Here is a 57,671-nt window from a genome sequence, read left to right as displayed (position 1 = left end):
ATTTCCGCTTTAACCTGCGTCAGAAATGCTGTTTTTTTGTGCACCGTATCAATCATGGAAACCCGCATGTCGGGCTTCGATGAGAGCGCCCAAATCGCCAGCACCATCCCTGGCAATCCGCCACCCGCGCCGACATCCAGCACGTTTTGGCACGCCGAAAATGCAGGGACCACAGCCAGCGAATCCAGCAGATGATGCGTCATCATCTGTGCAGGGTCGCGGATTGAGGTCAGGTTATAGGTCTTGTTCCACTTCGCCATCATTGCCAGATAGCCCAGCATTTGTGCCTGCTGCACATCATTGAGTACGACGCCCAAGCTACTCGCCCCTGTGCGCAAAGTCGCGGCAAGCGCACCGGTTGGACTGATATCAACTTCACTCATGCTGCCGTTCCTTTGGTATCAAAGCAATGACTTACAAGTCATTTTAATAGGGGTAATTTTAATATCCAGGGCGAAGGATCAAGGTGCAACAGGACGCAAAACGAAGCCGAACGACGGCAAATTAAGCATGCACCAAGCGGGATCACGCAGCCTGATCATCGCTTGCCGCCAGGGTGTTCAATTTTTTCATCCCATTTTTTTTAAGATGCACCAGCAACAGTGACAGCGCGGCCGGGGTTACCCCCGAAATCCGCGAGGCTTGTCCAAAGGTTTCCGGCCGTTGCTGATGCAACTTCTGGCGTACTTCCATCGACAACGATTGCACCTGCATATAGTCGAAATCGACGGGTAATTTGAGGTTCTCACTGTTTTCGTGACGTTCGACTTCGCGCGCCTGACGGTCAATATAGCCTGCATATTTCAATTGAATTTCAACCTGCTCTTTGACGGTGTCATCTTTAACCCCGGGGCCGCTCAGATCCTGTCCATCTATTCCCTTGAGCGTCATCAAAGTGTCGTAGCTAACGTTGGGACGGCTTAATAAATCAGAGAGCGAATACTCCCGTTGAATTACCGTTCCGACAACTCTTTCCACCTCGGCGCCAGAGACAATGCGAGGATTTACCCACGTGGAACGCAAGCGTTCGAGTTCCAGCGCAACGGCCTCACGTTTTCTTTCGAACAATTCCCACTGCGCATCACCAACGCAACCAAGCTTGCGACCGATTTCCGTCAGACGTAAATCGGCGTTATCTTCACGCAAGCTGAGACGATACTCGGCTCGGCTGGTAAACATGCGATACGGTTCCAGCACGCCTTGCGTAATGAGATCGTCGACCAGTACACCGAGATAAGCTTCATCGCGACGTGGTGACCAGGCATCACGCTCTTGGGTCTGCAATGCCGCATTCAGCCCAGCCAGCATGCCTTGTGCAGCGGCCTCCTCGTAACCGGTGGTACCGTTAATCTGTCCAGCAAAATACAGGCCGCTGATTAACTTGGTTTCCAGCGATGCTTTGAGTCCACGCGGATCAAAATAGTCGTATTCAATGGCGTAACCCGGACGCAAAATGTGCGCGTTTTCCAGGCCCTTCATTGAGCGCACCAAGGCTAGTTGGACGTCAAACGGCAGGCTTGTCGAAATGCCGTTCGGATAATATTCGTTCGTCGTAAGACCTTCTGGCTCCAAAAATATTTGATGCGAATCCTTGCCCGCAAAGCGGTGAATTTTATCTTCGATTGAGGGGCAATAGCGCGGACCGACGCCTTCAATCACACCCGTGTACATCGGACTCCGATCCAGTCCGGCCCGAATAATGTCATGCGTTTGCAAGTTTGTATGCGTGATCCAGCATGGCATCTGGGCTGGATGCATGGCTACATTACCCATCACTGAAAACACCGGAATAGGATCGAGATCGCCCGGCTGCGCTTGCATGACTGAAAAGTCTATCGTGCGACCGTCAATCCGCGGCGGCGTGCCGGTTTTAAGACGCCCTTGCGGCAACTTCAATTCTTTCAACCGCGCCGACAGTGAAATCGCAGGGGGATCGCCCGCACGGCCCGCTGCATAGTTATTGAGGCCCACATGAATCTTGCCATCAAGAAAAGTTCCTGCGGTCAATACCACGGCGCGACTAAGAAACTTAATCCCAACTTGGGTAACGGCACCAATGACGCGATCACCTTCCACGATCAAATCATCGACCGCCTGCTGAAATAACCATAAATTCGGTTGGTTCTCAAGCCGCGAGCGTATCGCCTGCTTATACAATATGCGGTCAGCCTGCGCGCGGGTTGCCCGCACTGCGGGGCCTTTAGATGAGTTCAAGATGCGGAACTGAATACCAGCCTCATCCGTCGCAATGGCCATCGCGCCGCCCATTGCATCAACCTCTTTTACGAGGTGTCCTTTACCGATTCCGCCTATCGACGGATTGCACGACATCTGACCAAGAGTTTCGATGTTATGGGTAAGCAGCAGGGTTTTTTGCCCCATGCGCGCGGAAGCAAGAGCGGCCTCGGTGCCGGCATGACCGCCACCGACAACGATTACATCAAAATTTGTAGGAAATAACATAGTGCGCCTCGATAAGAGGGTGAACAGAGGTGCGATTATAAATCCATTTGACCCTGACCGCCCACTTGTTGACCTGAATGTGGTATTAGGATGCGTTTATATTCTGTTCAGGCTGTGACCAAAATTCCCTGCACAATTCGACCGCCTTCAATTAATAAACTTATAATCTGGTTATTTTAAGTAACCGTTCCACGTGAAACAATTCGTTCGGATCGCTTACATATACCGAAGCTAAACCCCGTTGTTTCACGTGAAACACCCCTTTATTTCAAGAAAGCGTCATAGACTGTTTTCAGGATCAGAACAGATACCACGACCAAAAACAATTTTCGAACGAACCCACTCCCATGTTTGATCGCCAAACGCGTACCGACCAGAGAGCCTGCTACATTGCATATCGCCATCAGTATCGCCAATTGCCAAAGAATATGCCCGCTGTATCCAAACCAAAGTAACGCAGCAAAATTGGTCGCGACATTGACGACCTTGGACACCGCAGATGCAGCAAGAAAATCAAACCCAAAAAACCGCACGAAAAGAAAAATCAGGAAACTACCGGTACCAGGGCCAAAAAGGCCGTCATAAAATCCGATCCCCGATCCGATCAGGATCGCAATAATTAATTCTGTCGATCCTTTATGACGCGGTGCATGAATAATGCCAAAATCTTTCCTGGCAAAGGTATACGCCGCCACGGCCAATAAAATGAACGGAAGGCTTTTGCGAATCGCATCGGTAGGTATATGGGTAACCGTGTACGCACCAAAAAACGCAAAAACAAACGCTGCACCTGCTGCGGGTAAAGCGGCCCGCCAAGCTAGCTTAACTCTGCGACCATAATTTACCGCTGCAGCGGTGGTACCAAATATACCCGCCAATTTGTTCGTCCCCAGCACTGTAGCCGGAACCGTTGTGGGTAACATGGAAAATAACGCAGGAATCTGAATTAACCCACCCCCGCCAACCACTGCATCAATCAGACCAGCGAGAAATCCAGCTGCGGCAAGAAGTCCATAACTAAAAAATACATCAGTCATCGTGCGGATCGCTTTGGTGTATTGAAAAGAAGTGAATAGGCAAACAAGTATTCATGGGGAGTGGAATTGAAATATGAATGTTTCACGTGGAACCAACGGGTGGATGAGGCGGAAATCACTCATCATTTTACTACCGGAAATCGACGAATAGGATTCTGCCAATAGCAGATGCAAATCCCAATTAAGCTAATCGTAAACTCAGGCCACCGATGCATACATCACTCCCACCTGCTACCGCCACCATAAATAACGAAACTACTTAAATTTTCCTTGCAGATAAGAATTATTCTCATCTATAATCATTCTATCGTGCAACACCTTCATTTACCCATTCTCATCTAACTAAGCATCGCTTTATTCTTTCGTAAATAGCCAGCCTCCTAACGACGCCAGCCAATAAATTTTTTATTGATTGGAGTACGTTATGTTTATTTCCCCAGCGCCTCGGTTACAGGCGCTTTCAGCGATCAAGCCCTTACTGGCCTTACTGGCGACCCTTTCCTCGTTGCCAGCCACCGCACAAACAATTCCCTCGTCAGAGACCGGCGCAATCGCCAAATCGTTGTTGGCCGTCAATACCGAGCAACCTCTTGAAGAAATATCCGTGACCGCAACCCGGTCCGAAACGCCGGTGTCGCGCACACCGAGTAGTATTTCTGTGATTAACGCTGCCACCATCGAAGAACAACAAGTGAAGGACGTAAAAAACCTGCTTCGGTATGAACCTGGGGTAACGGTAAGACGCGGACCCTATCGCCCCGCATCCGCCGCGACTGCCGGCGGGCGCGGTGGTAATGAAGGAATCAATATCCGAGGTCTGGAAGGCAATCGTATCCTGCTGATGGAGGACGGCATCAGGCTACCAAGTGCGTTTTCATTCGGTCCGTTAGAGGCGGGGCGCGGCGATTATGGCGAGATGAATCTGTATAAACGCGTGGAAATTCTACGCGGCCCGGCGTCCTCCATGTACGGTAGCGACGGACTGACTGGCGCGGTAAATTTCATCACAAAAGATCCTGGCGATTTTCTGGATATCTTTAAAAAGCCGACCTACTTTTCGATCAAACCTTCTTATGATTCTGCGGATAACAGCCTCACAACCACGGCGGTCGCGGCCTTTGGTGGCGAACGTTTTGATGCGATGCTGATTGCCAGTAAACGCGCAGGCCATGAAACACAAAATCAAGGAGGCCGTTATATCACGGGGCCAAATCGCGATGCACCCAATCCACAAAATACAAACAAGAGCTCCCTGCTAGGAAAAGTGATCTTCAAAGCAAGCCCTCGCGACAAGTTAACCCTCACGGTTGTACACCACGAGGGGCGAACCGCTTCAGATGTGTTGTCAGCAATCACGAAAACCACAGTAGGGTTGGAGGCCCATGACAGCCTTGTGCGCAATCGATATAGCCTTGATTACGATTTTAAGGACAGCCAAAAAAATGGCAGCCGGTTGCTTCAACAAGCCCATGCCCTGCTCTATTTCCAAGATGCCAGCAATCGCCAATACTCCTACGAGCAACGTCGTCCTGCCGCTGACCGAACCCGCGATTCCGTCTATAGCGAGCGTACTATCGGTGGTTCCGCTCAGGCAGAAAGTGCATTCAGCACCGGCGGCCTGCAACACAAATTAGTTTATGGTCTGGACGCCAGCATGGCGCGCATCAGCGGCCTGCGCAATGGCACCGTCCCAGGCTTCGGCGAGTCGCCGTTTCCTGACAAGGCTTTTCCGGATACCGATTACGCGTTATTCGGCGCTTTCGTCCAGGATGATATCAAGCTCACGCCCCACGGTGCATTCACCCTGGTCCCCGGCGTACGCTTTGATTTCTATCGCCTATCCCCAAAGATGCACGACCTAGCCTACACCGGCACCGCCACATCTTCCAGCGGTCACGCCGTGTCTCCGCGATTGGCCCTGATGCTAGAGATCAATCCTGCGCTTATTCCCTATATTCACTATGCACGCGGCTTCCGTACACCTACGCCGGATCAAATAAATAATAGCTTCGGCAACCCCATGTTCGGCTATTCTACGATCGGCAATCCCAATCTGCGCCCCGAAACCAGTAACACGATGGAGTTAGGATTGCGCGGCCACATCGGCGCGGGCAACAATATTCTGCGTTATAGCGCCGCCGGGTTCACCGGACGCTACCGGAATTTTATCTCACAGGAAATCGTCAGCGGCAGCGGCCGTCCGTACGTCGACCCTTACGTCTTCCAATATATTAACCGTGGCGAGGCACGCATTAGCGGCGTTGAGGGGCGTTTTGATTGGCAATTTGTTAATGGACTGGGCGTCAAAGCAGGTCTCGCCTACACCAAAGGCACCACCAGATCTGATGGTCAAAGTAAGCCGCTTGACACCGTGAATCCCTTCATGGCGGTAGTCGGGCTACGCTACCAACCGCATGCACGATGGTTCACCGAAGGCGATATCAGCTATCAGGCCGCAAAAAATCATCATGACATTTCGAGGTCGACCTATTACGCACCACCTTCTGCCACCGTCGCAGATCTGCGGGCCGGGTTCAACGTCAATAAACACGCCACGCTCTATGCGGGAATAAGTAATTTGTTCAACAACAAATACTGGAATTGGTCCGACGTTCGCGGTCTGGCCGACAGCTCGACCGTGAAAGACGCTTACACCGCCCCCGGTCGCAGCTTCAACGTCGGACTTAAATTGCAATTCTAAATGGGAGAAACACATGCGCGCCTTCACACCAATAAAACATGCGGTACCGATCAGCGAACTGCAGGCCAAACCATTAAATTCGCCTCTCGATGCCACAGTCAGCAAGCGCATGCCGGAAGCGCTGCGGACTACTTTTTTGCAAGTCAAAAAAGAACAAAAATTACGTAATCGCGATGCGGCAATCGCCATCGGTGTTTCGGAAGGCGAGGCGATGGCCGCATGCATCGGCATTGAAGCGATCCGGCTGAGACCGGACTTCATCGCACTGCTAGAAGAAATCCCGCAACTAGGTGCAGTAATGGCGTTGACCAGAAATGACAGCGCGGAACACGAGAAGGAAGGCACCTACGAGAACATGTCTCACACCGGACTAACCGGCCTCGCATTAGGCCGCGAAATCAACTTACGCATGTTTTATGCGCAGTGGTACTTTGGCTGTGCAGTGATCGAAGAAACGGCGCACGGCACACAAAAAAGCCTGCAGTTTTTTGATCATCATGGCACTGCCGTGCATAAGATATTTTTGCGTGAAGACAGCAACCATGCAGCATTCGATGCACTGGTAGCACGATGGCGCGACCACGATCAAGCGCCTGATCTGCACGTGACACCTGCGCCACCAGCTATCGTAGAAATTCCGGACGGTGATGTTGATGTAAAAGGTTTTCAGGCCGCGTGGCATGGCATGAACGACGCGCATCAATTCTTTGGAATCATGCGCAGTCACGGCGTCAATCGCACGCAAGCGCTGCGACTGGGTGCAGCGGAATATGCGCGACAGGTCGACAATAGCGCATTAAAAATACTGCTGAATATTGCGGTAAACGACGCAATACCGATGATGATTTTTGTTGGAAATGTTGGGCTGATTCAAATCCATTCCGGGCCCGTTACGCATATCAAATTGAACGGTGCGTGGATCAACGTTCTCGGCCCAGCCTTCAACCTGCATTTGCTTGAAACTAACATCGTGAATAGTTGGGTAGTGCGCAAACCGACCAGCGAGGGCGGCGTGACGTCGTTAGAACTATTCGACCAACACGGTCAGACTATCGCCATGTTGTTCGGCGAGCGCAGGCCAGGACAAGCCGAGTTGCCAGCATGGCGCGACGCTGTGACGCAACTGCCGGACCCTCTGTCACTATGAGCACCCTGCCCTCAGACAAACGCCGCCACGCCGTACTGGGAACGTTGGCCAGTCTTGCCGTCAATAGCACCGCTTTGCTCCCGGCCTTGATGGCAGTCTCGCCCGTACATGCCCAGCCGAAAAGATCGACCGCACCAACGCTACCGCGTCGCGTTGCTGTCGCTGGCGGTGCCGTCACCGAAATCGTGTATGCGCTCAATACACAGGCTCTGCTGGTCGGCGTTGACACCACCAGCACCTATCCGCCCGCAACCCGATCGCTACCCAAAATCGGCTATCAACGCGCCTTGTCCGCCGAAGGCGTGTTGTCGCTGCATCCCGATTTACTGCTAGTGACAGCAGAAGCCGGGCCACCCACTGCCTTGATGCAGATAATGCAAGCGGGCGTCAAGGTCATCACTCTAGGCACCCACCATGACGTCAAGGTGGTGCGTGACAGGATCAGAGGTACCGCCGCAGCCCTGGGCCTGCCATCCAGAGGCGAGCGCTTATTGCAGCGTTTTGACGCAGAATGGGAGATGGCACTAGCGTCCGTCCGTCGTCATCGGCAAGCCAGCAATAAACCGCCACGCGTGATGTTCATCCTCAGCCATAGTGGCACGCAGGCCATGGTGGCAGGACGCGATACGGCAGCCGATGCCATGATTCGCTATGCTGGCGCGATCAATGCCCTTGGTGGCGCAGATGATCAAGGCGGATACAGGGGCTACAAGCCACTTACGGCTGAAAGCACTATCCTGGCCTCGCCTGATGTCTTGCTAACCACCAGCGAGGGATTAGACGCCATTGGAGGGATTGCGAAGCTCATCGCAACGCCAGGTATCGCGCTAACGCCCGCAGCAAAGAAACGTCGCGTGGTGGGAGACATGGATGCGCTCCTGTTACTCGGTTTTGGACCGCGCTTGCCTGCGGCGCTAACCGCGCTGTCCGCAAAGCTGTTTAGCTGAGTTGCAGTGTTAAAAGAAGCGCCATTATTTTTTAATGAAATTGTGAGGTGCGCCGGTCGCTCCGGATTGCAGAATTCACCTTATATGTCCTCTTTATGCAACTTTCTTTTTTCAGCCTTCTTTTTAGCCTTCTTTTGTATGACCTTTTATGACATCCTCTGTTCCCTGCTCTGAGGTCACAGCCATACAGCTATTGGCCACACGCGCATCGCGGCAACAACTGGTTCTATACGGACTAATTGGCCTGCTGTGCGTCACCAGCATCATGTGTGCAACCGTTGGAGCGTATCGAATTGACCCGCTGCAGATTCCGGGATTACTCTGGCCCGGATCTACGCTTAACGCGACCGAGCTGCAAGCACGCGCAGTGCTACTGGACATTCGACTACCGCGCGTCGTGTTAGGTATGCTGGTTGGCTGCGGATTCGGTGCGGCGGGTAGTGCGATGCAAGCGTTGTTCCGTAATCCTCTGGCCGATCCCGGCCTGATTGGCGTATCCAGTGGCGCTGCACTTGGCGCGGCGCTAACGATTGTTTTGGGCACCACATTCTGGCCCGCAGCATTGCAATTTAGCGGCATGTACGCTCCCATGCTGGCCGCTTTCGCCGGCGCATTAATTGTCGCCACGATGGTCTACAAAATCGCGGTTAGTCGCGGCCGATTAGCGTTGCCGCTTTTACTGTTAGCCGGCATTGCAATCAATGCTGTCACCGGTGCAGGCATCGGTTTATTAACCTACATCGCAACCGATAACCAGTTACGCACGCTGACCTTCTGGAACCTCGGTAGTCTGGCCGGTGCTCAATGGACTTTACTGAGTGTTGCAGCGCCGGCAGTTATCCTCAGCATCGGCGTACTCGTGCGCCATTCTGCCGCACTCAATGTCATGTTATTAGGAGAAACAGAAGCCCAGCATTTAGGTGTTCCAGTACTTGCCATCAAGCGCACCGTGCTGATCGCCTGCGCGCTGTGTATCGGCGCACTGGTGGCCTGCACCGGCACCATCGGCTTTATCGGACTGGTCGCACCGCACTGCGTCCGCCTGGTGTGCGGGCCGGATCAACGAGTGGTTTTTCCAGGTGCCATTTTGTTCGGTGCGATCCTGACGTTACTCGCCGATCTGGTCGCCCGCACGCTTGTCGCTCCTGCCGAAATGCCACTGGGAATATTAACCGCCCTGTTAGGTGGACCATTCTTTCTGGCGCTATTGTGGCGCAGACGCGGCCAGCTTGGTTTATGACCGCTACTTCCGACCATTGATAGCAACAACGTGTAAATACTGTGCAACCACTGGATCAATTAAAGAAACGCCACCATGCTCACTGCTACTAATCTTTCCGTACGTCGCGGCGAACAAATAATATTGCGCGATCTGACCATCCAGATTGCACCCGGCAAAATCGTCGCACTATTAGGCCGCAACGGCGCAGGCAAAAGTACCTTACTTAAAGCACTGTCGGGAGAAATCAGTACGGCACGCCATCATGCTGCTGTGCGAATGGATGGCACCATCATGCTTAACGCTATGCCGGTCAATGCCATGTCCCCGAAAGAACTGGCCTTGGCACGCGCGGTCCTGCCGCAAAGCGTGCAGTTTGCGTTCCCATTTACCGGACGCGAAATAGTCATGTTCGGGCGCTATCCGCATGGGGGCGGCGACAGCATCACAAATCGCAAAATAGCCATGGAAGCGCTTGCGCTAGCAGACGCCACAGCTTTAACCGATCGCGATGTCACCACCTTATCGGGCGGAGAATTGGCTCGGGTACAGTTTGGACGGGTGCTCGCGCAATTACAACTGGAGCGTTTGTCCTCATCACAAATAGCGGCAAAATCTCTCACCGCACCGCAATCGCATGTTCCACCCTCTCCTGCACGTTATTTATTACTTGATGAACCGACCGCCGCATTAGATCTTGCCCATCAACACCTGATGCTTACAACCCTGCGGCGACTAGCCAGCGAATGGAACATCGGCGTACTCGCGATCATGCACGATCCCAATCTCGCAGCCCGCTATGCTGACCAACTTGCATGGCTAGCTAACGGCACGTTACTTGCGCAAGACGCCCCTTACATAACGATGACGCCATCTAACTTTAAAGCCTGTCTGGGAATCGAGGTTGAGGTAATAAAACACGCTGGAAAACCACCCTATGCGATGGCATGCGATGCGTGAGAACAGGATAGAGTAGATTAACCGGACGCGAAATATCGGAGATTGCAAAGAATTTATTAAAACGAAAAAGCCCGCACAATTATTCAGTGCGGGCTTCAAACTGGAGGATATTCTTTACTTCATTTGGGTGGAGCGTGCGATATAAAAATCTCTATGTGAAGTTCGTTTAACCATATTCACATCAATCATAAGGGCTGCTGCTATTGAAGTTGAAGTTGAAGTTGCGATTGACCTACCCGTCATAACCGGCATCACCTATGACGGGGTAGATCAAATTCAACAGCAACAGCCTTTATAATTGATGTGAGGTCGTTTTAAATGAACTGCACATGCAAGCTTTATTTGCTATGACAGTTACGCCAAATGAAATAAAAATACCCTTTCAAATGACGACATTCAAATATCAACAAGCCCTAACTACCCTGCACCCGCCGCTTAAACAACGCCCCAATCTCCCCAACAATCCCGCGCCGAAACGCCAGCACGCACACAATAAATATAAAGCCAGTGACGATCGTTACTGACTCGCCTAACCCGTTAAACCAATCGATATGTGTGACTGTCGCTAACCAGCTGCCTATGTCGCCCAATTTATTCTCAAGCACGATGATGATGACAGCACCGACGATGGGGCCTGTAAGCGTTCCCAGGCCGCCAACCAGCGTCATCAATATCACAAGGCCCGACATGGTCCAATGCACGTCTGTGAGCGTCTCAAAGCCCAGCACCAGGGTTTTGGTAGCGCCAGCCAGGCCGGTCAGTCCTGCAGATAATACAAACGCGAGTAGCTTATAACGATTCACGTCGTATCCAAGCGAAATCGCCCTTGGCTCGTTTTCTTTGATGGCCTTCAATACCTGACCAAACGGCGAGTTAATAGTACGAATAATCAACGCAAAACCAAGCACTGCAATGGCCAGCACCACGTAGTACAAAGTCAGGTCATTATCCAAACTGATCATCCCTAATAATTTTCCACGCGGTACACCTTGCAGGCCGTCTTCTCCGCCCGTAAATGGCGCTTGCAGACAGACAAAATAAGCCATCTGCGCGAGCGCCAGCGTGATCATCGTAAAATAAATTCCCTGCCGCCGAATCGCCAGACTTCCCATCACCAGGCCAATCAACGCTCCGGCCAATGTGCCCAGTATCAGTCCGAGCTCGGTGGGCAAGCCTAGTTTAGCCAACGCATAACCGGCCACGTAACCGGCACCCCCAAAAAACGCCGCGTGACCGAACGACAGCAAACCAGTAAAACCGATCAGTAAATTGAAAGCACATGCAAACAACGCAAAGCATAATACCTTCATCAAAAACACAGGATAGATACCGAATGGCGCAGCGAGTGCGGCGATCAGTATCACACCATAAACAATTTTTTTATTCATGTTGAGCGTCCCGGCTTTTGATTAGTCTCTAGTTTGTAATAGTGCACTTGATGGCTCACTTTTCTATTTTTCTTTACCGAACAAACCGGCGGGACGAATCATCAATACGATGGCCATGACGATGAAGACAACGGTAGCCGAAGCTTCAGGATAAAAAACCCGCGTCAATCCCTCGATCACGCCCAATGCCAGTCCCGTAACGATAGAACCCATAATTGATCCCATGCCGCCTATGACCACCACCGCGAACACGACAATAATTAAATTGGAGCCCATTAGTGGTGAGACCTGTATTACCGGCGCTGCCAGCACGCCCGCAAACGCTGCCAACGCACCGCCAAAGCCGTAGGTGAGGGTCACCATTAGCGGCACATTAATACCGAAGGCTTCCACCAGTTTTGGGTTTTCGGTACCGGCCCGTAAATAGGCGCCAAGCTTGGTTTTCTCGATCACAAACCAGGTTGCAAAGCACACGAGCAGCGATGCCAGCACGACCCATGCACGGTAATTGGGCAACATCATAAAGCCGACATTTGTCGCACCGCCTAACAACTCGGGCACAGAATAAGGCTGACCGGAAACACCGTAGAACGAGCGAAAAATACCTTCGACCATCAGCGTGATACCGAACGTCAATAACAGTCCGTACAGGTGATCAAGTTTATATAGCCAGCGCAGCATGGTTTTTTCAACAATGACGGCAAATATACCGACGATAAGCGGTGCCAGACCGAGCATCACCCAATAGTTCAGATTGAAATACGACAGTCCGATCCAGGCCAGAAACGCGCCCATCATGTACAACGCACCATGCGCAAAATTAATTACGTTGAGCAGACCAAAGATGACCGCCAGGCCTAGCGACAGCATGGCGTAAAACGAGCCATTCACAAGCCCTAGTAACAACTGGCTCATCAAGGCTTGCAGGGGAATGCCGAATAATTCCATAGCAATGTATTCTTAAATATCACGATCAACATAGTCCGAATTTTTACGCCGCGCGTTACATAGTTCATCGCTTATTGTTAGTGCGATCAACGATGCAGGTAATGCCACGCCCGACTGAAATAACCGGATCAGATGTATCAGGTGATGAATCATTAAAAAGCACCACGGCGCATAGCAAAATCTAGCAAGAGTGCGCCGTGAGTGAGGCTCGGTTGTGATTTATTTTCTGTGGGTTAGCGTAAAAATCTACTGCTCACCAATAACGCTATTTCCACGTTGGACATTTGGAATCGGCCTTCGACATAAATGCTTTTTCTGCAGGAATAGTCTGTATTTTATTCAGGTAATCCCACGGATACTTACTCTCAGCCGGTGTTTTTACCTGATATAACGTCATGTCATGCACGACGCGACCATCAGGGCGCAAGTAAGCGCCCTTCGTGTACATATCGTTGAATTTAGTCTTACGCAATTGCGCCATCACCTTTTCGCCATCGTCGGTGCCAATTGTCTTGACCGCATTCAGATATTGCGTAGCTGCAGAATAATCTGCGGCTTGCAAACTTGATGGCTCTTTTTTCATTTTTGAAAAATACCGTTTAGCCCAGGCGCGCGACTCATCGCTTTGATCCCAATACCAACTATCTGTCAAATACATGCCTTGCGTTTGCTTCAGCGTCAACGAGTGGATGTCGTTAATAAACACTAACAATCCAGCCAGCTTTGCGGTCTTGGTAATACCAAATTCGTTGGCTGCTTTTACCGCGTTAATAGTATCGCCACCTGCGTTTGCCAAGCCGATGATTTGCGCTTTTGAGGCTTGAGCCTGCAACAGGAAAGAAGAAAAATCAGATGCATTCAATGGGTGTTTAACGGCTCCCAGAACGGTGCCGCCTGAAGCTTTTACGACCGCGGTCGTATCTTTTTCCAGCGAGTTTCCGAACGCATAATCAGCAGTCAGAAAGTACCAGCTTTTACCGCCCTGCTTAACCACCGCTGAACCGGTTCCATTTGCCAGCGCGTAGGTGTCATACGCGTAATGCACCGTATATGGCGTGCATTCTTCGTTAGTCAAACGCGTACTGCCCGCACCGATTTCAAAGAAAGGTTTTTTCTTTTCTGCGGCGATTTTTGCCATTGCCAAAGCGGTGCCGGAATTGGTGCCTCCGATTAATACATCCAGCCCTTGCTGGTCAAACCATTCACGCGCTTTACTCGATGCGATGTCTGCCTTATTTTGATGGTCCGCCACTATCAATTCAATTTTTTTTCCCTTAATATTGCCACCCATATCGGCAATCGCCATTCTGATTGCTTCTGCGCCGCCAGGGCCGTCGATATCAGAATAAACGCTGGACATATCGGTGATAAAACCAATCTTGATCGTATCGCCGGAAATCTGCGCGGCAACTGAACCTGCTAAACCGAATGCTATTGTGCCGGACACGGCGAGTACCATTGCTTTGAACTTAATATTCAATCTGTTCTCCATTTTTACTTTTGATCCGTGATCCAAGTGTGCTGCCACGCTTTTTATATTTCTTATGTTTATCAGAATGACTTTTTCTTATATTTTTGTATGTGTTTGAGAAAGCAATTTGCAGCTTATTACGGGATTTATTTTATGAATTAACGTTGAGGTTATTAACGACTGCTGGCCGTTTTAAACACCCAATAACGTATGCAGTACGGGCATTTTTTCTTGCAATTGTGAGGCCTTGAAGGACTCCACAATCTGGCCGTGTTCCATGACATAAAATCGGTCCGCCAACGGTGCGGCAAAACGAAAGTTTTGCTCGACCATGATGATGGTATATCCCTTTTCCTTGAGTACCAAAATCATACGCGCCAAAGCCTGCACGATCACTGGTGCCAGTCCTTCCGAAATTTCGTCAAGTAGTAACAGCCTCGCGCCCGTACGCAAGATACGCGCTACTGCCAGCATTTGTTGTTCACCGCCCGACAAACGTGTCCCCTGACTATTTTTTCGCTCCGCAAGATTGGGAAACATATCGTAGATTTCTTCGATAGACATGCCTTTTTCTTTTTTCGACACCGAGGGCGGTAACAGCAAATTTTCTTCCGTTGAAAGCGATGAAAATATGCCGCGTTCTTCAGGACAATAACCTAAACCGAGGTGCGCAATTTTATGCGTGGGCATTGAAATGGTTTCGATACCACCGATTTTTATAGATCCCTTGCGCGTGCCGGTCAATCCCATGATTGCGCGCATGGTGGTAGTACGACCTGCGCCGTTGCGCCCTAATAAAGTCACCACTTCACCCGCGCTCACGGACAAATTAACGTTGTGTAAAATATGCGATTCGCCGTACCAGGCTTGCAGATTGCTAATTTCAAGTGCCGGGGTTAAAGCACCGGCGTTACGGACTATATTTTCGTTACTTGATTGAGAGATTACCGACGACATCAATGCGCTCCTTCAAGTGTGGCAGCTTCTGTCCCCATATAGGCTTCCATCACCAATGGGTTATTTGACACGTCCCTGTAATTTCCTTCGGCCAAAACCGCACCGCGTTGCAACACGCTGATCTTGTCGCAGATGCCAGAAACTACGCTCATATTATGCTCAACCATCAGGATGGTTCTACCGGCGGAAACTTTTTTGATCAACGCAGTGACACGATCAACGTCCTCATGTCCCATGCCCTGCGTTGGTTCGTCCAACAACATCAACTCTGGATTCATGCTCAACGTTGTCGCAATTTCCAGCGCCCGCTTGCGGCCATAAGGAAGATCGACCGTCAACGTATCCGCAAACTCGGTCAGATCAACCTCTGCCAACAAAGCCATTGCACGATCTCGTAACTGCGACAAGGTACTGCCGCTTTTCCAGAAATGGAAAGAAGTACCAAGCGAACGCTGCAAACCGATGCGTACATTTTCCATCACCGTCAGATGGGGAAATACCGCAGAAATCTGAAACGAACGAATGATCCCCTGGCGCGCAATCTGGGCGGGCGCAGAGGCAGTAATATCGCGCTCATTGAACAAAATCTGGCCGGATGTGGGGACCAGAAATTTAGTTAGCAAATTGAAACAGGTCGTTTTACCCGCGCCGTTTGGCCCAATTAACGCATGAATATGGCCACGTTGCACTTGCAAATTCACGTTGTTTACCGCAGTAAAACCTTTGAATTCTTTCGTCAGGCTTTTTGTTTCTAAGATGAAGTCGCTCATCCTGCCTCCTTATATTTTGCTTTGCCCCGGTTTTTATCGGTATAAATTTTATTATTTGAATGATATCAATAAAATCATTATTTTTACGAATACTACAGACCTCGACAGCGCTCAGCAATAAGTATAAATACTATACACAAACCCTTGCGTTTTTAAGCAATTAAATCCGCGACAATGTTGCAATAAAATATCTTATGCTGTTACGTTAATTTGTTTTGGCCGACGCACTGTCTAAAATGAATTGCGCCGCCATCTCCGCAATCATAATTGTGGGCGAATTAGTATTGCCCGAAGTAATTGTCGGCATGATTGAGGCGTCAACAACGCGCAGCCCTTTTACACCAATTACTCTTAACTTGCTATCTACTACTGCCAACGCATCGCTTAATTTCCCCATCTTGCAGGTTCCAACCGGATGAAATATGGTGGTGCCGACGTTTCCCGCGGCACAAATCAGCTCTTCTTCGGTCTGAAATGAGGGGCCCGGCATGAACTCCTGCGGCGCATATTTTTTCAAGGCTGTCGCCGCGGCAATTTTACGTGTCAGCACCACCGACGCTGCCGCGACCTTACGATCTGCTTCAGTTGCCAAGTAGTTTAAGGTGATCTTCGGGGCGATCATAGGATCGCCCGAAGCTAGCCGAATATACCCGCGCGAAGTTGGCCGCAAATTGCATACACTTGCTGTGAAAGCGGGAAAATTATGCAACGGATCGCCAAATTTTTCTAACGATAATGGTTGTACGTGGTACTCCAGATTGGCGGTCGGTTGCATTGGATCGGACTTTGCGAACGCACCTAATTGAGAAGGTGCCATTGACATCGGACCGCTACGCGAGAGCAAATACTCCAAACCGATTTTCATTTTCCCGACCCAATTATTTGCCATCATATTCAGCGTTTTGACGCCGGTTACCTTAAACCCCATGCGGATTTGCAAATGATCCTGCAAATTTTCGCCAACTCCGGGTAGATCAAGCAATACAGGAATCTGGTTTTGTTGCAACAATGACGCTGGACCGATGCCAGAAAACTGCAAAATATGCGGGGACCCGACCGCACCGGCAGATAACAAGACTTCTTTGGTCGATTCCGCGGACCATTCCTTGCCGCCACCCAAAAATTCCACTCCTGCACATTGCAAGCCTTCTTCGCCAGATTTGAGAATCAGGCGTTTGACATGACAGCCCGTCATGATCTCAAGGTTTGCTCTGGTTGCGGCCTGGCGTAAAAATGCTTTGGATGCGTTCCAGCGGATACCGCGCTTTTGGTTTACATCAAAATAGCTCACGCCTTCGTTATCGCCCTGATTAAAGTCATCAATTTTTGGGATACCGGTTTCCCCTGCAGCCTCACGGAAGGCGTCCAGGATTTCCCATGACAGACGTTGCTTTTCTACCCGCCATTCGCCACCGGAACCATGAAAAGCGTTCGCACCGTTATAGTGATCCTCACTTTTCTTGAAGGTTGGCAAAACATTTTCCCACTTCCAACAGTCATCTCCGGTCAACGTCGCCCATTGTTCATAATCGCGTGCCTGTCCGCGCATGTAAATCATGCCGTTGATCGATGACGATCCACCTAATACCTTGCCACGGGGATAGATCAGACTGCGATTATTTAATCCCGCATCCGCTTCGGTTCTATATAACCAGTCTGTTCGCGGATTGTTGATGCAATAAAGATATCCCACGGGAATATGGATCCATATGTAATCGTCCTTTGCACCGGCCTCGATCAATAACACCGATATGTTGGGATTACGCGTCAATCTATTAGCTAATACACAACCGGCACTGCCTGCGCCTACGATGATGTAATCATACTTACCTGCAACTTCCATTTGTCATCCTCCTTCATATCCCCATTTATCGGCTTTTTATGTGCTTGTACCACTAAGCATCTCATGCGCGGCAGATCACACACTGTAACGAATACTCTTGACAACGATCGCTAGAATTGGAGCAATGATCAAGGAAGGCAGTGGGTGTTCTACTCAGAAATGCCAATTATTTTACAAATTGTTCAGAGCGCCTATTTATTCACCTATTGCTTACTAGGAGCTTACCTTAGGAGGGAACTGCGTCATTAGGCCAAATTTTCTTGAGGAACGGTTTTGTTATTTGATTAGTCACGCTAAAAAATTGATTTTTTTCTTCTCCAATTTCCTGTACGTACAGTAATAAGCATTCACTTTCCTCGTTTTTATTGCTTAAAAAGTATGCTTCCAGGTAGCCCCTTCTTGCGTTGTTAACTTAAGGATTTATATATATAAATAGTAATAGTAGTTAACACCCCTATTTTCTGTGGATAACTGAAATAAAACTATATAAATCAATTACTTAGCCCTGGTACAAATCACTATTAAAACGGTGTATCAGTTAACTATAAATAGGGGATAAAAAAATAAAATTCGTTTTTAAGGGACTTATCCCCAAATTGCTCATCCTGATATCCATAGGCTTATCCACAGAGAGCAAATAAGCTTAAGTTCTTTAAGAAATTTTGTCGTTGTGGGTGAGGCACGGCTTGCAATCATAAAGCGGTATTTTTGAACGAGTCCGTTAGCATTTATTTGTACAACCCAAACAGACCTCAAAATTGGGTTAGTTGTTTACTTGTTTATATATACAAATAGTAATAGTAGTTAACGACTGTTATTTCTGTGGATAACTAGACTTTATCCTTTGTAAACAACTTCTTAGAAATAGGATAAACGTCGGTTAAGGGCTGTACTGCTAACGTATATCTATTGGATAAAAAATCTATCGGCAACCAATCGCGTACTTCCCCCCAATTTCCCCTCAACTTGTCAACACGGTTATCCACAAAGATCTTTTTTATGCATGATCTAGTGGGCTGATGACGGAAAAACCGATACTTTTTTATAACTAAGCAATAGTGAGGGAGCTATTCGGGCAAAAAATGACGAATATACGAACGAGTTGCCATCGTAAAGAGTGTGCTGTGGGCCGGTGTAGCCAATATTTTTAGCAAAATTTCACGCGCTAGCGGTGGTGATATCACCAGGAAAGACGGATGTATCCGATTCCAGTTGAACCATGCGCAAAAAAATAAACTTTGTGGTCTATTAACTCTAAAAATCAACGCTCCTAACGCATGTGACTACAAGAATTATTGTAATTAAACGTTCGAGTGGATCATCAACGCTGTAATTTGCTGAAATCTGCTTATATTTGGATCTCAAATTAAAAAAAGTTCTTGTTGTAGTTAACGATCTGAATATATAAATAGTAATAGTAGTAAACAACCCCGATTTCTGTGGATAAGTGCCAAAAAGTGCGTGTAAACAGAGGGTTATGACTTGGATAATGCCTGAGTAATTCTTGTATCCAGGAAGCCCATCTGGTGGATAAAAAAGTAGACTGTCCTATCGTGGCAAGTTATCCCCACTTTGACTTATTCTTATCCACAGGGATATCCACAATTTATCGACATTATGAAAGAAAAAATGGTCGTTTCCGTGTCGTTCAAGCGGCTCAAACGCGTAGAAAACAAAATAAGCGGGGTAGTAGCCGCCTAGATATGGGTCAATACGGTGAGCGGCTTTTAATAAATGCTCTCGATAATTAGCCGAAAAATGAAAGTTAAGAATGAACGTTCCAAAATATGGGGGTGCGTTTTACCTATGAGAATAGCGTCCAGTGGCTTGCTGGTAATATAAAAGTGCGCACGTAAGCGGAAGTCACACCGACGCTCCGTACGCAGCTAAAAGCCTTTGTGGTGGGGCCACAGTACCAATGCAACTATGTGCACCGATGGTGCCGATGACCATGGCTATATAAATTTAATACTGCTTTGATCTGCCGCTCGCAACACAAAGATACCGCTGCCAGCCGTCGCGACGGCTGCAGGAGCGCTCTACGCCGATTTTGGGCTTGGCGATTACGCGCCATCAGCCTGCATCCGGTCAATGGTTGGTAGACAGTCCAGAGGTCTCTGAGGAGACCGGTGCGGGTGCTGGGTGCGTGCTGGGCTTTAGGACAGGTTTTATTTTGGTCTCCGCTAGCAGACGGGCGCAATCGGTTGGTTGGGTCCCGCCGATGTTGACCAAAGGTAAAATACCAGCAACAGGGAATAAAATACCGAGCGCAATGGCGCTGCCTGCCTTTAGCGCCAGTACTCCCTTATCCACCCCAACATCCGGGTTTTTAAAAGTCCCAGCGACGTATAGAGGCGATCTGAAGGAAATTATGCGCAGGCCTTTGCTTTTCGGCTTTACCTTCAGGTCCATGGATTCCCTGGCCAGGTTAATTTGTCCACTGACCGTAATGATCGCATCGTCCGTATCCAGCAGAAATGTCCGTGTTTGCATCAGGCCGTTGGTAATACCAAAATTGCTCGCCAGGCAATTAAGATGTACCTGCTTGTCGCCAAATAGCTTGGTGAGCACCACGTTGCCGACGTTGAGCCCCGCTGCCTCAAGTATAAATTTACTCATAGTCCCTTGATTGATCAACGTTTTAAGCTCACCGTTAGCACTCGCCAACAACGCCGCTATGGAGTTGCCAGTGCCGGTTAAAGCAGCATCGCCATTAACTTCACCCAGACTGGCGCGCGCGGACTCCAAAGTAGGGAATAGCTTGTTAATTTTAAGATGGCGCGCTGAAAGCGATATGTTGGCTTTAATCGTTTTGCCGCTACCATCGAGTTTGATGGTTGATATCAGATTTCCACCCGCGATGCCAAAATTTAGGGGCGTCAGCGAAAGTTGACTGTTATTCAGATGAATATTTGTTTGCAAATTCTGGATCGGTAAAGATTTAGGCCGGATGATGTTTTTACCAGAAAATTGGACGTCAGCATCAATACTGCCCCATTTTGCAGTATTAAACTGTTGTGTAGGCAGGGCTTTGTTAGCTGGTTGCGTAAGCGCTACGCCCCGGTTGGTTTTGCTCGCGTTCGAGTCGGCGCCGACAAGTGGGCCCAGGTCGGCTAATCGCAATTGGTTGGACACCAGTGAGCCTTTTAACAATGGTCGGGGTTCTCTGGCGATATATTCGAGTGATCCAGCGAGGTCGCTTGAACCAACCCTACCCTTGAAATTTTCATAAATCCACTGGTTGCCGCCGGGTAGAATCTTACCGATCAGATGGCCCTCAGTAATAAATGGTGGCGTGGCAGGCAGCACGATGCCGGTCAGCGCGTACAGGTCCTCCATGCTGGTGGCGGCAAGTTTTAACCTCAGGTCCAGCGCAGCAAGATCGCGCGGCTTGGATATGGTACCCCGGATGTCTACCGCTGTCTTGCCGACATGGACGCTGGCCGCGAGTGGATAGGTTGTATTGACGTTTGCAAGAGATAGTATCGCCCCGGCCTGTCCATTGCCCGTCACCGGTGTTTTATTAAAACTCCCTTTGACGCTCCACCCAATGCCGTAACCCTCTTTAGTCGTCTCGGCTAACGTCGCTATGTTGGCGTTGATATCGATTTTTTTTATGGGGTCAAGTAGCCTTATGGCGCCTTGCGTCAGGACCAGTTGCTGGAGATCCAGTTTCCACTTACTCGGCGTCGACGCAGGAAATGTCCAGTTGTTCTTGCCATCCGCAGATCGCTCCAGCATGACGAGCGGGTAATCGAGCTGTAGTGTTGTAACGCTGATGCGTTTTTCTAATAATGGCAGAGGCCGCAAAGTAAACGTCACCTGCTTAACTTCGACCATATGCTGACCGGTTTTTGCCCAATCAGGATTATCGAGGACGATATCGCGTGCGCTCAACTGTGGCCATGGTATCCATTGGTGCCAGCCGGTTTCTTGACCTTTTGGATTGAACCAATGTAACGCCAAATCTCCGCGAATGGCGAACGGCCGACCGGCGGCCTCGGACACGCGCGCATTGATCCAGGGTCTTGCCCGATTCCAGTTAAAGGTCAGTAAAAAAGCCAGACACAGCGCTAGTATTACCAGCAGGCTGCCAATGCACCACGCAATAATTTTTAACGCGCGAGACGGGCCGGGGGCGGGGGCGGGTGGCGTAGAAGGGGCGGAAGAGACTGAAGTCATGGACGATATGGAGTTAAACGTATGGGGTTAGACATTCGCACATCCGAGGTGGAAAACCTTTAGATGCGTGTATTTGTTTTACTACGCTTACATTCAAACGCTTACATCAGTTATGCCACAAGATCGCATTTTATTGCAATTTTACAAGATTTTTTTTCGGAAGCAGTTACGTCAATAAGAAATTGCCCGCTGTTTGAAGTCACGTCAACAAGCCAAAGCATTTTGACCTACGATGTCCCTGATGCATTCTCGCTTTGTCTTTTTCGTCCAAGCCATATCGTCGTTAATGCCGTTAATGCCGTTAATGCTTATCGCAACGGTTATTTTGACGGCAAAGTTTTATTCTTATGTAGTATCTATTTAACCAGATTACGTAAGCGAGGAAAAGCGATGTTTGATGAGGAAGTGCTGAGTATTGAGGTGCTTAGATGCTGAGGTAAGTATAGCGCTGCGAAATGGCGACATATCTACGTAAATGCGCAAAACCGGTTCATCGCGCTAAACGATGAACCGGTTTTGAATTTAAAAGCTGAATATTTTTAATTACCCGAGCCTTAGTATAAAACGCATAGTTATAAAGCCGGAGTAGAAAGGCACCATTAAGCCTCTAATGTCATCAGGCTGGCATTGCCTCCTGCCGCAGTCGTGTTCACGCAAATGGCACGTTCAGCCACCAGCCGCCACAGAGGAATTGGAGCATATTCTGAGGTTTCCAGAACGGGTACCAGCGCCCCTTCTCTGGCCGCCAGCAACGGATGCAAGCGTGCCAGATCGGCGCTATCGACTAACGCCAGATGTAACGCAATCGCATTTGTATCTTTGGCATCGGCAACATTATTGACGCTGTCGATAGTACGAATTACATCACGCACGACCTTGGGCAGGCCACTTGGAATCAGGCTGGACGACGCTGATTCGATCACTGGCGTATTGCCCGTTGCTAACACCGCCGCTAGCTGATTCAACATGACGGCAACTGTCTGGGCGCTACACAAAACCGCCCCGCGTGGCGCGAACGAGAGTGTATTTCGTTCGCCGGTCGGGCCTGGCAATACCATTGAAGTACCCAGCCAGCTGTGATGAATATATTCTTGTCCCAAGGCCGCGATACGCTGGTGTCCGTGAGTTTTAGCCCAACCTAATAACGACTGCAGCGCCGAGGCGCCGTCGGTTACTAGCGGGCTGGCTTCATGAATTGTATGCGCACCGAGACTAACTTCTGGGGTACGTTGCAGACGTTTTAAATAAAGTGGTCCACCGGCTTTTGGCCCGGTTCCGGATTTACCCTCTCCGCCGAACGGCTGCACGCCGACAACCGCACCAACGATATTTCGGTTCACGTAAATATTACCGACGTGCGCGCGACGCGTAATGAAATCGATGGTCTCATCGATGCGTGAATGGATTCCTAGTGTCAATCCATACCCGCTAGCGTTTATCGCATTAATGAGATCGGGCAGCTGGTTGCGCGCATAACGCATCACATGAAGCACTGGCCCAAATACCTCGCGTTGCAATTCATCAAGCGAACCAATTTCTATAAGGGTCGGCGCAACGAATGTGCCACGGTTTTCTTCATCAGAAAGCGGCAACTGGAAAAAGTCTTTTGCCGTTGCCTTCATCTTTTCGATATGCGCGAGTAATTGTTGTCGTGCCTCCGCATCAATCACTGGTCCGATATCGGTGATCAAGCGATCCGGATTGCCAATCCGAAGTTCTTTCATAGCACCTTTTAACATGTGGATTGTGCGATCCGCAATATCGTTTTGCAGGCATAAAACGCGTAGTGCCGAGCAACGTTGCCCTGCGCTATCAAATGCTGAGCTGAGAACGTCTACCACCACCTGTTCGGGCAGTGCGCTGGAATCAACGATCAACGCATTTTGTCCACCAGTTTCTGCGATAAAAGGAAGCTCTATCGATTCTTTGATGGCGCGTGTGGCGAGCGTACGATTGATTAATTGCGCGACCTCAGTTGAGCCAGTGAAAATCACGCCTTTAACGCGCGCATCTGCGGTCAGACTGGCGCCAACAGTGTCACCGCGTCCTGGTAACAATTGCAAAGCACCACGCGGCACGCCCGCCTGATGCAGTAACTGCACTGCGCGCGTGGCGATCAATGGCGTTTGTTCCGCAGGTTTGGCTAGTACCACATTGCCAGCCGCTAATGACGCGCTAATCTCACCGACAAAAATCGCCAGCGGAAAATTCCATGGGCTAATGCAGACCACCGGACCAAGCGCCAAAGTATTGGTCGTATTGCGTATTTGCGCCGCGTAGTAGCGTAAAAAATCGACAGCCTCACGTACTTCTGCGATGCCATTCGGTAATGATTTGCCTGCTTCCCGAATGGCTAGCGCGATCAATTCATATTGGTGCTCTTCAAACAAATCGGCTGCGCGTAATAATAATTCCGCGCGATCCGGCGGCGTTCTTGTTTGCCAGTCCGTTACGTATGAAGTCGCAGCGCTGAGGGCGGATTCAACGTCTTCGGCGCTGGCTTCGATCACGGTCCCGACGATATCGCGATGGTCAGCCGGATTTAAAATATTTTGCGCAGTACCGATTGCGGCGCTAATAGGATGGTCTTGCGCAAGTAGTGGCATAGCGTGCCATTGCGTGCCGCGCAATTGCTGAAATGTTGCGTCGATGTCGCGCAGCACGTCTTCGTTGCTGAGGTCAACGCCCGCAGAATTTTTGCGTTCATTTCCATACAGTGCGCGTGGCAATGGAATGTTGGCGTGCGGTTCGCCGCCGAGTTTTAGGGCCTCGTTTAGTGGATCGGCGATTAACATCTCGATGGAGTAATTTTCGTCGACGATCTGATTTACAAATGATGAGTTAGCGCCATTTTCCAGTAACCGTCGGACCAGATACGCCAGCAGTGTCTGATGCGATCCGACCGGTGCGTAAATGCGGCACGGCTTACTTAAATTATCTTTTCCGACCACTTGATCGTAGAGGGTTTCGCCCATTCCGTGCAGGCACTGAAATTCATAATCAGTGATGCCCTTTTCTTCCGCCCAACAATAAATTGTCGCTAGCGTCCGGGCATTATGCGTGGCAAATTGCGGATACAGGACATCGGTCGCGGCCAGCAATTTTTGTGCACACGCCAGGTACGAAACGTCGGTATAAACCTTACGCGTATAGACCGGATAGCCGGGCATGCCATCTACCTGAGCACGCTTGACTTCCGCATCCCAATAGGCGCCTTTAACCAATCGAACCATAAATTTTTGACCGCTGCGGCGTGCCAGGTCAACCAGATAATCGATCACGAACGGACAGCGTTTTTGATAACCCTGTACCACATAACCAATTCCCTCAAATCCGGCAAGATCGGGATCAAATGCTAACGCTTCCATTAGATCCAGCGATAATTCAAGGCGATCGGCTTCTTCGGCATCGATATTCAAGCCGATGTCGTACTGTTTTGCCAGCAGCAATAGTTGCTTTAAGCGTGGCAGCAATTCAGTCATCGTGCGTTGCTTCTGAGACCGTGAATAGCGTGGATGTAGCGCTGACAATTTTACAGAAATGCCCGGGCCGTCTTTGATCCCGCGTCCGGCTGAGGCGCGACCGATGGCGTGGATTGCTGTTTCATAAGAGGCATAATAAGCCGCCGCATCTTCTTCAGTCAATGCGGCTTCGCCCAGCATGTCGTACGAGTAGCGATAGCCGCGTTTTTCATTATCGCGGCTGTTGTCGAGGGCTTCAGCGATATTTTGTCCGGTGACAAATTGATTGCCCAACATGCGCATGGCGACATCTACGCCTTTACGGATCAATGGCTCGCCGCCTTTAGTGATCAGTTTGGTCAGCGCCGAACCCAGCCCGCGTTCGCTATTGGTGCTGACCAGTTTACCGGTGATGACCAGTCCCCAGGTTGCGGCGTTGACGAACATCGATGGCGATTCGCCTACGTGGCGACGCCAGTCGCCTTTGCTAATTTTATCGGCGATTAATCGGTCAGCAGTCTGGTGGTCGGGAATTCGTAACAATGCCTCGGCGAGGCACATCAACGCGACCCCCTCCTCCGAGGATAAAGAAAACTCGTGCATTAACGCATCAACGCCGGAGGCACGTGTGCGCTTGTCGCGCACCGACTGCACCAGCTTGCGCGCTAGTTCTTCACTTGCCGCTCGTGCACCAGAACTATCTACGACGTTGCTCAATAGCCATTGCACAGCTATGGCTTCATCGCGTCGATAAGCTGCCGTGATTGCTGCACGTAATGTAGATTGAGCGGCAGATTGATCGGCAGATCCAGCGGGGGATTGCGCGGACGATTGATCGCCGAACACTTCGGCATGGAATGCTGCGAACGGCGTTACATTCGAAGAGGAAGTCAACGGGGATGGCGTCGGCATGGTGGCGGTCTCGAAATAGGTAAAAAAACAATAAAAGCAGGAGGGAACGGTTAGAATTATGTAATCTTTGCGAATCGATCGATTGTAGGCGGCATTACGGTGGATTTATTCTGGTAATAGCGATGACTATCAAAATTTTGTTATTAATGCGAAAATTTAACCGAATAAAATTCTTTCGGAAATGGGCAAAATGCTAGATAAAATAAGTAAAAAAATTCTTTCCGAGTTGCAGAACGACGGTCGGATCAGCAATGTAGACCTGTCGGGACGGGTCAACCTATCGCCAGCGGCTTGCCTTGAGCGGGTACGCAAGTTGCAGGATGCTGGCTATATCATGCATTACACCGCTCAGCTTAATCCGCAGTTGCTCGACGTGGCGCTGTTGGTGTTCATTGAGGTAGTGTTGGATCGGACTACGCCCGAAGTATTCGATGCGTTTAGTAAAAGCGTGCAAGTGATCCCCGAGGTGCTGGAATGCCACATGGTTGCGGGCGGTTTTGACTATCTGGTCAAGGCGCGGGTAAAGGACATGAACGCTTATCGCGAGTTTCTGGGAAAGTCGCTATTGCAATTGAAAGGTGTACGGGAAACGCACACTTACGCGGTAATGGAAGAGGTTAAACATACGACACGGTTACCGATACGTTGAGCGGCGGATTCTATTTTTGGAGTGGCGTATCCCCCGGGAAATATTCTTATAGGGTACGGATGGGAAGGCGCAACTAATCGCAAAATAGATTGAAATATACGCTTACGGTGCGGCGTGCTGAAAAGAAAAAGCCGCCTGAGCCGGCGGCGTTGTGTAGGGTAAGAAGATTTTTAAGTGCTGCCCCGAATCGCCAGCTCAAAACCCAGATCAATGCGGGATTTTTCTATGGCTCTGCCTTTAAGCGTTTTGAGCAGAAGTTCGGCTGCGATGTATCCAATATCGTAGCGCGGAGTGACGATGGTCGTAATCGCCGGATTCGCCTGCGCCGCCCATGGTAAATCGTTAAAGCCGATGATGGCCATTTGCGTCGGCACCGAAAGGCCGCGGCGCTGACATTCAAATAGCACGCCGAGCGCCAGATCGTCATTACAACAAAATACAGCGTCGCAATTTGGGGTCTGGTGCAGAATTTGATCCAACAAGTGCGCGCCTAGTTCGATCGTCGATGGTACCGCCAACAAAACTTCGAGATTAGGATTTAACCCGGCCTCGATCAGGCCCTTTCTAAAACCTTCTCTGCGCTTCATTGATCTTGGGTCAAGTTGCGCTGCAAGGAACGCCGGGCGTTTGTAGCCGCGCTCAATAAAGTGTCGGGCGACGCTGTAACCGGCCTTTTTTTGTGAGAACCCAACGGTCAGGTCATTGCTATTTTTACTGAGATCGTACATGCGCACGGCGGGCACGTTATTGGTCGCCAGTCGCACGCGCAAGGACTCTTGCTGTTCGATTCCTGTGAGTAAAAAACCGTCTGGTGCGTGCGCCATGTAGGTCGTTATCAGTTCGCTTTCTTTGTCTGGGCAATAACCGCTCTCGCCAATCAAAAATTGATAGCCAGCCTTCCCCAGACAATCGCGTATCCCCGTGAGGGTATCGATAAAGACCGCATTGGTTAAAGAGGGCACGACCACGCCAATCACCCGAGATTTAGACGACGCTAGCGTGCTTGCGGCCTGATTTGGGACATAACCCAGTTTTTTAATAACAGTCGCAATGCGGTCTCGCAGTTTTTGCTGCACAAGTTCGGGCGATTTTATCGCGCGTGAAACCGTCATGGGACTGACATTGGCCGCGGTTGCCACCTCCGTTATCGTTACCCGGCCGGTTGCGCGCCCACGCCGTGGAGCCATTACCCTGGCGATTCCTGCCTCGCCGCCTTGTTTGTTTACCTTTGCTGGGTTCACGTTGTAATTTGTTTCGGTAGCACGCGGCATCCGGGTCTCTGTTTTAGCCATTTTTTTGGTCTGGTTTTTGTGAAATTGCCGATTGTCGGTCAGTGAAATCGTTTCTCACTAAAAACCGATATTACGCGCTTTTGGGCTTTTTCCATGGCTTTTTTTAGTATAAATGTTAACAATTACACCATATTTTGTAGGGAATTCTACAGGAACAGGCAACGCGCGCAGGATAAAAGGCGATTGATGTTAGCGTTACCATCGGATACTATCTAATGCTGCGGTGCTAGCTGTGCATGTAGTGCTTAAAACCCTCATGGTCGCAAGATCACTCAGGTTCTGCGCGCTATTTATCATTAACTGGCGCCCGCTTGTCGCAGACGTAGATGGGTTCTTAGCCGCAAAAAATATAAATAAATCTTGCGAGGAAATATGTCATTTAAATCATCGTCGACCGGCGCTCCGGCCCCGGCGGCAGGACCGGTACTACAACCGATAACGCAAGACTATATGCTCGGTGTAGATATCGGCACTACCAGCACTAAAGCGGTCCTATTTACGTTAGCCGGTAAGGTTGTCAGCCAGTTTGCGGTGGAGTATCCGTTATTGTCCACGGTAGCAGACATGGCCGAGCAGGACCCGGAGCAAATTTACGCCGCCGTCTTGACCACTATCGCAAAGGCGATCAGCAGCGCAAAAGTGCATCCAGCGCAAGTAGCTTTGGTGTCCTTCAGCGCCGCCATGCACAGCGTGATCGCGATGGACAAAGATAATCAGCCGCTCACCAACAGTATCACCTGGGCCGACAATCGCGCTGGCGAATGGGCCAACAAAATCCGTGATGAGATGAACGGTCATGCGATATATCTTCGCACCGGCACGCCGATTCATCCCATGTCGCCTCTTTGCAAGCTGATGTGGTTGCGGCACGACCAGCCAGCTATATTTGCTGCCAGTGCGCGTTTTGTCGGTATCAAGGAGTACGTGTTTCACCGTATGTTCGGCGTCTGGCTGGTCGATCACTCGATTGCTTCTGCCACCGGACTGTTTAACCTGCTGGAGATGGACTGGGATCAAGAAGCCCTCGAATTACTCGGTATCGTGCCGGCCCAACTCTCGCAATTGGTACCGACCACGTATCAGATCGATGGACTCTCCCCTGCGTTAGCGCAGCAACTCGGGTTGTTGCTGAGTACGCCCTTTATCCTCGGTGCCAATGATGGCGTGCTATCCAATCTTGGAGTGAACGCGATTGCAGCGGGGCAAGTTGCCGTTACGATTGGCACATCCGGCGCAATGCGCACGGTGGTCAATCGCCCGCTCACCGATCCGGCAGGACGCACTTTTTGTTACGCACTGACCGCACACCATTGGGTGGTTGGTGGCCCGATTAACAATGGTGGCAGCGTTTTACGCTGGCTGCGCGACGAGCTGGCAACCAAAGAAGCGGCCGATGCCGTGCAGGCCGATCGCGATCCTTATGATGCGTTGATGGACATTGCAGCACAAGTCGGCGCGGGTGCTGATGGCCTGCTATTTCATCCCTATCTGGCGGGTGAGCGAGCACCGTTATGGAATGCCGACGCACGCGGATCGTTCTTCGGATTAGCGATGCATCACGGTAAGCCGCAGATGATACGGGCAGCCCTGGAGGGAGTTATTTTTAGCCTTTACAGTATCCTCCCGGCGGTCGAAGAGTTGATAGGACCAACGCAACGCATCATGGCAACGGGCGGGTTTGCGCGCTCGGCCTTATGGCGACAAATGATGGCAGATATTTTTGATCGTGAAGTAGTAGTGCCAGAAAGCGTCGAGTCATCTTGTCTGGGGGCGGCGGTATTGGGTTTGCTGGCGCTAGGGCGAATTTCTTCGCTCGAAGCAATTGCCGACATGGTCGGATCGACGCATCATCATCAGCCGAACCCCGTCAACGTAGCAATTTATAAAAAACTGTGGCCGATCTATGCGGCGATTCCGGTGCAGTTAGCACAACAATATCGCGCGTTAGCGGCGTTTCAACGGCAGTAACCGTTACCCTCAGGGCGAAGGTTTAACAAGGTCTGTCCTGAAATGGCTTAACGATGACTTAATGCTTCCCGATAATTTCCTGCGTAAACTTTGCATGCGCTGTCGCGGCAAGATGCGCGCGCAACCATTTGTGGGCCGGGTTACGCACGTCGCGCTCATGCCACAGCATATCTACATCAACCGCCGGCGTGGTAAACGGCAGCTCGCGTGCAACCAGCACATCGGTCATACCGGTTGCACCGATCAGATGGCGCGGCAATACGGTCACAAGATCCGAGCTGGCAACCACTTTTCCGGCAGTGAAAAATTGATTAACAGTCAGTAAAATGCGCCGCTTGCGATTCATCGTCAGAAGTATTTCTTCAATCAGTCCGTGAGCGCGCCCGGAAAAGCTGACCAATAAGTGATGCGCCTCGCAATAACTATCGAGAGTAAGCGGCATTTGCGCCAGCGGATGGTCCTTGCGCATGACACAAACGTACTCACCCGTGTACAAGCGCTCATGATGCACCGGTGAGGCCGACGTGGTCTGGCTACCGGCCAGCTGGGCCGTGACGCCGGGAAAAAAGCCAACCGCCAGATCGACGTCGCCGCGTAGCAGCATCTGTCGCGGATCGCGGGTGGTGAGCGGCACCATTCTGATATTCAGTTGAGGGGCTTCCTGCTCAATAGTACGCACCAGCGATGGTAGCCAGAGTGCAGCCGTCGCATCTGCCATTGCGAGCTGGAAGGTCGTATGCGCACGTGACACATCAAACGTTTCCGGTGTGATAGCGGTTTCCAGATCCGCCAGCGCCCTTCGCACCGACGGCCACAGTTCTTCAGCGTACTGGCTGGGTTTGACCCCGTGCGCGGTGCGGATCAGCAGCTCGTCGTTGAGCGAGTAGCGCAAACGCTTTAAAGCGTTGGAGACAGCAGGCTGTGTCATCGCCAGTCTGCTCGCGGCCCGCGTGAGATTTTGCTCGGTCATTATTGCGTCGAACACGCGCAGTAAGTTTAAGTCAAGCGTTAGAAAACTCATGTTCGGGCCATAGTAAATTGTTGGACAGGGTAATCATAAACGGGTTACAGCCAAATAAGAGATATATGCGGAGATAGGAGGGCAAGCTTCGTGCTTCCCGATTTTATCCCTCTCTCGTTGAAACCGATAAAGACATATTCAAATAATCTATATTGCAACGCAGCAAGTTTGATAGGGCAGCGCTAATGGTGCGCTATGCAAGCCTTTAAAAGTCCTCTTTCCTTGCGTATCTATAAAACAGCCACCTACACGCCAAAAGGTATACAAGAAAGGTATAACAGATATCCAGATTAAGGATTGGCTCGTATTAATGCGCAGTAATATACTGCATTGCACAAGTTCAATATTATACGTAAGCCGCATATCATGTCTTTCGATTTCTTTACCCTTTTCGCCAATTTGTTTGATGCCTCAACACTGCGTCACATCGCCGCTTCTGCACGCGGGGTCATTTGGCCGTCATTGGCTTTTTGCCTTGCCATCGTCTTGGGCATGTACTTCAAGCCCTTACTTCGCGGAATTTTTCGCGCTACATTACTGATAATAAAGCCCCGCAAATCACGGGAACGTCGTTTGGCGGAAAATAATGCCAAGGGCCGAAAGATGGCGCGACGTATGGCAAATGATGAGGTCGGTAGTCAACCAAGTTTGGCCGCAGAATTGCGTTTGCTGGCAAGTAGCAATTAGGTTGGAGGTGAAATGCGTCTTTATTTAAACACTGATCAAGATCAACGCACTGCCATGACGAATATGCGAACATCAACAGAGGTTGGTAATAAAATATGGCGGAAGTCCCGTAGTCTGGCTTCAATGCTGCCTTCTTTTGTTCTCTCAGGGGTAGTCACCAGTATGACAACAGCTTTGATGCCCATCATATGGCACCAGATCGACGCACATTTTTTTCGCACGTGGGTCGAAAGTTGGCTCACCTTGTGGCCGATTGTGTTTCCTATTATGTATTTACTACATTCGCCATTGCGTAGGCTAGCGGCACATATTTCTCCACAGTCGATTGTTTAGTTTTTGGCAAATTTGTTTTTCATAAATTCGTTTTTGATAGAGTTTTTGATAGATTTATTGATAACAGCACGATAAATCTGATCCCCTTCAGATCAGCGCAACTAGTTGTTGTAGAAACCAGTTATGCGTTCGCTTCACTAGCTGCCCGTATCAGAACCGCATCGAATGTCTCCTCTGCCCTCCCCGGGCGGATTCAACCCACCCGCTAACGCGCAGGTGGGTTTTTTTTGGCAGGTCGTCAACAAAAAAAGCGCAACTCCTGAGAGTTACGCTTTCACTGCTATCTGTCTAAATGTGATTCCGGACAATGATTAAGTCAGGCGCTTTTCCAGCGCAGCTTTGACTTCTTCCAGCTCCCGCGGCAAATGGTATTTTAGCTTCTCGAACAACTCAGTATGCAGCGCAGTTTCTTCCCGCCATGCAGCTTTATCTATCGACGTAATCTGATCGAACTGTTGTTCGCTCAACGCCAGCCCATCCCATTGCAGATCGCTGTAGCGGGGAGTGGTACCGAAGAGGTGTTCGAGGCCACCGGCTTTATTTTCCAGGCGGTCCAGCATCCATTTCAGCACGCGCATATTGTCGCCAAAGCCTGGCCAGACAAACTTGCCTTCGGCATCGGTACGGAACCAGTTGACGCAGAAAATTTTAGGCATTTCAGCGGGAGAAGCAGCGATCTTGCGACCCATATTCAGCCAATGCTGGAAATAATCGCTCATGTTGTAACCTATGAACGGCAACATCGCAAACGGATCGCGGCGCACGACACCTTGTTGCCCGACTGCGGCCGCCGTAGTCTCCGAGCCCATGGTAGCAGCCATATACACGCCTTCAACCCAATTGCGGGCTTCAGTGACGAGCGGCACGGTCGTTGAACGACGTCCGCCGAAGATGAAAGCAGAAATCGGCACACCGGCAGGATCGTCCCATGCAGCATCGATCACCGGATTTTGGGTTGCTGCGACCGTGAAGCGGGCATTGGGATGTGCTGCCTTGGCACCGGTTTCTTTAGCGCTAGCAGGCGTCCAGTCCTTGCCTTGCCAGTCGATCAGATGCGCGGGGGCTTCCTTGGTCATGCCTTCCCACCAGACATCGCCGTCATCAGTCAATGCAACATTGGTGAAGATAGTATTGTCGCGCATGGAGGCCATGCAATTGTAGTTGGTCTTTTCATTGGTGCCGGGGGCTACGCCAAAATAACCGGCTTCAGGATTGATGGCATATAAACGACCGTCCGCACCCGGTTTGATCCAGGCGATATCGTCGCCGATGGTAGTTACTTTCCAGCCTTCAAAACCGACCGGTGGAATCAGCATGGCGAAGTTGGTTTTACCGCAGGCCGAAGGGAACGCAGCGGCGACATAATGCTTTTTACCGACAGGCGATTCCACGCCCAGAATCAGCATGTGTTCGGCCAGCCATCCACCATCGCGACCCATAGTAGAGGCGATGCGCAGCGCAAAACATTTTTTGCCAAGCAATGCGTTGCCGCCATAACCCGATCCAAACGACCAGATTTCATGCGTTTCTGGATAATGGACGATATATTTGGTGGGATTACATGGCCACGCCACGTCTTTTTGACCGGCTTGCAACGGTGCGCCGACCGAATGCACGCATGGCACAAAATCGCCGTCCGTACCCAGCACTTCATAGACTGCCCTGCCCATGCGGGTCATGATGCGCATGTTGACCGCTACGTACGGCGAGTCCGAAAGCTCAACGCCAATGTGGGCAATATCAGAGCCCAGCGGTCCCATGGAGAACGGCACCACATACATGGTGCGCCCTTGCATGCAACCATCGAACAAATCATTTAGCGTAGCGCGCATTGCAGCAGGCTCGGTCCAGTTGTTGGTCGGACCGGCGTCTTCTTTTTGCGCGGAACAAATAAAAGTGCGATCTTCTACGCGCGCCACATCCGACGGATCGGAACATGCCAGATAGCTATTTGGACGCTTGGCCGGATTCAACTTTTTCATCGTGCCAGCTGCTACCATCTCAGCGCACAGTTGATCGTATTCTTCCGAAGAGCCATCGCACCAGTGAATATGGTCCGGTCTGGTCAGGGCCGCTATTTGGTTAACCCAATTAATTAACTTTTGTTGTTTAACGTAAGCTGGCGCATCGGCGCTGGGCCCGCGTAAAATCTGAGCGACATGAGAGCGGTCCGGATGATTCATAAAGCTACCTCCTAAATATATTTGTTATGTCTGGTTAATGCCTGGCGGATCGCGATAGATTCGCGGCATCCGGAAGGCAAGAATTTGTTTGTAGAGGGCTGTTACCATTTAACGATGAAAATACGCGATTGATATTGGACAAAAATGAACAACGTCTATCTTTTGCGATGCCCGACAGGCGCACTTTTAAAAAACAATGACGTATATTGATGTATTTTTTAGCGTACTAATCAGGCTTTTCTGGAGAGTCTGAATTAATTGTACACTCGTTTTGTAGTAAAAATGACCAACTATTGTAGTAAGGTATTTGCAGAATTGCGATTGCTGTTGCTTTGTTACGAGACTGTGACACTCCACCACCCAACATGACATTCCACACGGAAATTATTATGAAAATAGCCATACTCGACGACTATCAGGATGTGGTGCGACATCTTGATAGTATTGCCATACTGGCGGGCCACGAGGTCAAAATCTTTACCAGTTCCGCGCGGGGAAGCGGACAGTTAGCGATCCGCCTCGCCAGTTTTGATGCGCTGGTTTTGATCCGTGAACGTACCGCACTTTCTAAGGTGTTATTGCAAAAATTGCCACGCTTGCAATTGATATCCCAAACAGGAAAAGTAAGTACTCACGTTGACGTTGAGGCAGCAACAGCATTGAATATTGCGATCGCTGAAGGATCAGGGGATCCAACTGCACCCGCCGAATTAACCTGGGCGCTGATTATGGCAGCAGCACGTCGAATCCCCCAATACGTGCATAATTTACAACAAGGACTTTGGCAAACCGTTTCTTCGCAGGCCAACTTTAATGGTCTTGGTATCGCGCTCAAAGGGCGCACACTGGGCGTGTGGGGTTACGGCAAGATAGGCCGCATGGTCGCGGGTTACGGTAAAGCATTTGGTATGCGTGTAATGATTTGGGGGCGGGACGCCAGCCGTGCCCAGGCGCTTAAAGACGGTTATCTGGTCGCCGACACCAAAGAGCAGTTCTTTTCTGAAGCCGACGTTTTGTCGCTTCATCTGCGTTTAAATGAGGCTACCCGGGCAATAGTGACAGGTGAAGATTTGGCGCTGATGAAGCCGACCGCAATTTTTGTAAATACCAGTCGTGCTGAACTAGTGGCGACCGATGCGCTATTGCCAGCGCTGCAACGAGGTCGGCCAGGCTTCGCGGCATTGGATGTCTTTGAATCGGAGCCATTGAAGCCGGACAGCCCATTGTTAAAGATGGACAATGTGATTGCTTCTCCGCATTTGGGATATGTAGAAAAAGACGGCTATGAGCTATATTTCAGTACTGCGTTACAAAATGTTGCGGATTTTGCAAACGGGACGCCCAAGAACATATTGAATCCAAGCGTGCTGGCAAGCAAAGGAGCTAGATAACGGGACTAGACGTTCGACTGATCGTGTTTCACCGGGCGTATTTTTGGCGGCTATCTCATTAGTAGCCAGCTTCGTAGACAGCTTGCTACCGCTTCAGCCCTTCAATTGCTCAGTTTAAGCACTTCACTCGTTCGTGGGCGTTTTTGAGCGCCGAACTACGAACTAATCGGCGACTCTGGTGAGTGTAATGATATTGGACGGCGGCACTGCCCGATTCGCACCGGGCCACAGCCGCGCCCATCCTGGTGGCCACGGCAATGGCGGTCCACTATATTCTGGCACGCCGCTCCTCACGGCAATCACGGGCAAACTGGCGGGCATGGATGCCGCCTTAGCCGCATGATTGCCGGTTCCGTTGACGTTCCACGCCAAACTAAAAGCGTAATCCGGCAGGAGCGCATCGCAAACCTCCGCAAACCAGCGCGTATGGTCCTCATCGCGACCGAGCGCTTGCGCAAAACCGTGCGGATCGAATTGCGCCAGCGCACTAGCCAGCTCGTCCGCCGACGCACCAGGATTGTCGCCCCATCCAAGAATCGGATTAAAATTGTAATCCGCACCCGATCCATACCATCCTTCGCGGCGTGGTCGTTCCAGCCAATTATGGCGCCCGCAGAATAAATGCCAGCGCCAATGCATACCGGAAGGTTTAGGCCAGCTATATAAATATAAACGCTCGTAGCCCGCGCTATGCAACTTGCGAACCATCGCCATCAGGCGTCCATGCGGCATGCGATCTGGTGGCGCGTGGCGAAAGAGTATCGGATCGCCGTCGGCATGTTGTATGTCATCCGAGGATAGACTTAAGTCGAGGGTGCGGATCTCGCTGCCGAAGCGCGCAGAAATCCACCCAGTCAGTAAATTGACCGAAACGATGACGCCATATCCGCGATAGCGATGAAAAATGACGGTGCCGGGGGCAATCGGTTTCATGAACTATATGACTTTACTGCAAAACAAGTAAACATCGCAGGGTGAATTTTAGCAAAAGGTTGGTTGGCAAAAAGTATCCGTCAGTATAATCGGTTCACCCGAAAGGCATAAAGGACACACTATATGTCAAAGCGTCCTAACGGTTGCGCTCGCCTTCAGTCGCCCCGCAACCGTGCCAACCAGGTGCACAAGCCGACGACCGACATTGTCGGCTCGAGCAAATTATAGGCGATCAGCACCCCCTCCAGCGTAACCGGCATAGCGGCAATAGCGCAACCCTTCAACGTGATTTCCGCGCCACTGTTGTCCAGCCGCCCGCGTTGGCGCAACCTGTTTGCTAAAACAATATGGCAATACGAGCGTGCCGACGGTAACGCCGGAGCAAGTTAAAATGCAACCTCAAGGCGGCGCTGCGTCGCAGATATTGGCTTTGTTGCCACCGGGAATGGTTGTCGGCATATTGATACAACCGTTATCGATTTATCTGTTTTCACATTGCAGCGGCCGTAAAGCGGGGCGCCTTGAAACTGAAACCGCAATCCACAAGTAACAGTGACCAGCAAACTAACCAGGAAATTAATTCGTATGGCTCTCCGCATCATCGCCACTGGCGGCACATTTGATAAACATTATGACGAAATCGCAGGTAAGTTGACCTTTGCAGCTAGTCATTTGCCACAGGCAATTGCCCGCGCGCGCATCACTGCCGCCTATGCGCTAGAGGAGTTGCCGCTGCTTGATTCGCTCGATATGCAAGATATCGACCGGCGTCGTGTGCTGGCGTCGTGCACACATGCCGTGGAAGAAGCCATCGTGATTATTCATGGAACCGACACCATGCAGGAGACCGCCGCCGTGCTGGGCGCGGCAAATCTCGCAAAAGCGATCGTGGTGACGGGTGCCATGATTCCCTACGAGGTTGCCAACTCGGATGCGTTGTTCAATCTGGGCTACGCATGCGGTGTCGCGCAGCTTTTGCCACCCGGCGTGTATGTGGCAATGAACGGAAAAGTATTCGATTGGGACAAGGTGCAGAAAGATCGCGTGGCGGGCATTTTTGAGCCGATTCCACACTAATTTATTCGGTGACGGCATTGAGATTCCAGGACAAATAATTTTGTATTGTCTACCATCGACAGAACGCGCAACGCGTTCCCTAAAACAGCAGTCCTCCTCCGGGGGGCTGCTGTTTTAGCGTAAAAATGATTATTGATACGAAAACTCCGCCAAAAGTAACATTATTTTTAGGTCTTTTGCCTATTGGTGAATCAAGGTGAAATGACTATAATTTTCAGTCATTGATACTGAGAAACGAAACAATGGTCAGCCTTACAAATCCACCGCGGCGCATCAACAGATACGCGAGCAATAATTTTCTCGGAAAAATTACCTCGCCCTTTTTTTTACGGTTGGATCCACCCCTTTTAAATAGCAAACTTGATTAACCAGCGTGGTGCTGGCTTGATTGAAGTATTGATCGCCATTGTCATTACTGCCTTTACTTTACTGGGTCTGGCAGGTTTGCAGGTAGCCGCATTGCGGTATCAAAAAGTAGCACATTATCGCGCGATTGCTACTGCATATAGTGGCAACCTGGCCGAACGGGTACGTGCAAATCTAGCCGGAGCGCGGGGCGGCTTTTACAGCCCTGCTTCAGAGCTTTATCCGGGCGCGTCCAACGCGTTATCACAAGCGCCCATTTGTATAAACCCTCGTGCTTGTTCGCATGCCGAAATCGCCACGCTTGATCTGTATGAATGGCGCGCAGCGCTGGCGCATGCAATGGCCGGCGGATGGGGCGAGATATACGGCTCGGTGCGCAATGGGTTCGCGGTCACAGTCTATTTTAGAGAGCCAGGCCATGAGGCCAATATTCAATCTCCGCGGCAAGCTAATCGGGGTGATGCCCTGTCGGGCGATAGCTATCGCCATAACGCTAACGTCCGCGCGCAGAACAAAACACATTGTCGGACTGCGGCTTTAAATCTGCTTACTGATCAGAATGTGCGGTGTTTTATGACAGTATTTACGCCTTGATGATGCCTGTCATCCCGCTCCGGAAAATCTCTCATGAGGTGAAAATAAACATTCACCCTTCCCCTGCTCGGCGGGCCGGAATGGTACTGCCACTGACCTTAATTTTTGTCCTTGTAATGACAATGATCGGCGTTACCGCTATCCGCAATGTGACCTTGGAAGAAAAAATGGCAGCAAATTTTCGGAGTCAAAAACTAGCCTTTGAAGCCGCTGAACAAGTGCTTCGCTATTGCGAAAAATTGTCCCGAGAATTGGCGCTATCGAACGCAACCTTGCCACCTCAGCTAACGCCAGGACCAATCGAGGGTGGCAAACATCATGGCAAAAATAAATGGGAAATCGCCGCTAACTGGCGCAGTGATGCGATATCAATTGCCTTGCCTTCGCAGATCGTCCACAGCATCGGATTGGCAGAAGTACCGCGTTGCATGATCGAAAAAATGACGCTCGCTAACGACTACGAATTTCAACTTAATCCAACCGATTTTCACTACGCCTATCGCATTACTGCGAGGGGTATCGGCACCACGAGCAGCGTTGCAGTATTTCTGCAAAGTTATCTGCGGCTATAAGACGGTTGGATTAATGCGTCGATTTGCAAATGAGAACCACATGAAAACCTGGATTTATAACATCGCAATAAGTGGGATAAGCGTGATCGCGCTCGGCGTCATGATGCCGGCCTCGGGGCTAATTTCACAGCAACCGTTAGTCTCGCCCAACGGATTTTCTGCGCTGGTTTACAGTGACCGGGCATTGAATGATGCCTCAATAGCTTATCAAGCCAGTTTTACGACGGCGGGCTGGGCGGGTCAGTTAAAAGCCTATCGGACTAACTTCAGTGGCAGTGCCGGTGCGCTATTGTGGGATGCGGAACAGCATATGCCGGACTGGCAAGCGCGCAATATCGTGGCGTGGAATCCAGAGCGCAATCGTGCAGTCGATTTTTATTGGGATAATTTAACCGCAGCACAACAGCACGCGCTCGGATCGCCGGATATTTTGTCTTATTTGAGGGGCGACACGGCATTGCAGAACGCCCACGGCGTCGGCAAATTTCGCGACCGTCAAGGCAGATTGGGTGGCATCGTCAACTCCTTGCCGCTGTACGTAAAGAATACACATTTTGGCTATCAGATGTTGCCGGATGTCAGCGGTGGTGGCGCTAGTTATCTGCATTACCTTCACGCCAAAAATTTACGGTCACCGATGCTATTTGTCGGCGCTAACGATGGCATGCTGCACGGGTTCGATGCGACGACGGGGGTTGAAAAATTCGCCTATGTTCCGCGTGCGGTTTTTCCGCATTTAAAAGCACTCAGTCATGCCGACTTTCAGCATCGGCATCGATACTCTGTCGACGGTCAAATAACGGAAGGCGATGCTTATTTACCGCAAAAAGGCCCCGCTAATTCAGTCTGGAAGACACTCATTTTGAGTGCAGCTGGCGCTGGTGCCAGAAGCATCGCCGCGCTCGACATCAGCACGCCCGACAAGTTGGATGCAGGTAGTGTGCTGTGGGAAAATAGTGACCAGATGCCGGACGGCACCATCGATAAGGATATGGGATACGTGCTCGGTGACGCCGCAGTCGTCCGTTTGCGTAATGGGCAATGGGCCGCGCTTTATGGCAATGGCATTGAAAGCGACAATAAAAAAGCCACGTTGTATATTGTCAATATTGAAGACGGTTCGCTGATCGCTAAAATTCATACGCACTGCGGCGGCGACGGCGCGCCCAACGGCTTGTCAACGCCCGCACTGTTATTTAACGGGCACAGAGAAGTCATCGCAGCCTACGCTGGCGATCTGCAGGGCAACGTATGGAAATTTGATTTGGGTGATACCGATTCAGCCAAATGGCGAGTTGCTTACGGCAACCGGCCCCTATTTGCTGCCCAAGATCGTCACGGACGCGCGCAGCCAGTTGTCCAGCAACCCGTCATGGCAAGACATCCCCAAGGCGGGCGCATGATCATGTTTGGCACTGGCAAATTTTTTGAGGTCGATGACCCTAAAGATACACAAGTGCAGACCATTTACGGTATCTGGGAGCAGGCAGATGGCGTAACAGCGATCCACGGTGCTTATCAGTTACAACAGCAGACACTCTCCCCGATCACCGGCGGTCGGACCATCAGCAACAACCCGGTTCACTGGAGCAACCGGCGCGGCTGGTACGTCGATCTGCTTAATCTGGGCGAGCGCGTCGTAGGAAAATTGCAAATAATCAACGGCTTGCTGGTCATCCTGACTTATACCCCTGAGGGCCACGGAGGACAAATCAACGCACCATCGTCGGAATTAATGGCAGTCGATTTTACAACCGGGACCGCGGATAAAAAAGGCTTTTTCACTACCTTACCGCCTGACCAGATGGGGATCCGTGTACCACCCTCAATGGCGTCCCCGACGATAATCACGCAGCCGGATGGAAAGCGAAGTGTCGTGATTCACGGTCAGGATGGAAGCGCGTCGATCGTCCCGCTTGCGGTAACGCCAAGATTGCCGTTTAGAACCTGGCATCAGTTGCCTGTGGCGTTTTAAAAGAATTCGAATGCCCTATAGGGGCGACGCTCTAATAGATTTGCATGCCTTTAGGAGATACGCAAGAACCAATATAATCGTTACATTAATTGTTACATAAATCGTTATAGGTATTTTGCGTTATTTTCAATTTTGTGAATGATCGATATATCATAAATACGTAAAAAATCGTTACATGACTATTGTTCAGATTGCTATCGAGACTCTTCGCACCTGGGGTCGTCAGCAAAGCGGAGAGCTGCTGCAGCGCCTGGGGGTGAGTCGTCCGTCTTTGATGCGGGCGATTTCCGGGCTTGATGGCCAGGTTGTTTTAAGCGGTCGCGCGCGGCGGACCGCCTATGCAGCACGGCGGTTGATTCGCGGAAATCCTTACCCATTAATTCTATACCGTATTGATGAGACGGGACGGGCGCTTGAGGTGGGTTTACTCGAGCCCATTTATCCGAAGGGATGCGCGCTGAGTTTCACGGAAACCTGCCACTGGCCGCTCAATGAAGAGATGACGGATGGCTGGTTTCGTGGGGTGCCGTATCTGTTGGGTGACATGCGACCGCAAGGGTTTTTGGGACGTAACTTTGCCCACCATTTTGCGACTATCCTGCAAGTTGACCAAGACGTGAAGCGCTGGGGCGAGGATGATGTGCTGTATGCGTTGAGCGTGCTTGGCTGGGATCAGGCTGGCAATTACATACTCGGCGAGCATGCGCTGCGCGGTTTTCTGGACGCGCAACAAAAGGGCAGGTATTTGCTGAGTGATGAGATGGTCGATACAGAGTATCCAGCACGCGCGTTGCAAGCTTTGGACTTCGGGTTGGCGGATTCGTCGGCCGCAGGTGAATTTCCTAAATTTACCGCGTGTCGGTTGCTGAATGGGCGGCCAACGCACGTCATCGTCAAGTTTGCCGGTGCTGACGGTTCACCGCAGGAACAACGTTGGTCTGACTTACTGGTGTGCGAGCATCTGGCACTGACCACGATTGCCGATACTCTCCAGCTGAGTGCAGCACAAAGCCGCGTTTATCAGCTGGGTGGTCGTACTTATTTTGAAGTCGACCGTTTCGACCGGCATGGCGAGTTCGGTCGCTCTGGCGTATGTACCTGGTACGAATTGAATTCTGCCTTGTTTGGACTGACGGGCCCATGGTCGGAAGGTGCAGAAGCCTTGCTCAAGAAGGATTACATTTCGGCAGAGACTGCCAGCCAGATAAAGCTGTTGGAACATTTTGGTCGATTGATTGCAAATACGGATATGCACGACGGCAATCTCGCATTCCTGCCGGGACTTACCCTGACGCCGGCCTATGACATGCTGCCGATGTTGTATGCGCCACAAAGAGGTGTTGAGCTAGTCCAGCGTAAATTCACACCGGTCATTCCTCTGCCAAGAGAGCGCAGTACCTGGGTCCGGGCAGCGCAAGCGGCGTTGGTGTTCTGGCATCGCGCGCAGCAAGATGAACGCATTACTCATCCGTTTCGGGCTATCTGCAAAGCTAATGCTGACCATATCGAACGCCTGCTTGTCACACAACGCGATTGACCGAGTTTATCCGATTGCAGCATATTAATGCGCACATACTGCCTGAACAGCAACCCGAACCTGTTCTTGTGATCCGTCTTTTACGTACTCGCCAGCAGCCCCGGAAGGGCGAAAACACCGTCCGCACCCGTGCTGCCCGGCACCGTTTATAAGGCAGTCTCACTTTCGCGGCCATGACCAGGAATAGTGGCGTCCGGTCGCGCTACCGGGCCACTCAGGAATGCATTACTCCAGCCTGAATCCAACCTTGATAGTTACCTGATAATGGGAAATTTTTCCGTCCACAATATGACCCCGGGTTTCAATCACCTCAAACCAGTCCATATGCTTGACGGTCAAGGCTGCCTTGGAAATCGCATCGCGGATTGCTTCATCGCTGCCATTTATTGACGTCCCGACCAGCTCAACGAGTTTGTAGGTGTGTGCGGACATGGTATTTTTCCTTATCGGATAAGGTTGGACATCGCGTTTGTGTTATCGAATGCTGATGTTTTCATCATAGAAACCAAATGATAGATTTACCAAGAATATATTCACGATCTTCGGATTCTTCGGATTCTTCGGATTCTTCGCATAATGATGAGATCGTACGGCAACGGTCTGGTCGGGACTTTGCAACATCTTCTGGCTGCGCTACCTCCCTGCAAAGATTAGTCTTCAATGAGTGTACCGGCCGCTACCGGCGTCAATCTAAGGTGTAATGTGACGGACGCGACCAGCCTCTCGTTCAGTTAGGTGTTTTCTACCTTTCTTTAGTTAAAAGCATACGCGTCCATCGCTAGCACCCCGTGTTCGACACTAGAATGCAGCAGTTGCGCCTTCGCGTGAATGCCAGCCGCGCCCATCGCCACAAACAGCGGCAATAAATGCTCATCGCTCGGATGGTTTTTTATAGCCGATGGCGCGCGATTGCGATAGTCCAGCAAAGCCGTGGTGTCATTGTTTTCCAGCTGCTCGCGCATCCAGCTTATGAATTCGCTGACCCAAAGCGCTGCGGGTGCATCGATCGGCTGGCCACGGAACTCATGCAGGTTATGCGTCAGCGATCCTGAACCAATCACCAGAACGCCTTCATGTCGCAACTGCGTCAGAGCGAGGCCCATCTGCTCGTGTGTCGCCGGATCGGCACCATGCACCAACGAGATCTGCATCACCGGCAAATCGGCGTGCGGATACATCAAGCTCAGCGGTACCCACGCACCGTGATCAAGGCCGCGTTCGGCGCTGCGTCCAACTGGAATACCTGCGGCTTCGAACAGCGTGGCTGCGCGCTCGGCTAATGCCGGTGCGCCGGGAGCAGGATAACTAATATCGTACAAAGCCTGCGGAAAGCCGCCGAAATCATGGATTGTTGCCGGCTGCGCAGCCAGCGACACCGCTGGGCCGCCAGTTGTCTCCCAATGCGCGGAGACGACCGCAATAGCTTTAGGGCGTGGCAAGCTCGCTCCCAAATCCTGGAGGAAGCGGCGCGCAGGGCTATCCTGCAGCGCAAGCATCGGCGAACCGTGCGAAATGAAGATGGTTGGTAATGGAGACATGGGACACCTGGTAGGAATAAGCTTCCATGGTATATAGCTTTAACTGGTTGATAAAGATACGGCTAGTGACTAAACTATTTCTATTTGATTGACAATCGCCCGCTATGGATTTGTTTGCTTCTATGAGAATGTATGTCGCGGTCGTTGACGGCGGCAGCTTTGCTGCAGCAGCCGACAAGCTGGATATTTCGCGGGCGATGGCCTCCAAGCAGATACAGAAGCTTGAGGAACATCTTGGTACGCGCTTGCTGAACCGCACAACCCGGCGATTAAGTCTGACCGAAACCGGGCGCGAATTTTATGAGCGCAGCATCCAGATCATCGGCGACGTAGAAGAAGCCGAACAGATTGCTGGACAGATGACGCGCAGGCCCCAAGGGGTACTCAGAGTCACCATCCCATTGTCTTATGGCCAGCACCGGCTCGCGACCATCATCGCCAATTACACGCAGGCCTATCCGCACGTAAAGCTGGATATTTCGCTCAGTGACCGCAAGGTTGACCTGATTGAGGACGGATTCGACCTGGCGATCCGGATCGGTGCGATGCCGCAGTCCGACCTCATCGCCCGCAAAATCGGCGGGGTGCGTAGCATTGTCTGCGCTGCCCCTGCTTATCTGGCCCGGCACGGCGCACCGCAAACGCCAGCGGATCTCGCCCGGCACGCATGCCTCGGCTACACGCTGACCGGCAGCGGCGCTAATTGGGAGCTTGAGGGCGCCGACGGCCCATTGATCGTCCCGATTTCGGGTCCGATCAGGGCGGATAACGGGGACATCCTTCGGCTGGCAGCGCTCAGCGGCGCGGGCATCCTGTTTCAGCCCTATTTCATCGTCGGCGATGACATCGAGACAGGAAGGCTGGTGCGGATATTGCCGGACTGGCAATCGGCAGAATTCGGCCTCTACGCGGTCTACCCCAGCCGCAAACACTTGTCCGCCAAAGTGCGCACTTTTGTTGACTTTCTGGTGGCTGCGCTGGGAGTCTAGGCAACGCCACCGGCAAAGACAGAACCTCAAACATTGTCGGCGTGGGGTCGAATGGCTAGAGTCGTCTCAAAGTGCGAGATGAGCGCCTGCACTTTTGGTGCATGTTGCCGAGAGCGCTGCCAAACGATATGCAATGGCAGCCCTTGCGTTGCGAGCTGGGGTAAGATCTTTTGCAGGCGTCCGTCACGTATCTGTTGCTCCACAAGCCAGGTAGCGAGTTGGGCAATACCTAAGCCGGCTTCTACCGCGGCAACCTGAGCCTCGGCCTGCCCCAGCACAATCCTAGGATTGACGTGTTGTCGTGCCAGTGGCTGTTGTCCATCCTTGATCAGCCAGGGGGCGTTGCTGCCATCGGCTCTTCCATACAGAACAGTGTCGTGATGCAACAGCTCCTCGACCGACTGTGGTTCTCCATGCGCCAGCAGGTAGCCCGGTGACGCGCAGAACACCAATTCTTCGTGTCCCAGATATTTATACCCGACCGCCGCTGACCACGTGTCATCGCCGCCGATTCTTAATACCACGTCCATCCCATCCTCCACCACGTCCACAAACCGGTCCGTGAAGGATACCTGAGGCATCACTTGCTGGTATTTTTCAGCAAACTCTAACAGTGACGCAAACGCTTGTATTCGACCGAATGTCGCGGGTAAGTCCACTCTCAATCGGCCGGAAGGAATTATTTCATCTGCAGCAAGTACCCGTTCTGCTAGCTCCAGCTCCTCAAGTACCCTGACGCAAACCTTATAAAACGCGTCGCCAGCATCCGTCATTTGTAATCGGCGTGTGGTTCTTTCAAAGAGAGGCTTTTTTAAGCGTCCCTCAAGTCGGGCAACGGCCTTTCCCACAGCCGATTTAGTTAAATTCAGGCGCTCGGCAGCGGCGGTAAAGCTGCCAGCTTCCGCGACGGCAACAAATGTTTCCAGGCCTTTAAGGCGTTCTGCAGGCGTCATGAATGGTCCGAGGTAGAATTTAATTCCGCAATATATGAGAAGTAATGTCCGAAAAGAGAATTTAAATCTCTTATATCATGGGCGTTACCATTCTTGGAGTCAAGCCTCATGTCCAGTGTTAAAACCCTGAATCCCGATCATCTCTCGGCAATTGATCCGGCAGTTGATTTGGCCAAAGGAAATGCCATGTCCATTGCTATTCTGGCCGTGGCTGCCTTCGTTATCGTCACTACAGAGTTCCTCATCGTTGGGCTGTTACCGGCACTCGCACGTGACTTGGGCATTTCAGTGACCACCGCAGGCCAGTTTGTCACGTTCTTCGCCGTAGTGGTAATGCTGTGCGGACCATTCCTGACTGCCTGGCTCGCTAACTTTGAGCGCAAACGGCTGTTCGTGGCGATTTTAGTATTGTTTGCCGTGTCAAATGGCTTGGCAGCCGTCGCATCAAATGTATGGGTGTTAGGCATTGCGCGGCTGTTGCCAGCGCTGGCACTGCCGGTTTTTTGGGGAACGGCGAGTGACACGGCGGCGCAAATCGCAGGTCCCGAAAACGGTGGCCGTGCGGTGTCTCGCGTGTATCTGGGTATCTCCGCGGCGATGTTGTTCGGCATTCCACTTGGTACGCTAGCATCGGACGCCATTGGTTGGCGAGGTGCCTTCGCCCTGCTATCAGTTCTGTCGTTAGTGGTTGCCATCCTTATGTACTTGAGGATGCCGACCGTACGCGCGTCGCAGCCTGTGCGCATGGCGGATCAAACCCAAATTCTCAAAAGTCCGTTCTTCTTGGCCAATGTCGCCCTTTCGATTCTAGTCTTTACCGGCATGTTCACCGGCTACACCTATTTGGCTGAAATGCTGGAAAAATCCGCCGGAATTGCTTCAGCGCAAGTCGGTTGGTGGTTAATGGGCTTCGGTGCCGTCGGATTGATAGGAAACTGGCTTGGGGGCCTATGGGTAGACAAAAAGCCCCTCACGACCACTGCCATCTTCAGCCTCGTACTTGCCGCTGGCATGGCCGCGACCATGGCTTTGGCCGGTACCAGCCTCTGGTTTGCCATTGCGCTTGGCATGTGGGGCATCGCAAATACTGCTCTTTATCCCATCTGCCAGATACGGGTAATGAAGGCCGCTTCCCAGGCGCAGGCGTTGGCAGGAACGATCAATGTGTCGGCAGCCAACGGCGGTATCGCGCTTGGTGCCGTGATTGGTGGCCTCAGCATCTCGGCGTGGGGGTCGGGCAATATTGGCTATGTGTCGGGCGTCATCGCTGTAATGGCCGCGTTGGCTGTGCCTCTGGTGGCAAAACTAGCGCCCACTAATGTGGGATCGGTTTCCGGGAGTTAGCCTGGTTTTTGTATAACCACCTGTAACAAGTTTCTACCAACATTCGTCGGACCGTTACCAGCTGAGCTTGCCAGCTAATCGTAATATTAGCGGGTATTCACGGCCCGCTGGCCTCTACGGTTTCATCATGGCGCAGGCATGAAAATATTATGTTAACGCAATCAACTGTCCGGCCAGAAAAGGTTTAACAATTATTTTGTAGGCATCGATGTCAAAGCAGCGTTTTTTGGGACGCTCGATCTGGACATTGGCAGCATCAATCGAGCCCAGATACATCCAATGGTCAATCACATGGGTTTGACGCCAGCCGTCGCACTCTTCCGTAATTCCCATTGCACCTGCAAAAGGCCATTGGATCACGCGCATTGCCTCCATCGCTTGCAGCAGACGTTGCTGATGCTCTTCAATCGATTCGGCCCCGACACACGCACCGCGACAGCGTTTAATCTGTCTGGAAAAACAAGGTCGCCCGTGGGAGCCGGTCTCAGTACCCGTGATGATGCCGCATAGCTGATGATCGGCAACGATGGTGCGCAGGGTTTCCAGCGCGCTGCGGCGGTTACTGAATACCCCATAAATGCCTGCTTCAGAAGCGAAGTCATAATCCTTCGAAAAAACCACTTCTGGCGCACCGTGCGCCGTGATTCTTAACGCGCACATTTCACGTTTGCGCCTTAGTTTGATGTTGTGCAGTGGTTGCAGCTCTTTGATCAGCTGCGATTCTAATAACAGCGCGCCGATGTCGCCAGCAGTCCGGCGAAACTCGACCCGTCGGCTCTGGGTCAGCATGCGCGCCTCATCGGCGCAGCGCAGATGTGATAGCACGCGGTGACGGATATTGATACTTTTGCCAACGTATAACGGTGCGTCGTTGTCGCCCCGAAATATATAGATGCCGGGCTTATTGGGCAGAAGCCGCAGGCTTTCAGGGTCGATATGCGACGGATACTCAAACTCGGCACGGGGTGTTGTATTAGGTAAAAAATTTCCGCTGATCTTGCGCATCGCTTGCCTGTTTTTTATCGAGATGGCGAGCTTAATTTTTTATCTCGGACCTTGAGCTACTGGGTGTTCTTTAACAAACGATACAAAAGTTCGTAAGATGCCCGGCGTGCAGTGGCCGCTCTGGTTTGAGGGATTCGTCCGTACATGGGGGATGATTTTACTATTAATACCGGCCACTGTTTTAATTCCAAAAGAAATCAAGATCGCCGATTCGCTGCGTGGCCATATCTTGTACGTGATTATGACTGAAAAGTGTGTTGGAAGAATTAGGCGGGCGTCAATGGCGATTTAAAATTGATACATGGGGGGGACAGCGGAATTTCGCGCTGTTACATTGTCCCTGCGCAATAGCCAGGGAAACTGCAAAGTCCAGGTACGTGGCACCTGATACGCAGACAGGTACGCACCAGAATGACCGGTTTCCAGACATGATGTTTCCACACTGGTTTCTACGGAAACAGGGTGTGTCCAGTTTTGGGCATACCACGCGAAGCCCCCCGAGAACACCGAAATGGTGTTCTCGATGTTCCCTGGGATTATTTGGGCGGCCTGTTAGCTGAATGCAATCCTGAAACATAGTGAATCTGCGGAGCTGGCAACCATCATCTGTTTGGCAGTGGAAACCGCCATGAGACGTGGGGAGCTGGCCAGGCTGACCTGGTCCAATATCGACTTAAAAAAATGCATCGCGCATAAAAATACCATGTTTGTTAATTAGTAAGAATTCGCGACCAACATTCGGCCGCATCGAATGCGGTCAACCTCTCGACCCTCAGCACCTATTCACCTCGCTCAATCACGGACCAATGACCACTGGCGCGCAGTGTGAGCCAAGGTTGGCATCCACACGGCTTCGCCGCTGATTCCGTACATCAGGCGATAGCTTTCATCCGGCACCAGCTCACGGGTTCCTTGAATCTTTCCCGGCCGCCCCAGCTTTGTGTGATCAACAAGCCTGGCGGCCGCATCACTGAAAAGCTCCTCTATATGGGCGGCCGCTAGCGGGTTGTCAGCCGCAATGTAATCCGAAACGTCAGCGCGATCCTGATCACCTTGACCGCACCTCAAATTAATCACAAAATACTCAATGTGCAACTCAAGATCAATATGATATCATTTTGAATCACCACATTCAAAGAGCGATCATGTTTAATAAAATTGCGATTCGGAACATTCCTAGCCAGATTTTTCGGACATTGGAAGCACTGGCTGACCTCCATGACCGCTCCACTGAGGCTGAAGCCCGGCAAGCGTTACGGGCGTGGGTCGAACCATCGTTCGTTCAAGAATCTCGCAACACTCGCCGCAAGGGCGTTGCCGAGCGCCTCAACCGAATGCTTACGCAGGTCAACGCTGGTCGCCGGGGTGCGAAGCTCACCACGTCGCACATTGCAGAGGCCATCAAGGAGGAGCGAGTAGAGGATGTTGAGGATTGGTTCCTTGGAAATAAGGAGCCAAGCTTTTCCCAACTGTCAGCGATTGCGAAGTTCCTAGGCGTTGATCCAGACTGGCTCAAACACGGCGACAAAGCGCTCTATCCGCCGACATACGAGCGCTTTTCTGAAAACCCCTTCGAGGCCGTGGACTGGCTGCTGAGTTGGAGCCCCGCCGCCGCCGCGTCGGACAGCAAGGTCAAACTCTTGCACCTCATCCGTGCCGACAATCCCACAGGTGGGCTGTACATCGTGAAGGAATCTGACGAAGGCCATTTTCAGACGTTCTGCACGTCGATCCACGTGTCAGAAGAGATCGGCGCTGGCGGCGAAGCGTCTCTTGCTGCCCTCTTTGTGACGCTCGAACTTCTGTATAAGCGCTACACCAAGTCGGGTAACGGCATCATGGTTCTAGGTTATCAATTACGCCCCGATGACATAGCGCAGTTGACCAACGGAAACACTCACCCCGGCTCTTTGCTCAAGGACGGTTCTAGGTCGATGTGGTGGGAGGATATATGGGATAGCGCGATGGCACCCAAGCACAATTACTGGCCGGGTTGGAAATCGCTGTATGAACGCATTGAAAGAGTGATATCGGCCAGGACGCACCTGAACGAACTACGCTCACAGATTCGTCAAGGTGCGGTAACGATGGCTCGTAGCGACGGTTGAAATCTCTCAACCACACACAACCAAGGTGTCTTCCACGTCAATCAAGAGTTTACTTGCTTCGGAAGTATGCCAAGGCATGGTGGTCACTTTGTGTAACCCGCCTTCATGGCTGTCAATGAACTCCCCACAAGTGTCACGGCTGGCCAAGTTATGCACATTCTGTCCACGGCCAAACACTCCCATAGCCTTGTCTGTCGCAGATTCTGAGCGCTCGCACGTCGCCGGCCTGGCGCACCTGGTGCAACCGCATGGCGCGATGTTGAAGCTTGAGGGGCCAAGGGCACACCCGTAAAATGAAACTTTTACCTTTTCGAGGGGGTGGGCGCAAATAGCCTAGCTGCAATTTGTGCCACATAACGAATTTTTTCATAGTCATGATATACCACTTACCGGCAAACGGTATATAATACAGGCATGGCAATACAATCTTTTTCAGAAGCTGACACGCAGGAGCTGTTTTCGACCGGGAAGTGCAAGCGGTTCGCGACCATAGCTGCAGTAGCAACGCGCAAGCTAACACAACTCAACAGCGCGTCGACGATCAACTTCATGAAGCTGCCTCCCGGCAATGACTTGAAGTTTTATGATGACGCATGGCATGTGCGGATTAACCGGCGGTGGCGTCTGACCTTTAAATGGGGCGACGCTGGACCATACGACGTGCTGATTGAAGACCCACACTGACCAGCCAGCCTGCTGGATTTTTTACGCAATGGAGTGCGACATGATCAAAAACGGAATGCGGCCGGTTCACCCTGGCGAGGTGCTGCGCGAGGACTACTTGAAGCCACTCGGTATGAGTGCGAACGCACTGGCGAAGATGCTGCACGTGCCAGCGTCACGGGTGAACGATATCGTGCTTGAACGCCGTGGTGTGACGGCTGACACCGCCCTGCGCCTGACGCGCTACTTCGGCGGCGAGCCCGAGGATGCGCAAGGGTGGATCAACATGCAGGCGACCTACGACTTCAAAATCGCAGAAAAGAAGACCGCCGCGAAGATTGCCAAAGAGATCGCCCCACGCGAACTTGAGGCGGCCTGAGCCTTCACCCACAAACGCAAGTCACTACAGTTGAGGCTCGATACGCAGCACATAGCTGGTTTTCGCGGCCGCGAAAATTCGCCAGCCGTGCCCCTCATTTGTCAATGAAAACGGGGGCGAAGCCCCCGCTGCTGATCGCGTATCATCGCACGCCTACCGTTCACAGTAGATCAAGTCACCAGATACCCACGTCTTCTTGACCAGGCCGCTGCCGTTCAGCTCCGTCCACTTCTTGACTCGATCAGGGTCCGATCCGCACATCAACCGGAATGATTGTTGATGATTCTGGCCCTCTCCACGACTTCCCGTGCATGAGTGATAAATTCAGCATCGTCGGTTTCTTCTGCGTCGGCAAGAAATACCGCAATGGCCTTATCGGTGGTTAAGTGCTGAGCGGCATCGAATTCTGGCAGGTCAGCTACCATAATATGGTCAAAGCCATTGCTCATAGGCCGATAAACTCTGTTTGCATCTTCTCGGTATAAGGATCGCACAAGCCCAATTTCAGGCCACGCTCCTTGCCATCGAGAACTGCAAGATAGAGTTGCAGCGCCTTACGTAGTAGCTCGCTCTTGTTGGTCTCATTTGCCTCTACGGCTTTGTCGATGTCTTTGTTGAGGTCATCGGACAGGACTACATTGAATCGTGCAGACATAATGCGTCTCCATGATGGTATTAATGCGTCGGTTATACACAAAATCGACGTTATCTATCAACTTGCCGCTGAAATATTCCACCCTTTTGGCCTAGTTGCTCACGGGGTTAATGACTTTTCTTAAACCCAACGAACGCGCGGCAATGCACCGGGTCACTGCAGGCCAGTTCCTCGCCCTTCGGAACGATGCCCGGTTTTTTCGGGAGATCGAACTGTTTCAGTCATATCGACTGGACGAGCTCCTCGAAAGACTGAAGGTACTTTCGACGACGCGCAATGAGTTGAATCAGAAGAGTCAGAATATTCCGCGTCGGGCATTTGTCGCCGCTCGAAAAGGGATCGAAGACGGCGAGGCAACCCATAAAGTGGACAAGGAGGACTAAAGGATGTCTGTATCGAGCTTTCTAACGAACACTGCCAGCAATGCCGTGCTCTCTTCAGTCGAGCAATCGTCGATTACGACCTCGATCACCGCGCTGCAATCTCGAATGGCGTTGCACTTTGACAGCGGTATGATCAAACAGTATTTCCGCTTCGGATCGTCAACACGTGGCACGATTCTGCCTCGCTCGATGGATGAGCAATCCGACATCGACTACATGGTCGTTTTCAGCGATAGCAATTCTACGCCTCAGACGTATTTGAACCGTCTGAAAACCTTCGTTGAAAAGCGTTATGGCTCATCGGAAATATATCAGTCCAGTCCGACTATCGTTCTTGAGCTGAACCACATCAAGTTTGATTTGGTACCCGCAACGACCACTTGGATTAGCGGACTTCAAATTCCCAAAGGTTCGGGCGGGTGGACGACCACAAACCCGAACGACTTCAACGCTACGCTTGAAGCAAAAAATAAGGCGAGCAATTCGTTGATCAAGCCGACTATTCGGCTGATGAAGTATTGGAATGCGAAGAGCGGTTTCCCGTTCGAGTCCTTCGCGATGGAGAAATGGATCTGTGGTCTGAATTTCTGGTTTCAGAAGAACCAAAAGGACTATTTATTCGCGGTTATCGATAACTTGGGTACCAAGTTGTCGTACTCGCAACGGGCAAATAACGAGATCACGCGAGCAAAAAAAATCGTAGCCAAGGCCAGGCAATACGAGGAGGACGAAATGCCTGTGGCGGCAGAAAAAGAAATCAAGAAGCTATTCCGGCTCTGATGGAAATTTTTCACGGCATTCAATCTGGCGAAGATTGTATTCGGGTAAGCGTTATCGCTAGACAACACTTGTAATCGGCATCGCAATTTGTTGAGCGATTGCGTTATATAGATCGGTCTCGGTTTCCGGTGTACGAATCGAAATGAGCAGACTGTAGCGGGCTGGAAAATTGTATCGTTCCAGCTTGGGACGTGTTCGCCACCAGCCAGCAGCTGGGTATACAGCGAGTTGCGCACGGCTTGCGAGGTCGGCAGCGGTGCCAGTCCATATATCCTGATGCAGCGATCCTTTGCTTCTTTGGTTCTCGCCGAGTCTCCAGGAAGGGTCTTGGGGATCTGCGTGCGCACCATTTTCGTCCTGTGTCGCAGCGGCATTAATTCGAGCGACAAAGTCGTCAAGTGACTCCAGCGGGCGACGGACATCGAAGCGGAGGCGGTGTGAAGCGTAATGATATTTGGACGCGGAACCACGTGAAGATGGGTTTGGCTCAATAAAATAGGAGAGGGTGACACGCATTTCGACTTGCATATTGCCAAGGGCTTCGAGCTCATCTTTAGGCCATGGTAGGATGTGCAGATTCATATCACCCGATTTGATAGCGCCGCCATCTTTATGGTACGGGTGAATTGAATCCTCCACTATCAATGTCAATGAATTTCCTGCGCTCCATAGGGCTCTTTCCATGTCAGGAGCACCCCAGCCGCAATGCCGGACTAGATTGACGTAGGCCGCCTTCGTTGTACAACCCTGAACAGGGAGGTACATTTGTAGCATCGCCTCCGTCCATTCTGCAGAATGCACGATCAGCGCTCGAATCGTTTCAGGAAGGAGTGTCGGATATGCCACCATCAATTGTGCTGCCATGCGAGCACACAAGGCGGAGGCGGAGCTGGTGGCGTTGGTCGTGGTGAAGAACCGCTCCTGTGAATTGTTGTGAGTTGTCAACAAGCTCAAGCTTGGTAAAACGACCGCGCCGAGTTCATCTTGGGCTGCATTGCCGCCTTCAAATACTACATCGGGTTTTAGCGGCCAAGCTTTATCCCACGTTGCCGACGAGCTAGTCATCGGGCTTGGACCACCAGCTGGAGCAATAGTAGCGCAGTTGTGATGGTCGGTTTCAGAAATGCCAACCTTGGTGGTATATGCTCCGACGGTTAGCGAGTTCCATGCTTGCCCTGGGTCGTGGATCAAGTTTGTTGAAAGACCTGCAGGATAGGTTAGCCAAGCATTTTGATCGAACATATTTCCGGCAGACTGAACAAAAAGTCGTGGGAATGCACCATTGTTGTCAGCGTCTGAGGCTAGTCGATCAACCATGGCGGACCAGCTTGAGGGGCGACCGCGATCCCTATAGTCTGCCGACGTTACGGTGGAACTAAATACCCTTGGGTGATTCGGGGCCGTTACTTCAGGTTGACTAACCGCGTCGGCGAATAAACTGGCGTGAAGCTCACTACCCCCGGGATTGGCGCCGTGATTTTCGACCAGCTTAACCGATTCAATCAAATGGCTAATACGAATTGGGAGACTTGACGCGAGAGCGTTGGAAAGATCACCGTAGGTTGCGATGCCGACCATGCCTGTGCCATGGTTTGCTTGGTCATCGACACCCCAAGCGTGATTGACGGTATATAGGCCACTGCTTTGGATGACTGGAGCGATTAATGGATGAGCTCGGTTTACGCCGCTGTCGAGCAAGCAAATTCTAGGAGCATTTTCTATGTCGCCAGAAAAAACGGCTCGGGCAAGTAGATCGTCTTGCCAGCCCTGTTGATCTTCGACAGCCATGCTATCGAAGAATTCCGCAGTCTCTTTCGCACGACGAAGCTCTGCAACACAGTTCAGGGCAATAACTGAATGCGAAAATTGTCGTTCTGATCCGTACATCAGTACGACAACACGTTCTGGAAAATCTGCGCGCGATTCACTTATTTTGCAGCCAGTTGCTGCGGCTAGCTTCCGGAAGTCGCTGACAACTTCCTCTCTGATCTCAGCATGTTTGCCACGGACAGGGAGCCAAACTTCCCACCAAAATGCTTCAGATTGATCTGCTGGAAGTAACGTCGGGTCATCCGTCCATAATGCTCGTAACTCCGCGGCACGAATTGCGTAAATAGTATTTAGAAGTGCCTTATGATCAAGCGCGTCACCATTCTTGTTTTTCTTTTCTTGTAAATAATCGGTGACATATTTTTCGAAGTGTACAAGTTGGCCGTCGGGCACAAAAACATTGGCGACAGTATGCCCCCCGTCTTGGCGGACACTCAGTAGCTCGATTTGCTTTGTGTCGTTACCCAACTTGTGAATGCCAATTCAACATCCGGTTGGCCGATAAATTGAATCTGTACACCCAGGCCGGCTTCTAGTGCTTGTTGTTGCTGTAGCACTTTCGCCTGTTCCGCGATTGGCCTTAATTCGGCCAATTGGGCTTGCAGCGATGCCCCATGCTGGGCACGAGGCAAATCGGGGACAGCGGGTTTCGCACCCCCATTGGGCGTGTGGGCTGTGAATGGTTTTCGTTGGGATGTCTCGATAAGTACGAGGTGGGGGCGCTTATTGCTTGCCTGTTCCGTCATTGTTTGGCAGCTCTTTGTTGTAGTAGTTGTTGTTGCCATTCAGTTTAGCCGAGATGAGCTTGCGCTCATCCAGCATATCTATCAGACTCGTCTCCGAAACACTGTCGCCATCGCGAAGAATCACTTCTTTAATTGATTCATCGACTGCACGGCATAGCTCCGCGTAACTCAACATTTCAGCTTCATCCACTGCCTGCTTCATGTTGAATTCCTTAGATTTGAATCTACCTAAGCGGCGATTGAGCAGCGTGGCTACTTGATCTTGGCCTGGTAGTTTGTATTCGATTACGTCATCGAATCGGCGAAAGAGGGCGTGATCGAGGATTTCCGGATGGTTAGTCGCAGCGATGATGAGGCTGTTTGAATGATCGTGTTCGATCATTTGCAAAAAGCTATTCAGCACGCGTCGAATTTCACCGACATCATTAGCTAAACCACGCTGAGAGCCGATCGCATCAAATTCGTCGAAAAAATATACACCACGAACCTCAGCAATTGAGTCGAACACTTGCCGCAGCTTGGCCGCCGTTTCCCCCATGAATTTTGTGATGAGAGCATCGAGGCGGACGAGGAACAGAGGAATGCCCAGCTCCCCCGCCAATGCCGACGCAGTCATGGTTTTTCCAGACCCAGGGGGGCCAACGAGTAGGAGTTTACGGCGTGGCGATAGACCATGCTCACGAATCTTTGCGAACAGGCGTTGTTCTTTGATGATGCGATGAAGTTGGTTTTCTATACTTTGATCGAGAACCATGTCAACTACCCGCGTGGCCGGGTAGCTAACGCTCAGAAGGCTTGCGAGTTCTCCACGGGGTTGGCTGAGCTGCACGAGTTTTCCGGATTGGCCGTGCGGACGTCGTGCCTTGGCGGCATCGACCATGTCGCGTAACTCTTCAGCTAACTTCCCATGCCCCAGTTTGGCCTCGTGGGCTGCAACTTGCATTGCTACAGACAAAAAATGGCTATCATCGCCATTCATATGCGACTTGAGCAGTGCCTTGATTTGTTCTGCACTAGCCATAAGTTTCCCGTAATATTACAGTTGTATTTTACTCTACCCAGAGCGATGACGTTGGCGAGTTATTCAGTTTGATGCGGGCCAGCGGCAACACCACAATCTTCGGTCAATTTGTCGATTCGACGTCGTTATAGTTTCTACCGGCACAACTGCCACTATGAACGCGGATGATCATGTCGATGTATCAGTGGACATCGACGATCTAGCACGTGACACGGGAGAAACCTGTGGATGGTAAGGCGAAGCTTGAATTAACCTTAGGATGAGAAATAGACCTGACATGACTGCAAATCCCT

At 51.1% G+C, this 57,671-nt stretch carries 52 protein-coding genes (1 of these 52 only partly in view); 25 read left to right on the top strand and 27 right to left on the bottom strand.

Features of this window, described 5'->3' with window-relative positions; all coding sequences use genetic code 11:
• The 3 genes from rsmG to HAV38_RS14820 form a co-directional block, all read right to left on the bottom strand.
• A protein-coding gene (gene rsmG, locus HAV38_RS14830; RefSeq protein ID WP_168056165.1) for a 16S rRNA (guanine(527)-N(7))-methyltransferase RsmG crosses the window boundary here: on the bottom strand, positions 1–383 show its 5' portion. 289 nt of this gene lie to the left of the window's left edge; the window shows 383 of its 672 coding nt (coding positions 1–383); its start codon is at positions 381–383; the stop codon falls past the left edge of the window.
• A gap of 142 nt (positions 384–525) precedes the next feature.
• The gene (gene mnmG / locus HAV38_RS14825; RefSeq protein WP_168056164.1) at positions 526–2,463 is read right to left on the bottom strand and encodes a tRNA uridine-5-carboxymethylaminomethyl(34) synthesis enzyme MnmG; all 1,938 of its coding nucleotides are present in this window, start codon (positions 2,461–2,463) and stop codon (positions 526–528) included.
• Positions 2,464–2,726: 263 nt separating this feature from the next.
• Positions 2,727–3,500: a sulfite exporter TauE/SafE family protein gene (locus HAV38_RS14820; protein ID WP_168056163.1), complete on the bottom strand. Its 774-nt coding sequence runs from the start codon at positions 3,498–3,500 to the stop codon at positions 2,727–2,729.
• A 424-nt stretch (positions 3,501–3,924) separates the two neighbouring features.
• Here HAV38_RS14820 and HAV38_RS14815 point away from each other — a divergent pair, with 424 nt between their 5' ends.
• The 5 genes from HAV38_RS14815 (at position 3,925) to HAV38_RS14795 (ending at position 10,474) form a co-directional block, all read left to right on the top strand.
• On the top strand, positions 3,925–6,201 hold the full coding sequence (locus HAV38_RS14815; RefSeq protein ID WP_168056162.1) for a TonB-dependent hemoglobin/transferrin/lactoferrin family receptor: 2,277 nt from the start codon (positions 3,925–3,927) through the stop codon (positions 6,199–6,201).
• Positions 6,202–6,214: 13 nt separating this feature from the next.
• On the top strand, positions 6,215–7,348 hold the full coding sequence (locus tag HAV38_RS14810) for a hemin-degrading factor (RefSeq protein WP_168056161.1): 1,134 nt from the start codon (positions 6,215–6,217) through the stop codon (positions 7,346–7,348).
• A complete protein-coding gene (locus HAV38_RS14805) occupies positions 7,345–8,295 on the top strand; it encodes a heme/hemin ABC transporter substrate-binding protein (RefSeq protein WP_168056160.1) in 951 nt (316 codons plus the stop codon). The genes HAV38_RS14810 and HAV38_RS14805 overlap by 4 nt, the downstream gene beginning before the upstream one ends.
• Positions 8,296–8,443: 148 nt before the next feature.
• Positions 8,444–9,535, top strand: coding sequence for a FecCD family ABC transporter permease (locus tag HAV38_RS14800; protein WP_168056159.1), 1,092 nt, complete (start codon positions 8,444–8,446; stop codon positions 9,533–9,535).
• Positions 9,536–9,610: 75 nt separating this feature from the next.
• Entirely contained in the window at positions 9,611–10,474 is an 864-nt protein-coding gene (locus HAV38_RS14795; RefSeq protein ID WP_168056158.1) for an ATP-binding cassette domain-containing protein, read from the top strand.
• 413 nt (positions 10,475–10,887) lie between these two features.
• On the opposite strand, the gene HAV38_RS14790 is transcribed toward HAV38_RS14795, so the two are convergent.
• The 7 genes from HAV38_RS14790 to HAV38_RS14760 form a co-directional block, all read right to left on the bottom strand.
• Positions 10,888–11,862: a branched-chain amino acid ABC transporter permease gene (locus tag HAV38_RS14790; RefSeq protein ID WP_168056157.1), complete on the bottom strand. Its 975-nt coding sequence runs from the start codon at positions 11,860–11,862 to the stop codon at positions 10,888–10,890.
• Positions 11,863–11,925: 63 nt separating this feature from the next.
• A complete protein-coding gene (locus HAV38_RS14785) occupies positions 11,926–12,810 on the bottom strand; it encodes a branched-chain amino acid ABC transporter permease (RefSeq protein ID WP_168056156.1) in 885 nt (294 codons plus the stop codon).
• Positions 12,811–13,075: 265 nt separating this feature from the next.
• Entirely contained in the window at positions 13,076–14,284 is a 1,209-nt protein-coding gene (locus tag HAV38_RS14780) for an ABC transporter substrate-binding protein (RefSeq protein WP_168056461.1), read from the bottom strand.
• A 189-nt stretch (positions 14,285–14,473) separates the two neighbouring features.
• Entirely contained in the window at positions 14,474–15,238 is a 765-nt protein-coding gene (locus HAV38_RS14775; protein ID WP_168056155.1) for an ABC transporter ATP-binding protein, read from the bottom strand.
• Positions 15,238–16,008, bottom strand: a complete 771-nt coding sequence (locus tag HAV38_RS14770; RefSeq protein ID WP_168056154.1) for an ABC transporter ATP-binding protein — start codon at positions 16,006–16,008, stop codon at positions 15,238–15,240. Before HAV38_RS14770 ends, HAV38_RS14775 begins: the two co-directional genes overlap by 1 nt.
• Before the next feature lie 205 nt (positions 16,009–16,213).
• Positions 16,214–17,851: a GMC family oxidoreductase gene (locus HAV38_RS14765; RefSeq protein WP_168056153.1), complete on the bottom strand. Its 1,638-nt coding sequence runs from the start codon at positions 17,849–17,851 to the stop codon at positions 16,214–16,216.
• 2,088 nt (positions 17,852–19,939) lie between these two features.
• A complete protein-coding gene (locus HAV38_RS14760) occupies positions 19,940–22,033 on the bottom strand; it encodes an AsmA family protein (protein ID WP_168056152.1) in 2,094 nt (697 codons plus the stop codon).
• 63 nt (positions 22,034–22,096) lie between these two features.
• Here HAV38_RS14760 and HAV38_RS14755 point away from each other — a divergent pair, with 63 nt between their 5' ends.
• Positions 22,097–22,468, top strand: a complete 372-nt coding sequence (locus HAV38_RS14755; protein WP_168056151.1) for a hypothetical protein — start codon at positions 22,097–22,099, stop codon at positions 22,466–22,468.
• A 164-nt stretch (positions 22,469–22,632) separates the two neighbouring features.
• Here the strand turns inward: HAV38_RS14755 and putA are convergent, their stop codons facing one another.
• Positions 22,633–26,406 carry a trifunctional transcriptional regulator/proline dehydrogenase/L-glutamate gamma-semialdehyde dehydrogenase gene (gene putA / locus HAV38_RS14750; RefSeq protein ID WP_168056150.1) on the bottom strand — a complete coding sequence of 1,258 codons (3,774 nt, stop codon included), beginning with the start codon at positions 26,404–26,406 and terminating at the stop codon, positions 22,633–22,635.
• Between the two features lie 190 nt (positions 26,407–26,596).
• Here putA and HAV38_RS14745 point away from each other — a divergent pair, with 190 nt between their 5' ends.
• The gene (locus tag HAV38_RS14745) at positions 26,597–27,055 is read left to right on the top strand and encodes an Lrp/AsnC ligand binding domain-containing protein (protein ID WP_168056149.1); all 459 of its coding nucleotides are present in this window, start codon (positions 26,597–26,599) and stop codon (positions 27,053–27,055) included.
• 170 nt (positions 27,056–27,225) lie between these two features.
• Here the strand turns inward: HAV38_RS14745 and gntR are convergent, their stop codons facing one another.
• On the bottom strand, positions 27,226–28,242 hold the full coding sequence (gntR, locus tag HAV38_RS14740) for an HTH-type transcriptional regulator GntR (protein WP_168056460.1): 1,017 nt from the start codon (positions 28,240–28,242) through the stop codon (positions 27,226–27,228).
• A gap of 555 nt (positions 28,243–28,797) precedes the next feature.
• On the opposite strand from gntR, the gene gntK reads away from it, so the two are divergent.
• Entirely contained in the window at positions 28,798–30,315 is a 1,518-nt protein-coding gene (gntK, locus tag HAV38_RS14735; RefSeq protein ID WP_184013403.1) for a gluconokinase, read from the top strand.
• Between the two features lie 58 nt (positions 30,316–30,373).
• Here the strand turns inward: gntK and HAV38_RS14730 are convergent, their stop codons facing one another.
• Positions 30,374–31,336 carry a LysR family transcriptional regulator gene (locus HAV38_RS14730; protein ID WP_168056147.1) on the bottom strand — a complete coding sequence of 321 codons (963 nt, stop codon included), beginning with the start codon at positions 31,334–31,336 and terminating at the stop codon, positions 30,374–30,376.
• A gap of 366 nt (positions 31,337–31,702) precedes the next feature.
• On the opposite strand from HAV38_RS14730, the gene HAV38_RS14725 reads away from it, so the two are divergent.
• A complete protein-coding gene (locus HAV38_RS14725) occupies positions 31,703–32,023 on the top strand; it encodes a hypothetical protein (RefSeq protein WP_168056146.1) in 321 nt (106 codons plus the stop codon).
• 12 nt (positions 32,024–32,035) lie between these two features.
• Entirely contained in the window at positions 32,036–32,356 is a 321-nt protein-coding gene (locus HAV38_RS22300; protein ID WP_168056145.1) for a DUF2798 domain-containing protein, read from the top strand.
• A gap of 311 nt (positions 32,357–32,667) precedes the next feature.
• Here the strand turns inward: HAV38_RS22300 and HAV38_RS14715 are convergent, their stop codons facing one another.
• Positions 32,668–34,539 (bottom strand): phosphoenolpyruvate carboxykinase (GTP), encoded by a 1,872-nt coding sequence (locus tag HAV38_RS14715; protein ID WP_168056144.1) that lies wholly within the window; start codon positions 34,537–34,539, stop codon positions 32,668–32,670.
• A gap of 389 nt (positions 34,540–34,928) precedes the next feature.
• Between HAV38_RS14715 and HAV38_RS14710 the strand changes: the two genes are divergently transcribed.
• Positions 34,929–35,930 (top strand): D-2-hydroxyacid dehydrogenase family protein, encoded by a 1,002-nt coding sequence (locus HAV38_RS14710; protein WP_168056143.1) that lies wholly within the window; start codon positions 34,929–34,931, stop codon positions 35,928–35,930.
• 162 nt (positions 35,931–36,092) lie between these two features.
• On the opposite strand, the gene HAV38_RS14705 is transcribed toward HAV38_RS14710, so the two are convergent.
• Positions 36,093–36,863 carry a phosphonate C-P lyase system protein PhnG gene (locus tag HAV38_RS14705; protein ID WP_168056142.1) on the bottom strand — a complete coding sequence of 257 codons (771 nt, stop codon included), beginning with the start codon at positions 36,861–36,863 and terminating at the stop codon, positions 36,093–36,095.
• A 155-nt stretch (positions 36,864–37,018) separates the two neighbouring features.
• Positions 37,019–37,192, bottom strand: a complete 174-nt coding sequence (locus tag HAV38_RS14700) for a hypothetical protein (RefSeq protein WP_168056141.1) — start codon at positions 37,190–37,192, stop codon at positions 37,019–37,021.
• 5 nt (positions 37,193–37,197) lie between these two features.
• On the opposite strand from HAV38_RS14700, the gene HAV38_RS14695 reads away from it, so the two are divergent.
• The 6 genes from HAV38_RS14695 (at position 37,198) to yjjJ (ending at position 42,984) form a co-directional block, all read left to right on the top strand.
• Positions 37,198–37,413 (top strand): hypothetical protein, encoded by a 216-nt coding sequence (locus HAV38_RS14695; protein WP_168056140.1) that lies wholly within the window; start codon positions 37,198–37,200, stop codon positions 37,411–37,413.
• Between the two features lie 35 nt (positions 37,414–37,448).
• Positions 37,449–37,940 carry an asparaginase domain-containing protein gene (locus HAV38_RS14690; RefSeq protein WP_168056139.1) on the top strand — a complete coding sequence of 164 codons (492 nt, stop codon included), beginning with the start codon at positions 37,449–37,451 and terminating at the stop codon, positions 37,938–37,940.
• A 360-nt stretch (positions 37,941–38,300) separates the two neighbouring features.
• Positions 38,301–38,900 carry a type IV pilus modification protein PilV gene (gene pilV / locus HAV38_RS14685; RefSeq protein ID WP_221313791.1) on the top strand — a complete coding sequence of 200 codons (600 nt, stop codon included), beginning with the start codon at positions 38,301–38,303 and terminating at the stop codon, positions 38,898–38,900.
• Positions 38,901–38,980: 80 nt separating this feature from the next.
• Complete coding sequence (locus tag HAV38_RS14680; RefSeq protein WP_168056138.1) at positions 38,981–39,472, top strand: pilus assembly PilX family protein; 492 nt, start codon at positions 38,981–38,983, stop codon at positions 39,470–39,472.
• Positions 39,473–39,512: 40 nt separating this feature from the next.
• Positions 39,513–41,447, top strand: coding sequence for a pilus assembly protein (locus HAV38_RS14675; protein ID WP_168056137.1), 1,935 nt, complete (start codon positions 39,513–39,515; stop codon positions 41,445–41,447).
• 175 nt (positions 41,448–41,622) lie between these two features.
• A complete protein-coding gene (gene yjjJ, locus HAV38_RS14670; RefSeq protein WP_168056136.1) occupies positions 41,623–42,984 on the top strand; it encodes a type II toxin-antitoxin system HipA family toxin YjjJ in 1,362 nt (453 codons plus the stop codon).
• 225 nt (positions 42,985–43,209) lie between these two features.
• On the opposite strand, the gene HAV38_RS14665 is transcribed toward yjjJ, so the two are convergent.
• Both HAV38_RS14665 and HAV38_RS14660 read right to left on the bottom strand, forming a co-directional pair.
• Entirely contained in the window at positions 43,210–43,416 is a 207-nt protein-coding gene (locus HAV38_RS14665) for a dodecin (protein WP_168056135.1), read from the bottom strand.
• A 320-nt stretch (positions 43,417–43,736) separates the two neighbouring features.
• A complete protein-coding gene (locus tag HAV38_RS14660) occupies positions 43,737–44,522 on the bottom strand; it encodes a dioxygenase family protein (protein ID WP_168056134.1) in 786 nt (261 codons plus the stop codon).
• 122 nt (positions 44,523–44,644) lie between these two features.
• Between HAV38_RS14660 and HAV38_RS14655 the strand changes: the two genes are divergently transcribed.
• Positions 44,645–45,511 carry a LysR family transcriptional regulator gene (locus HAV38_RS14655; RefSeq protein ID WP_209216754.1) on the top strand — a complete coding sequence of 289 codons (867 nt, stop codon included), beginning with the start codon at positions 44,645–44,647 and terminating at the stop codon, positions 45,509–45,511.
• A 26-nt stretch (positions 45,512–45,537) separates the two neighbouring features.
• Here HAV38_RS14655 and HAV38_RS14650 read toward each other — a convergent pair whose 3' ends face one another.
• A complete protein-coding gene (locus tag HAV38_RS14650) occupies positions 45,538–46,464 on the bottom strand; it encodes a LysR family transcriptional regulator (RefSeq protein ID WP_168056132.1) in 927 nt (308 codons plus the stop codon).
• 108 nt (positions 46,465–46,572) lie between these two features.
• Here HAV38_RS14650 and HAV38_RS14645 point away from each other — a divergent pair, with 108 nt between their 5' ends.
• Positions 46,573–47,808, top strand: coding sequence for an MFS transporter (locus tag HAV38_RS14645; RefSeq protein ID WP_168056131.1), 1,236 nt, complete (start codon positions 46,573–46,575; stop codon positions 47,806–47,808).
• Between the two features lie 147 nt (positions 47,809–47,955).
• On the opposite strand, the gene HAV38_RS14640 is transcribed toward HAV38_RS14645, so the two are convergent.
• Entirely contained in the window at positions 47,956–48,813 is an 858-nt protein-coding gene (locus HAV38_RS14640; protein WP_168056130.1) for an endonuclease, read from the bottom strand.
• Between the two features lie 556 nt (positions 48,814–49,369).
• On the opposite strand from HAV38_RS14640, the gene HAV38_RS21950 reads away from it, so the two are divergent.
• A complete protein-coding gene (locus HAV38_RS21950) occupies positions 49,370–49,531 on the top strand; it encodes a tyrosine-type recombinase/integrase (protein ID WP_168056458.1) in 162 nt (53 codons plus the stop codon).
• A 74-nt stretch (positions 49,532–49,605) separates the two neighbouring features.
• Here the strand turns inward: HAV38_RS21950 and HAV38_RS14630 are convergent, their stop codons facing one another.
• On the bottom strand, positions 49,606–49,890 hold the full coding sequence (locus HAV38_RS14630) for a type II toxin-antitoxin system RelE/ParE family toxin (protein WP_168056129.1): 285 nt from the start codon (positions 49,888–49,890) through the stop codon (positions 49,606–49,608).
• A 68-nt stretch (positions 49,891–49,958) separates the two neighbouring features.
• Between HAV38_RS14630 and HAV38_RS14625 the strand changes: the two genes are divergently transcribed.
• The 3 genes from HAV38_RS14625 (at position 49,959) to HAV38_RS14615 (ending at position 51,963) form a co-directional block, all read left to right on the top strand.
• Positions 49,959–50,921: a FitA-like ribbon-helix-helix domain-containing protein gene (locus HAV38_RS14625; RefSeq protein ID WP_168056128.1), complete on the top strand. Its 963-nt coding sequence runs from the start codon at positions 49,959–49,961 to the stop codon at positions 50,919–50,921.
• Positions 50,922–51,335: 414 nt separating this feature from the next.
• A complete protein-coding gene (locus HAV38_RS14620) occupies positions 51,336–51,605 on the top strand; it encodes a type II toxin-antitoxin system RelE/ParE family toxin (protein ID WP_168056127.1) in 270 nt (89 codons plus the stop codon).
• Between the two features lie 40 nt (positions 51,606–51,645).
• On the top strand, positions 51,646–51,963 hold the full coding sequence (locus HAV38_RS14615) for a HigA family addiction module antitoxin (protein WP_168056126.1): 318 nt from the start codon (positions 51,646–51,648) through the stop codon (positions 51,961–51,963).
• 153 nt (positions 51,964–52,116) lie between these two features.
• Here the strand turns inward: HAV38_RS14615 and trfA are convergent, their stop codons facing one another.
• Genes trfA through HAV38_RS14600 form a run of 3 tightly spaced genes read right to left on the bottom strand, consistent with a single transcriptional unit; the run spans position 52,117 to position 52,618 of the window.
• Complete coding sequence (trfA, locus tag HAV38_RS14610; RefSeq protein WP_168056125.1) at positions 52,117–52,224, bottom strand: plasmid replication initiator TrfA; 108 nt, start codon at positions 52,222–52,224, stop codon at positions 52,117–52,119.
• The gene (locus HAV38_RS14605; protein WP_168056124.1) at positions 52,224–52,412 is read right to left on the bottom strand and encodes a helix-turn-helix domain-containing protein; all 189 of its coding nucleotides are present in this window, start codon (positions 52,410–52,412) and stop codon (positions 52,224–52,226) included. Before HAV38_RS14605 ends, trfA begins: the two co-directional genes overlap by 1 nt.
• Positions 52,409–52,618 carry a ribbon-helix-helix domain-containing protein gene (locus HAV38_RS14600; protein WP_168056123.1) on the bottom strand — a complete coding sequence of 70 codons (210 nt, stop codon included), beginning with the start codon at positions 52,616–52,618 and terminating at the stop codon, positions 52,409–52,411. The genes HAV38_RS14605 and HAV38_RS14600 overlap by 4 nt, the downstream gene beginning before the upstream one ends.
• Positions 52,619–52,713: 95 nt before the next feature.
• Here HAV38_RS14600 and HAV38_RS14595 point away from each other — a divergent pair, with 95 nt between their 5' ends.
• Positions 52,714–53,001: an SLATT domain-containing protein gene (locus HAV38_RS14595; RefSeq protein WP_311734832.1), complete on the top strand. Its 288-nt coding sequence runs from the start codon at positions 52,714–52,716 to the stop codon at positions 52,999–53,001.
• Between the two features lie 3 nt (positions 53,002–53,004).
• Positions 53,005–53,781, top strand: a complete 777-nt coding sequence (locus HAV38_RS14590) for a nucleotidyltransferase (RefSeq protein ID WP_168056122.1) — start codon at positions 53,005–53,007, stop codon at positions 53,779–53,781.
• A 57-nt stretch (positions 53,782–53,838) separates the two neighbouring features.
• Here HAV38_RS14590 and HAV38_RS14585 read toward each other — a convergent pair whose 3' ends face one another.
• Genes HAV38_RS14585 through HAV38_RS14580 form a run of 3 tightly spaced genes read right to left on the bottom strand, consistent with a single transcriptional unit; the run spans position 53,839 to position 57,378 of the window.
• Positions 53,839–56,079: a S8 family peptidase gene (locus HAV38_RS14585; protein ID WP_209216752.1), complete on the bottom strand. Its 2,241-nt coding sequence runs from the start codon at positions 56,077–56,079 to the stop codon at positions 53,839–53,841.
• Complete coding sequence (locus HAV38_RS21670; RefSeq protein ID WP_209216750.1) at positions 56,046–56,357, bottom strand: hypothetical protein; 312 nt, start codon at positions 56,355–56,357, stop codon at positions 56,046–56,048. Before HAV38_RS21670 ends, HAV38_RS14585 begins: the two co-directional genes overlap by 34 nt.
• The gene (locus HAV38_RS14580) at positions 56,335–57,378 is read right to left on the bottom strand and encodes an AAA family ATPase (protein WP_168056121.1); all 1,044 of its coding nucleotides are present in this window, start codon (positions 57,376–57,378) and stop codon (positions 56,335–56,337) included. The genes HAV38_RS21670 and HAV38_RS14580 overlap by 23 nt, the downstream gene beginning before the upstream one ends.
• Positions 57,379–57,671: the final 293 nt, after the last annotated feature.

Origin of the sequence: Glaciimonas immobilis (assembly GCF_011947285.1) — a bacterium.
GTDB lineage: Bacteria > Pseudomonadota > Gammaproteobacteria > Burkholderiales > Burkholderiaceae_D > Glaciimonas > Glaciimonas immobilis.
The sequence above is the reverse complement of the archived record's forward strand: the minus strand, read 5'-3'. Positions and strand labels throughout refer to the sequence as shown.

Coding starts and splice junctions, on each gene's coding strand:
- HAV38_RS14645 (WP_168056131.1), top strand. CDS start 46,573: ATGTCCAGTGTTAAAACCCTGAATCCCGATCATCTCTCGGCAATTGAT.
- HAV38_RS14805 (WP_168056160.1), top strand. CDS start 7,345: ATGAGCACCCTGCCCTCAGACAAACGCCGCCACGCCGTACTGGGAACG.
- HAV38_RS14775 (WP_168056155.1), bottom strand. CDS start 15,238: ATGTCGTCGGTAATCTCTCAATCAAGTAACGAAAATATAGTCCGTAAC.
- HAV38_RS22300 (WP_168056145.1), top strand. CDS start 32,036: ATGCGTCTTTATTTAAACACTGATCAAGATCAACGCACTGCCATGACG.
- yjjJ (WP_168056136.1), top strand. CDS start 41,623: ATGACTATTGTTCAGATTGCTATCGAGACTCTTCGCACCTGGGGTCGT.
- HAV38_RS14770 (WP_168056154.1), bottom strand. CDS start 16,008: ATGAGCGACTTCATCTTAGAAACAAAAAGCCTGACGAAAGAATTCAAA.
- HAV38_RS14605 (WP_168056124.1), bottom strand. CDS start 52,412: ATGAGCAATGGCTTTGACCATATTATGGTAGCTGACCTGCCAGAATTC.
- HAV38_RS14620 (WP_168056127.1), top strand. CDS start 51,336: ATGGCAATACAATCTTTTTCAGAAGCTGACACGCAGGAGCTGTTTTCG.
- HAV38_RS14820 (WP_168056163.1), bottom strand. CDS start 3,500: ATGACTGATGTATTTTTTAGTTATGGACTTCTTGCCGCAGCTGGATTT.
- HAV38_RS14725 (WP_168056146.1), top strand. CDS start 31,703: ATGTCTTTCGATTTCTTTACCCTTTTCGCCAATTTGTTTGATGCCTCA.
- HAV38_RS14625 (WP_168056128.1), top strand. CDS start 49,959: ATGTTTAATAAAATTGCGATTCGGAACATTCCTAGCCAGATTTTTCGG.
- HAV38_RS14665 (WP_168056135.1), bottom strand. CDS start 43,416: ATGTCCGCACACACCTACAAACTCGTTGAGCTGGTCGGGACGTCAATA.
- HAV38_RS14690 (WP_168056139.1), top strand. CDS start 37,449: ATGGCTCTCCGCATCATCGCCACTGGCGGCACATTTGATAAACATTAT.
- HAV38_RS14810 (WP_168056161.1), top strand. CDS start 6,215: ATGCGCGCCTTCACACCAATAAAACATGCGGTACCGATCAGCGAACTG.
- trfA (WP_168056125.1), bottom strand. CDS start 52,224: ATGTGCGGATCGGACCCTGATCGAGTCAAGAAGTGGACGGAGCTGAAC.
- HAV38_RS14600 (WP_168056123.1), bottom strand. CDS start 52,618: ATGTCTGCACGATTCAATGTAGTCCTGTCCGATGACCTCAACAAAGAC.
- HAV38_RS14640 (WP_168056130.1), bottom strand. CDS start 48,813: ATGCGCAAGATCAGCGGAAATTTTTTACCTAATACAACACCCCGTGCC.
- HAV38_RS14745 (WP_168056149.1), top strand. CDS start 26,597: ATGCTAGATAAAATAAGTAAAAAAATTCTTTCCGAGTTGCAGAACGAC.
- gntK (WP_184013403.1), top strand. CDS start 28,798: ATGCTCGGTGTAGATATCGGCACTACCAGCACTAAAGCGGTCCTATTT.
- mnmG (WP_168056164.1), bottom strand. CDS start 2,463: ATGTTATTTCCTACAAATTTTGATGTAATCGTTGTCGGTGGCGGTCAT.
- HAV38_RS14680 (WP_168056138.1), top strand. CDS start 38,981: ATGGTACTGCCACTGACCTTAATTTTTGTCCTTGTAATGACAATGATC.
- HAV38_RS21670 (WP_209216750.1), bottom strand. CDS start 56,357: ATGACGGAACAGGCAAGCAATAAGCGCCCCCACCTCGTACTTATCGAG.
- HAV38_RS14580 (WP_168056121.1), bottom strand. CDS start 57,378: ATGGCTAGTGCAGAACAAATCAAGGCACTGCTCAAGTCGCATATGAAT.
- HAV38_RS14675 (WP_168056137.1), top strand. CDS start 39,513: ATGAAAACCTGGATTTATAACATCGCAATAAGTGGGATAAGCGTGATC.
- HAV38_RS14800 (WP_168056159.1), top strand. CDS start 8,444: ATGACATCCTCTGTTCCCTGCTCTGAGGTCACAGCCATACAGCTATTG.
- HAV38_RS14660 (WP_168056134.1), bottom strand. CDS start 44,522: ATGTCTCCATTACCAACCATCTTCATTTCGCACGGTTCGCCGATGCTT.
- HAV38_RS14790 (WP_168056157.1), bottom strand. CDS start 11,862: ATGAATAAAAAAATTGTTTATGGTGTGATACTGATCGCCGCACTCGCT.
- HAV38_RS14785 (WP_168056156.1), bottom strand. CDS start 12,810: ATGGAATTATTCGGCATTCCCCTGCAAGCCTTGATGAGCCAGTTGTTA.
- HAV38_RS14650 (WP_168056132.1), bottom strand. CDS start 46,464: ATGACGCCTGCAGAACGCCTTAAAGGCCTGGAAACATTTGTTGCCGTC.
- HAV38_RS14765 (WP_168056153.1), bottom strand. CDS start 17,851: ATGGAAGTTGCAGGTAAGTATGATTACATCATCGTAGGCGCAGGCAGT.
- HAV38_RS14795 (WP_168056158.1), top strand. CDS start 9,611: ATGCTCACTGCTACTAATCTTTCCGTACGTCGCGGCGAACAAATAATA.
- gntR (WP_168056460.1), bottom strand. CDS start 28,242: ATGGCTCCACGGCGTGGGCGCGCAACCGGCCGGGTAACGATAACGGAG.
- HAV38_RS14755 (WP_168056151.1), top strand. CDS start 22,097: ATGCGTGTATTTGTTTTACTACGCTTACATTCAAACGCTTACATCAGT.
- HAV38_RS14715 (WP_168056144.1), bottom strand. CDS start 34,539: ATGAATCATCCGGACCGCTCTCATGTCGCTCAGATTTTACGCGGGCCC.
- HAV38_RS14590 (WP_168056122.1), top strand. CDS start 53,005: ATGTCTGTATCGAGCTTTCTAACGAACACTGCCAGCAATGCCGTGCTC.
- HAV38_RS14710 (WP_168056143.1), top strand. CDS start 34,929: ATGAAAATAGCCATACTCGACGACTATCAGGATGTGGTGCGACATCTT.
- HAV38_RS14705 (WP_168056142.1), bottom strand. CDS start 36,863: ATGAAACCGATTGCCCCCGGCACCGTCATTTTTCATCGCTATCGCGGA.
- HAV38_RS14730 (WP_168056147.1), bottom strand. CDS start 31,336: ATGAGTTTTCTAACGCTTGACTTAAACTTACTGCGCGTGTTCGACGCA.
- HAV38_RS14760 (WP_168056152.1), bottom strand. CDS start 22,033: ATGACTTCAGTCTCTTCCGCCCCTTCTACGCCACCCGCCCCCGCCCCC.
- putA (WP_168056150.1), bottom strand. CDS start 26,406: ATGCCGACGCCATCCCCGTTGACTTCCTCTTCGAATGTAACGCCGTTC.
- HAV38_RS14615 (WP_168056126.1), top strand. CDS start 51,646: ATGATCAAAAACGGAATGCGGCCGGTTCACCCTGGCGAGGTGCTGCGC.
- HAV38_RS14655 (WP_209216754.1), top strand. CDS start 44,645: ATGAGAATGTATGTCGCGGTCGTTGACGGCGGCAGCTTTGCTGCAGCA.
- HAV38_RS14815 (WP_168056162.1), top strand. CDS start 3,925: ATGTTTATTTCCCCAGCGCCTCGGTTACAGGCGCTTTCAGCGATCAAG.